62 protein-coding genes (2 of these 62 cut by a window edge) are annotated in these 53,636 nt (G+C 64.2%); 39 read left to right on the plus strand and 23 right to left on the minus strand.

Annotation, left to right across the window (positions count from 1 at the left end):
• The 4 genes in view from rsxC to ABDB87_RS11690 are tightly spaced (at most 19 nt apart) and all read right to left on the minus strand, a layout consistent with a single transcriptional unit that may run on beyond the window.
• A protein-coding gene (rsxC, locus tag ABDB87_RS11675) for an electron transport complex subunit RsxC (protein WP_345927149.1) crosses the window boundary here: on the minus strand, positions 1-1,358 show its 5' portion. The gene continues 163 nt to the left of window position 1, outside the view; only the first 1,358 of its 1,521 coding nucleotides appear in the window; its start codon is at positions 1,356-1,358; its stop codon lies beyond the left edge, outside the window.
• A gap of 10 nt (positions 1,359-1,368) precedes the next feature.
• The gene (locus ABDB87_RS11680; protein WP_345927150.1) at positions 1,369-1,893 is read right to left on the minus strand and encodes an RnfABCDGE type electron transport complex subunit B; all 525 of its coding nucleotides are present in this window, start codon (positions 1,891-1,893) and stop codon (positions 1,369-1,371) included.
• Positions 1,894-1,903: 10 nt separating this feature from the next.
• On the minus strand, positions 1,904-2,491 hold the full coding sequence (rsxA, locus tag ABDB87_RS11685; RefSeq protein ID WP_345927152.1) for an electron transport complex subunit RsxA: 588 nt from the start codon (positions 2,489-2,491) through the stop codon (positions 1,904-1,906).
• A 19-nt stretch (positions 2,492-2,510) separates the two neighbouring features.
• Positions 2,511-2,642 carry a hypothetical protein gene (locus ABDB87_RS11690; RefSeq protein ID WP_345927154.1) on the minus strand — a complete coding sequence of 44 codons (132 nt, stop codon included), beginning with the start codon at positions 2,640-2,642 and terminating at the stop codon, positions 2,511-2,513.
• Between the two features lie 241 nt (positions 2,643-2,883).
• Between ABDB87_RS11690 and ABDB87_RS11695 the strand changes: the two genes are divergently transcribed.
• From ABDB87_RS11695 to fdx, 6 genes are all read left to right on the plus strand, one after another.
• Complete coding sequence (locus tag ABDB87_RS11695; protein WP_428715122.1) at positions 2,884-4,095, plus strand: IscS subfamily cysteine desulfurase; 1,212 nt, start codon at positions 2,884-2,886, stop codon at positions 4,093-4,095.
• A 77-nt stretch (positions 4,096-4,172) separates the two neighbouring features.
• A complete protein-coding gene (gene iscU, locus ABDB87_RS11700) occupies positions 4,173-4,613 on the plus strand; it encodes a Fe-S cluster assembly scaffold IscU (protein ID WP_345927156.1) in 441 nt (146 codons plus the stop codon).
• An 11-nt stretch (positions 4,614-4,624) separates the two neighbouring features.
• Positions 4,625-4,975, plus strand: coding sequence for an iron-sulfur cluster insertion protein ErpA (gene erpA / locus ABDB87_RS11705; protein ID WP_345927158.1), 351 nt, complete (start codon positions 4,625-4,627; stop codon positions 4,973-4,975).
• A 52-nt stretch (positions 4,976-5,027) separates the two neighbouring features.
• Entirely contained in the window at positions 5,028-5,348 is a 321-nt protein-coding gene (gene iscA / locus ABDB87_RS11710) for an iron-sulfur cluster assembly protein IscA (protein ID WP_345927160.1), read from the plus strand.
• 89 nt (positions 5,349-5,437) lie between these two features.
• Positions 5,438-7,321: a Fe-S protein assembly chaperone HscA gene (gene hscA, locus ABDB87_RS11715; RefSeq protein WP_345927162.1), complete on the plus strand. Its 1,884-nt coding sequence runs from the start codon at positions 5,438-5,440 to the stop codon at positions 7,319-7,321.
• Complete coding sequence (fdx, locus tag ABDB87_RS11720) at positions 7,318-7,650, plus strand: ISC system 2Fe-2S type ferredoxin (protein ID WP_345927164.1); 333 nt, start codon at positions 7,318-7,320, stop codon at positions 7,648-7,650. The genes hscA and fdx overlap by 4 nt, the downstream gene beginning before the upstream one ends.
• Positions 7,651-7,783: 133 nt before the next feature.
• On the opposite strand, the gene ABDB87_RS11725 is transcribed toward fdx, so the two are convergent.
• Positions 7,784-8,236 (minus strand): SoxR reducing system RseC family protein, encoded by a 453-nt coding sequence (locus tag ABDB87_RS11725; RefSeq protein WP_345927166.1) that lies wholly within the window; start codon positions 8,234-8,236, stop codon positions 7,784-7,786.
• A 403-nt stretch (positions 8,237-8,639) separates the two neighbouring features.
• Between ABDB87_RS11725 and nifA the strand changes: the two genes are divergently transcribed.
• Genes nifA through ABDB87_RS11740 form a run of 3 tightly spaced genes read left to right on the plus strand, consistent with a single transcriptional unit; the run spans position 8,640 to position 11,509 of the window.
• Entirely contained in the window at positions 8,640-10,319 is a 1,680-nt protein-coding gene (gene nifA / locus ABDB87_RS11730; RefSeq protein ID WP_345927168.1) for a nif-specific transcriptional activator NifA, read from the plus strand.
• A 19-nt stretch (positions 10,320-10,338) separates the two neighbouring features.
• The gene (locus ABDB87_RS11735) at positions 10,339-10,935 is read left to right on the plus strand and encodes a GNAT family N-acetyltransferase (RefSeq protein ID WP_345927170.1); all 597 of its coding nucleotides are present in this window, start codon (positions 10,339-10,341) and stop codon (positions 10,933-10,935) included.
• Entirely contained in the window at positions 10,916-11,509 is a 594-nt protein-coding gene (locus ABDB87_RS11740) for a DUF938 domain-containing protein (RefSeq protein WP_345927172.1), read from the plus strand. The genes ABDB87_RS11735 and ABDB87_RS11740 overlap by 20 nt, the downstream gene beginning before the upstream one ends.
• Positions 11,510-11,543: 34 nt before the next feature.
• Here ABDB87_RS11740 and ABDB87_RS11745 read toward each other — a convergent pair whose 3' ends face one another.
• The 3 genes from ABDB87_RS11745 to ABDB87_RS11755 form a co-directional block, all read right to left on the minus strand.
• The gene (locus ABDB87_RS11745; RefSeq protein ID WP_345927174.1) at positions 11,544-12,101 is read right to left on the minus strand and encodes a DUF8082 domain-containing protein; all 558 of its coding nucleotides are present in this window, start codon (positions 12,099-12,101) and stop codon (positions 11,544-11,546) included.
• Between the two features lie 32 nt (positions 12,102-12,133).
• Positions 12,134-13,267, minus strand: a complete 1,134-nt coding sequence (locus tag ABDB87_RS11750) for a Cache 3/Cache 2 fusion domain-containing protein (protein ID WP_345927176.1) — start codon at positions 13,265-13,267, stop codon at positions 12,134-12,136.
• A 144-nt stretch (positions 13,268-13,411) separates the two neighbouring features.
• Complete coding sequence (locus tag ABDB87_RS11755; protein ID WP_345927178.1) at positions 13,412-13,555, minus strand: hypothetical protein; 144 nt, start codon at positions 13,553-13,555, stop codon at positions 13,412-13,414.
• Positions 13,556-13,759: 204 nt separating this feature from the next.
• Here ABDB87_RS11755 and ABDB87_RS11760 point away from each other — a divergent pair, with 204 nt between their 5' ends.
• The 3 genes from ABDB87_RS11760 to ABDB87_RS11770 all read left to right on the plus strand — a co-directional run bounded on the left by ABDB87_RS11760 (position 13,760) and on the right by ABDB87_RS11770 (position 15,499).
• The gene (locus tag ABDB87_RS11760; protein WP_345927180.1) at positions 13,760-14,392 is read left to right on the plus strand and encodes an outer membrane beta-barrel protein; all 633 of its coding nucleotides are present in this window, start codon (positions 13,760-13,762) and stop codon (positions 14,390-14,392) included.
• Between the two features lie 119 nt (positions 14,393-14,511).
• Complete coding sequence (locus ABDB87_RS11765; RefSeq protein WP_345927182.1) at positions 14,512-15,021, plus strand: hypothetical protein; 510 nt, start codon at positions 14,512-14,514, stop codon at positions 15,019-15,021.
• Between the two features lie 193 nt (positions 15,022-15,214).
• Complete coding sequence (locus tag ABDB87_RS11770; RefSeq protein ID WP_345927183.1) at positions 15,215-15,499, plus strand: hypothetical protein; 285 nt, start codon at positions 15,215-15,217, stop codon at positions 15,497-15,499.
• A 13-nt stretch (positions 15,500-15,512) separates the two neighbouring features.
• Here the strand turns inward: ABDB87_RS11770 and ABDB87_RS11775 are convergent, their stop codons facing one another.
• The 5 genes from ABDB87_RS11775 to ABDB87_RS11795 all read right to left on the minus strand — a co-directional run bounded on the left by ABDB87_RS11775 (position 15,513) and on the right by ABDB87_RS11795 (position 19,758).
• Positions 15,513-16,073, minus strand: a complete 561-nt coding sequence (locus ABDB87_RS11775; RefSeq protein ID WP_345927185.1) for a flavodoxin — start codon at positions 16,071-16,073, stop codon at positions 15,513-15,515.
• Between the two features lie 33 nt (positions 16,074-16,106).
• The gene (locus tag ABDB87_RS11780; protein WP_345927187.1) at positions 16,107-16,559 is read right to left on the minus strand and encodes a hypothetical protein; all 453 of its coding nucleotides are present in this window, start codon (positions 16,557-16,559) and stop codon (positions 16,107-16,109) included.
• Positions 16,560-16,596: 37 nt separating this feature from the next.
• On the minus strand, positions 16,597-17,415 hold the full coding sequence (locus ABDB87_RS11785; protein WP_345927189.1) for an ankyrin repeat domain-containing protein: 819 nt from the start codon (positions 17,413-17,415) through the stop codon (positions 16,597-16,599).
• Positions 17,412-19,181 (minus strand): SagB family peptide dehydrogenase, encoded by a 1,770-nt coding sequence (locus ABDB87_RS11790; protein ID WP_345927191.1) that lies wholly within the window; start codon positions 19,179-19,181, stop codon positions 17,412-17,414. The genes ABDB87_RS11785 and ABDB87_RS11790 overlap by 4 nt, the downstream gene beginning before the upstream one ends.
• A gap of 142 nt (positions 19,182-19,323) precedes the next feature.
• Entirely contained in the window at positions 19,324-19,758 is a 435-nt protein-coding gene (locus ABDB87_RS11795; RefSeq protein ID WP_345927193.1) for an Ohr family peroxiredoxin, read from the minus strand.
• 306 nt (positions 19,759-20,064) lie between these two features.
• On the opposite strand from ABDB87_RS11795, the gene ABDB87_RS11800 reads away from it, so the two are divergent.
• The 19 genes from ABDB87_RS11800 (at position 20,065) to ABDB87_RS11890 (ending at position 32,043) form a co-directional block, all read left to right on the plus strand.
• On the plus strand, positions 20,065-21,651 hold the full coding sequence (locus tag ABDB87_RS11800; protein WP_345927195.1) for a flavin monoamine oxidase family protein: 1,587 nt from the start codon (positions 20,065-20,067) through the stop codon (positions 21,649-21,651).
• 369 nt (positions 21,652-22,020) lie between these two features.
• Entirely contained in the window at positions 22,021-23,601 is a 1,581-nt protein-coding gene (gene nifB, locus ABDB87_RS11805) for a nitrogenase cofactor biosynthesis protein NifB (RefSeq protein WP_345927197.1), read from the plus strand.
• A gap of 82 nt (positions 23,602-23,683) precedes the next feature.
• Complete coding sequence (locus ABDB87_RS11810) at positions 23,684-23,887, plus strand: YfhL family 4Fe-4S dicluster ferredoxin (RefSeq protein WP_345927199.1); 204 nt, start codon at positions 23,684-23,686, stop codon at positions 23,885-23,887.
• A gap of 7 nt (positions 23,888-23,894) precedes the next feature.
• Positions 23,895-24,299: a HesB/IscA family protein gene (locus tag ABDB87_RS11815; RefSeq protein WP_345927201.1), complete on the plus strand. Its 405-nt coding sequence runs from the start codon at positions 23,895-23,897 to the stop codon at positions 24,297-24,299.
• Between the two features lie 27 nt (positions 24,300-24,326).
• Positions 24,327-24,911, plus strand: coding sequence for a tetratricopeptide repeat protein (locus ABDB87_RS11820; RefSeq protein ID WP_345927203.1), 585 nt, complete (start codon positions 24,327-24,329; stop codon positions 24,909-24,911).
• A complete protein-coding gene (locus tag ABDB87_RS11825; protein ID WP_345927205.1) occupies positions 24,908-25,711 on the plus strand; it encodes a 4Fe4S-binding leucine-rich repeat protein in 804 nt (267 codons plus the stop codon). Before ABDB87_RS11820 ends, ABDB87_RS11825 begins: the two co-directional genes overlap by 4 nt.
• A complete protein-coding gene (locus ABDB87_RS11830; RefSeq protein ID WP_345927207.1) occupies positions 25,704-26,120 on the plus strand; it encodes a nitrogen fixation protein NifZ in 417 nt (138 codons plus the stop codon). The genes ABDB87_RS11825 and ABDB87_RS11830 overlap by 8 nt, the downstream gene beginning before the upstream one ends.
• On the plus strand, positions 26,104-26,361 hold the full coding sequence (locus ABDB87_RS11835) for a nitrogen fixation protein NifZ (protein ID WP_345927209.1): 258 nt from the start codon (positions 26,104-26,106) through the stop codon (positions 26,359-26,361). Before ABDB87_RS11830 ends, ABDB87_RS11835 begins: the two co-directional genes overlap by 17 nt.
• A 14-nt stretch (positions 26,362-26,375) precedes the next feature.
• On the plus strand, positions 26,376-26,735 hold the full coding sequence (locus ABDB87_RS11840) for a DUF3024 domain-containing protein (protein ID WP_345927211.1): 360 nt from the start codon (positions 26,376-26,378) through the stop codon (positions 26,733-26,735).
• On the plus strand, positions 26,732-27,871 hold the full coding sequence (locus tag ABDB87_RS11845) for a cysteine desulfurase family protein (protein WP_345927213.1): 1,140 nt from the start codon (positions 26,732-26,734) through the stop codon (positions 27,869-27,871). The genes ABDB87_RS11840 and ABDB87_RS11845 overlap by 4 nt, the downstream gene beginning before the upstream one ends.
• A gap of 20 nt (positions 27,872-27,891) precedes the next feature.
• Positions 27,892-28,107, plus strand: a complete 216-nt coding sequence (nifT, locus tag ABDB87_RS11850) for a putative nitrogen fixation protein NifT (protein WP_345927215.1) — start codon at positions 27,892-27,894, stop codon at positions 28,105-28,107.
• The gene (locus ABDB87_RS11855; protein ID WP_345927216.1) at positions 28,104-28,367 is read left to right on the plus strand and encodes a hypothetical protein; all 264 of its coding nucleotides are present in this window, start codon (positions 28,104-28,106) and stop codon (positions 28,365-28,367) included. Before nifT ends, ABDB87_RS11855 begins: the two co-directional genes overlap by 4 nt.
• Positions 28,368-28,394: 27 nt before the next feature.
• Entirely contained in the window at positions 28,395-29,543 is a 1,149-nt protein-coding gene (locus tag ABDB87_RS11860; RefSeq protein ID WP_345927218.1) for a DegT/DnrJ/EryC1/StrS family aminotransferase, read from the plus strand.
• A gap of 25 nt (positions 29,544-29,568) precedes the next feature.
• Positions 29,569-30,405 carry an SIR2 family NAD-dependent protein deacylase gene (locus ABDB87_RS11865; RefSeq protein WP_345927220.1) on the plus strand — a complete coding sequence of 279 codons (837 nt, stop codon included), beginning with the start codon at positions 29,569-29,571 and terminating at the stop codon, positions 30,403-30,405.
• 21 nt (positions 30,406-30,426) lie between these two features.
• Complete coding sequence (locus ABDB87_RS11870) at positions 30,427-30,723, plus strand: 2Fe-2S iron-sulfur cluster-binding protein (RefSeq protein ID WP_345927222.1); 297 nt, start codon at positions 30,427-30,429, stop codon at positions 30,721-30,723.
• Between the two features lie 74 nt (positions 30,724-30,797).
• The gene (locus ABDB87_RS11875) at positions 30,798-31,040 is read left to right on the plus strand and encodes a hypothetical protein (protein ID WP_345927224.1); all 243 of its coding nucleotides are present in this window, start codon (positions 30,798-30,800) and stop codon (positions 31,038-31,040) included.
• A 52-nt stretch (positions 31,041-31,092) separates the two neighbouring features.
• The gene (locus ABDB87_RS11880; protein WP_345927226.1) at positions 31,093-31,473 is read left to right on the plus strand and encodes a ubiquitin family protein; all 381 of its coding nucleotides are present in this window, start codon (positions 31,093-31,095) and stop codon (positions 31,471-31,473) included.
• 36 nt (positions 31,474-31,509) lie between these two features.
• Positions 31,510-31,866 carry a hypothetical protein gene (locus tag ABDB87_RS11885; RefSeq protein ID WP_345927228.1) on the plus strand — a complete coding sequence of 119 codons (357 nt, stop codon included), beginning with the start codon at positions 31,510-31,512 and terminating at the stop codon, positions 31,864-31,866.
• Between the two features lie 9 nt (positions 31,867-31,875).
• Complete coding sequence (locus tag ABDB87_RS11890; RefSeq protein WP_345927230.1) at positions 31,876-32,043, plus strand: hypothetical protein; 168 nt, start codon at positions 31,876-31,878, stop codon at positions 32,041-32,043.
• Positions 32,044-32,065: 22 nt separating this feature from the next.
• Here ABDB87_RS11890 and ABDB87_RS11895 read toward each other — a convergent pair whose 3' ends face one another.
• A complete protein-coding gene (locus ABDB87_RS11895) occupies positions 32,066-35,722 on the minus strand; it encodes a bifunctional diguanylate cyclase/phosphodiesterase (RefSeq protein WP_345927232.1) in 3,657 nt (1,218 codons plus the stop codon).
• A 365-nt stretch (positions 35,723-36,087) separates the two neighbouring features.
• Entirely contained in the window at positions 36,088-36,975 is an 888-nt protein-coding gene (locus ABDB87_RS11900; RefSeq protein ID WP_345927234.1) for a helix-turn-helix domain-containing protein, read from the minus strand.
• A 276-nt stretch (positions 36,976-37,251) separates the two neighbouring features.
• Between ABDB87_RS11900 and ABDB87_RS11905 the strand changes: the two genes are divergently transcribed.
• The 3 genes from ABDB87_RS11905 (at position 37,252) to ABDB87_RS11915 (ending at position 39,175) form a co-directional block, all read left to right on the plus strand.
• Positions 37,252-37,674, plus strand: a complete 423-nt coding sequence (locus ABDB87_RS11905) for a GFA family protein (protein WP_345927236.1) — start codon at positions 37,252-37,254, stop codon at positions 37,672-37,674.
• A 113-nt stretch (positions 37,675-37,787) separates the two neighbouring features.
• Complete coding sequence (locus ABDB87_RS11910) at positions 37,788-38,669, plus strand: alpha/beta hydrolase (RefSeq protein ID WP_345927238.1); 882 nt, start codon at positions 37,788-37,790, stop codon at positions 38,667-38,669.
• On the plus strand, positions 38,669-39,175 hold the full coding sequence (locus ABDB87_RS11915) for a nuclear transport factor 2 family protein (protein ID WP_345927240.1): 507 nt from the start codon (positions 38,669-38,671) through the stop codon (positions 39,173-39,175). Before ABDB87_RS11910 ends, ABDB87_RS11915 begins: the two co-directional genes overlap by 1 nt.
• Before the next feature lie 32 nt (positions 39,176-39,207).
• On the opposite strand, the gene ABDB87_RS11920 is transcribed toward ABDB87_RS11915, so the two are convergent.
• From ABDB87_RS11920 to ABDB87_RS11950, 7 genes are all read right to left on the minus strand, one after another.
• The gene (locus tag ABDB87_RS11920; protein ID WP_345927242.1) at positions 39,208-39,606 is read right to left on the minus strand and encodes a hypothetical protein; all 399 of its coding nucleotides are present in this window, start codon (positions 39,604-39,606) and stop codon (positions 39,208-39,210) included.
• A 13-nt stretch (positions 39,607-39,619) separates the two neighbouring features.
• Positions 39,620-40,231, minus strand: a complete 612-nt coding sequence (locus ABDB87_RS11925; RefSeq protein WP_345927244.1) for a glutathione S-transferase family protein — start codon at positions 40,229-40,231, stop codon at positions 39,620-39,622.
• Positions 40,232-40,261: 30 nt separating this feature from the next.
• Positions 40,262-40,537: a DUF6156 family protein gene (locus ABDB87_RS11930; RefSeq protein ID WP_345927246.1), complete on the minus strand. Its 276-nt coding sequence runs from the start codon at positions 40,535-40,537 to the stop codon at positions 40,262-40,264.
• The gene (locus ABDB87_RS11935) at positions 40,534-40,950 is read right to left on the minus strand and encodes an ArsC/Spx/MgsR family protein (RefSeq protein WP_345927247.1); all 417 of its coding nucleotides are present in this window, start codon (positions 40,948-40,950) and stop codon (positions 40,534-40,536) included. Before ABDB87_RS11935 ends, ABDB87_RS11930 begins: the two co-directional genes overlap by 4 nt.
• Before the next feature lie 32 nt (positions 40,951-40,982).
• Positions 40,983-41,951 (minus strand): ADP-ribosyl-[dinitrogen reductase] hydrolase, encoded by a 969-nt coding sequence (gene draG / locus ABDB87_RS11940; RefSeq protein WP_345927249.1) that lies wholly within the window; start codon positions 41,949-41,951, stop codon positions 40,983-40,985.
• A 147-nt stretch (positions 41,952-42,098) separates the two neighbouring features.
• A complete protein-coding gene (locus tag ABDB87_RS11945; protein ID WP_345927251.1) occupies positions 42,099-42,695 on the minus strand; it encodes a hypothetical protein in 597 nt (198 codons plus the stop codon).
• A complete protein-coding gene (locus tag ABDB87_RS11950; protein ID WP_345927253.1) occupies positions 42,679-43,131 on the minus strand; it encodes a group II truncated hemoglobin in 453 nt (150 codons plus the stop codon). Before ABDB87_RS11950 ends, ABDB87_RS11945 begins: the two co-directional genes overlap by 17 nt.
• Before the next feature lie 11 nt (positions 43,132-43,142).
• Between ABDB87_RS11950 and ABDB87_RS11955 the strand changes: the two genes are divergently transcribed.
• The 5 genes from ABDB87_RS11955 to ABDB87_RS11975 all read left to right on the plus strand — a co-directional run bounded on the left by ABDB87_RS11955 (position 43,143) and on the right by ABDB87_RS11975 (position 52,922).
• A complete protein-coding gene (locus ABDB87_RS11955; protein ID WP_345927255.1) occupies positions 43,143-43,652 on the plus strand; it encodes a hypothetical protein in 510 nt (169 codons plus the stop codon).
• Between the two features lie 15 nt (positions 43,653-43,667).
• A complete protein-coding gene (gene nifH, locus ABDB87_RS11960) occupies positions 43,668-44,549 on the plus strand; it encodes a nitrogenase iron protein (RefSeq protein ID WP_345927256.1) in 882 nt (293 codons plus the stop codon).
• 102 nt (positions 44,550-44,651) lie between these two features.
• Positions 44,652-46,109, plus strand: a complete 1,458-nt coding sequence (nifD, locus tag ABDB87_RS11965) for a nitrogenase molybdenum-iron protein alpha chain (RefSeq protein WP_345927257.1) — start codon at positions 44,652-44,654, stop codon at positions 46,107-46,109.
• A gap of 103 nt (positions 46,110-46,212) precedes the next feature.
• Positions 46,213-47,769, plus strand: a complete 1,557-nt coding sequence (gene nifK / locus ABDB87_RS11970) for a nitrogenase molybdenum-iron protein subunit beta (RefSeq protein WP_345927258.1) — start codon at positions 46,213-46,215, stop codon at positions 47,767-47,769.
• A gap of 449 nt (positions 47,770-48,218) precedes the next feature.
• Positions 48,219-52,922: a glycoside hydrolase family 6 protein gene (locus ABDB87_RS11975; RefSeq protein ID WP_345927259.1), complete on the plus strand. Its 4,704-nt coding sequence runs from the start codon at positions 48,219-48,221 to the stop codon at positions 52,920-52,922.
• Between the two features lie 121 nt (positions 52,923-53,043).
• Here ABDB87_RS11975 and kduI read toward each other — a convergent pair whose 3' ends face one another.
• Positions 53,044-53,636, minus strand: the 3' portion of a protein-coding gene (gene kduI, locus ABDB87_RS11980; RefSeq protein ID WP_345927261.1) for a 5-dehydro-4-deoxy-D-glucuronate isomerase. The gene runs 247 nt beyond the window's last position; 593 of the gene's 840 nt are visible here — the last part of the coding sequence; its start codon lies beyond the right edge, outside the window; the stop codon is at positions 53,044-53,046.

Raw genomic sequence — 53,636 nt, forward strand, 5'->3', positions numbered from 1 at the left:
TCCATGCGCTTGCTCTCGCGCGCCCGCGCGGCCAGCTCGCCCTTGGCATGCTGGAAGTACTGCACCAGCGGAATCCGCGAGGGGCAGATGAAGCCGCAGGCGCCGCAGGTGAGGCAGTCGTCCAGGCCGATATCCGCCGCTTCGTTCAGCGCATTGGCATGAATGCGGGCCGCCATCTCGAGCGGCAACAGCCCCACCGGGCAGGCTGATACGCAGCTGCCGCAGCGGATGCAGGCACTCGCCTCGCGCTCCCCCACTTCCGCGGCAGACAGGGCGAGCGAGCCGCTCGTGCCCTTCACGATCGGCATGTCGAGGTTCTGCACGCCGATGCCCATCATCGGCCCGCCACTGACCACGCGCGCTGGCGGCACGCGGAAGCCGCCGCAGCGCTCGAACAGCCAGCCCATCGGCGTCCCGAGCCGCACGCGCAGATTGCGCGGTGCTTTCACCGAGCCGCCCGCCACCGTCACGACGCGTTCGGTCAGCGGCTCGCCATAACGCACCGCGCGATAGACCGCATTCGCGGTGCCGACGTTATGCACCAGCACGCCGACATCTGCCGCGCGGCCATCTGCGGGGGCTTCGATCCCGGTCAGCATCTTGATCAGCTGACGGTCCGCGCCCATCGGGTAGCGGCTCGGAATCTTCACGATGTGCACTTCCGGATAGGGCTTGGCCGCGAGCTTCATCGCGAGAATGGCTTCGGGCTTGTTGTCCTCGATGCCGGCCAGCACGCGACTGGCGCCCGTAGCCTTGAGCATCAGGCGCGCGCCCTCGACGATGTCATGCGCATTTTCCTGCATCAGGCGGTCGTCGCAGGAGAGATAGGGTTCGCACTCGCTGCCGTTGAGGATCAGCGTCGTGATCTTGCTGCGCTCACCCAGCGAGAGCTTCACCGCCGATGGGAAGCTCGCCCCCCCCATGCCGACGATGCCGGCGTCTTCCACCCGCTCGGCAATTTCGCGCGCCGACAGGTTGATCGGGTAGAGCTCGGGCTTCAGTTCACACCATTCATCCAGACCATCAGGCTGAAGGTGGATGGCCATGTCGGTGAGTCCGGAAGCATGCGGCACCACGGTTTCGGCTATCGCCATCACCGTGCCGGAGGTCGGGGCATGCAGGGGCGCTGAAATCTTGCCGCCGGTGGAGGCGATCAGCTGCCCGCGCAGCACCCGTTCGCCCACCTCCACGATGACGCGTGCGGGGGCGCCCACATGCTGAGAGAGCGGCAGATAGAGGATGGGCGGCAGACCGGCCTCTTCGATGTCCAGCGCAGCGGCCGGGTACTTGTGACTGTCCGGATGCACGCCCCAGCGCTGCAGCAGGCGGCGGATCGGCGGGATGACGATGCTGGGCATGATGAGGTCCTCAGGAATACTGCGTCGGTTGCGGCATGACCCAGTTCTGGATGCTCTGCGGCAACTCCATCATCTCGATCGCGCCGGTCGGGCATTTCTCGCTGCACTGGCGGCAGCCGGTGCAGGCTTCCTCCATCACCGCATGAAGCTGTTTCGTCGCGCCGATGATCGCGTCTGAGGGGCAGAATTTGATGCACTTGGTGCAGCCGATGCACAGATGATTGTGGACACAGGCGATCACCGGGCGCATGTCGTCTCCGGCTGCCAGCGTGATGCCGAGATGGTCTGCAATGTTCTGGGCCACGAGCTTGCCACCGGGCGGACAGCAGGTCGGCGCGGCCGTACCGGCGACGATGGCTTCGGCCGCACCGGCGCAGCCGGGGAAGCCGCACTGGCCGCAATTGGCGGCAGGCAGCATCGCCTGGATCTCGGCCACGATGCTGTTGCCTTCGACATGGAATTTTCGGGACGCGAAACCCAGCGCCAGACCGAGTCCCGATCCGATGGCGGCAAGGCTGATGACGGCGGTCAGCATCGTGTTCTCCTTAGTGGCCTGCTGGGACCAGGCCGGTGAAACCCATGAAGGCAAGCGCCAGCATGCTGGCAGTGATATAGGCGATCGGAGCGCCGGCGAAGGTGGCCGGCACGCGCACCAGGGCCAGCCGTTCGCGCAGGCCGGCGAAGATCACCATCACCATGATGAAACCGAGACCGGACCCGAAGCCGGTGACCACGCTGGAGACCAGGCCGGCTTCTCCTTGCGCGTTGAGCAGCGGAATGCCCAGCACTGCGCAGTTGGTCGTGATCAGCGGCAGGTAGATGCCCAGCATGCGATGCAGATCGGGCGTCGTCTTCTTGATGACCATCTCGACAAACTGGACCACCGCGGCGATGACGACGATGTAGGTCAGGATGCGCAGATAGCTCAGATCGAAGACCCGCAGCAGCCAGTGCTCGATCACCCATGCGGCAGCACATGACAGGGTCATGACGAAGGTGGTTGCCAGCCCCATGCCCACCGCGCTGTCGACCTTGGTCGACACGCCCATGAAGGGACACAGCCCGAGGAACTTCACCAGCACCACGTTATTGACGAGTACGACGGCAATGATCGTTAGCAGCATTTCACGCATGGCAACCTCCTGTTCGGGCTCACCATTGCATGCTTCGTGCCAGTACCTGAAAGCCTTGGCGGGCAAGGATTTCTGGGGAAATGCGCGTTTCCGGACCGAGGTCCGCTTTGTCATTCTTGTCAGGGATGTCGGCCGGAAAACGCATCGACATGCCGCTCAATCCGCTTCACGTGTACACAGGGTCATCCGGTCTGCCGAGGGGCGCCGCCGCGAGCCGCCGGAAGACTGACAGACGCTACACGCGCACCGGACAATCCTGACAGAAGGCGTGTCATGTTCGGCGCATCGTTTCCGGAAAATCGCCGGAAAGCCTTGCGGGAAGGGCATTCTGAAAACTGGTTCGATACTTGCTGTGAAGGTGTTACGCCCCCGTCACATGCAGGAGAAACAGCATGATGCCCCGCCCCATATACCTGGATTACTCCGCCACCACGCCGGTTGACCCGCGGGTCGTGGCGCGAATGATGCCCTGGCTCTTCGACAACTTCGGCAACCCGGCCAGCCGCTCGCACGCCTACGGCTGGGCAGCAGAAGAGGCTGTCGAGATCGCACGCGAACAGGTGGCCACGCTGATCGGCGCCGACCCGCGCGAGATCGTGTGGACCTCGGGCGCGACCGAGTCGAACAATCTCGCCATCAAGGGCGCGGCACGCTTTCATGCCGCCCGGGGCAAGCACATCATCACCGTGAAGACCGAGCACAAATCGGTCCTGGATACCTGTCGCGAACTCGAACGCGACGGCTTCGAAATCACCTGGCTGGACGTCATGGAAAACGGCCTGATCGATTTCGAGGCCTTCGCCGCCGCCCTGCGCCCGGACACCATCCTGGCTTCGGTGATGCTGGTCAATAACGAGATCGGCGTGGTGCAGGACATCGCCCGGCTCGGCAGCCTCTGCCGCGAGAAGAAGGTGCTGTTCCATGTCGATGCGGCCCAGGCCACCGGAAAGGTCGCCATCGACCTCTCGAACCTGCCGGTCGACATGATGTCGCTCTCGGCCCACAAGACCTACGGCCCCAAGGGGATCGGCGCGCTCTATGTGTCACGCAAGCCGCGGGTGCGGATCGACGCGCTGATCCACGGGGGCGGCCATGAACGCGGCATGCGCTCGGGCACCTTGCCCACCCACCAGATCGTCGGCATGGGTGAGGCCTACTGGATCGCGCATCAGAACATGGCGGCCGAAAACGAACGCATCCGCGGCCTGCGTGATCGCCTGATGCACGGCCTGATGAAGCTCGATCAGGTCTTCGTCAATGGCGACATGACCCAGCGCGTGCCGCACAACCTGAACCTTTCCTTCAACTTCGTCGAAGGCGAATCCCTGCTGATGGGCATCAAGGATGTGGCGGTGTCTTCCGGCTCGGCCTGCACCTCGGCAAGCCTGGAACCTTCCTACGTGCTGCGGGCGCTGGGGCGCAGCGATGAGCTTGCCCACAGCTCGATCCGCTTCTCGATCGGCCGATTCACCACGCGGGAAGAAGTGGATCGCGTGATCGAGCTCATCAGCAGCGCCGTCGGCAAGCTGCGCGATCTCTCTCCCTTGTGGGACATGCATCGCGACGGCATCGATCTCGCAAGCGTGCAGTGGGCTACCCACTGACACCATAACAAGACCCTCCAACCCGGGCTGATCGCCACCCACGACAGCCTTCCAAACCAGGACAACGGAGAATCACCATGGCATACAGCGACAAGGTTCTTGATCACTACGACAACCCCCGCAACGTCGGCTCGATGTCTTCGGCGGATGAAGACGTCGGCACCGGCATGGTCGGTGCACCGGCCTGCGGCGACGTGATGAAGCTGCAGATCAAGGTCAATGCCGAAGGCATCATCGAGGACGCGAAGTTCAAGACCTATGGCTGCGGTTCGGCCATCGCCTCGAGCTCGCTCGTGACCGAATGGGTCAAGGGCAAGAGTCTCGATGAGGCACTGGCCATCAAGAACACCGACATCGCCGAAGAGCTCGCGCTGCCGCCGGTCAAGATCCACTGCTCCATCCTCGCCGAAGACGCCATCAAGGCCGCCGTCGCCGATTACCGCACCAAGCAGGGCATCCCCAGCGCCAGCGAAACCGAGGCCTGCCCCGCCGTCGTCGTTGAAAAAGCCGCCGCCTGAAAGGACACATCATGAACGCTCCCGCAGATATCCCCTCCCCCATCATTTTCTCGGATGCCGCGGCCTCCAAGGTCGCCGAGCTGATCGAGGATGAAGGCAATCCGGCCCTCAAGCTGCGCGTGTATGTGAATGGCGGCGGCTGCTCCGGCTTCCAGTACGGCTTCGCCTTCGAGGAAGAAGACAAGGAAGACGACCTGCTGGTCGAAAAATCCGGCGTACGTCTGGTGATCGACAGCGTCAGCATGCAGTACCTGATGGGCGCCGAGATCGATTACGAAGACAGCCTGGAAGGCTCGCGCTTCGTGATCCGCAATCCGAACGCCACCTCGACCTGCGGCTGCGGCAGTTCCTTCTCGGTCTGACTCCGCAGCGTCATCCGCCGCTACCGCATTCAAACCACAGGAGGATCACAGCATGATCACCGTCAGCGACAAAGCCGCCCGTCACGTCCAGAGAAGCCTCGCCAAGCGCGGCGGCGGCATGGGCCTGCGTCTCGCCGTGAAGACCAGCGGCTGCTCGGGCCTGGCCTACGCGCTCGAGTTCGTCGACAAGCCCGAATCCGAAGACCAGATCTACGAGAGCAATGGCGTCACCATCGTCATCGATCCGAAGAGCCATGTCTTCCTGGACGGCACCGAGCTCGACTTCGTTCGGGAAGGCCTCAACGAAGGCTTCAAGTTCAACAATCCGAACGCGAAAGCAGCCTGCGGCTGCGGCGAAAGCTTCGCGGTCTGATCACAAGCTTGTTCCGGTACGGGCATGAGCCGGTGCCGCCCCCGGAGCCCTCCCCCTGACGGGCCCGCAAAACGATACGGAGCATCACCATGGCCCTGCTGCAGATCGCCGAACCCGGCTTGAGCGCTGCGCCGCACCAGCACCGGCTGGCCGTCGGCATCGACCTCGGGACCACCAACTCGCTGGTCGCCACGGTGGCCAGCGGCGTCACCCGCGTGATGCCCGACGAGGCCGGCAAGATGCTGCTGCCATCGGTGGTCCGCTACACCGGAGACGACGCCGGCATCACCGTGGGCCACGCGGCGCAGGCCGAACAGATCAGTGACCCGCGCAACACCATCGTGTCGGTCAAGCGCTTCATGGGCCGCAGCCTCGCGGATCTGCCGGATCCGGCCGGCACGCCCTACGAGCTGCTCGACACGCCCGGCATGCTCAGCATCAACACCCGCGCCGGCGTGAAGTCGCCGGTGGAAGTCTCTGCCGAGATCCTGCGTGCCTTGCGCGAGCGCGCCGAAGCCTCACTCGGTGGCGACCTGGTGGGCGCGGTGATTACCGTGCCGGCCTACTTCGACGATGCGCAACGTCAGGCCACCAAGGATGCCGCGCGTCTGGCCGGCCTCAATGTGCTGCGCCTGCTCAACGAGCCGACCGCCGCAGCGATTGCCTACGGACTGGACAACGGGGCGGAAGGCACCTTCGCGATCTACGATCTGGGCGGCGGTACCTTCGATATCTCGGTGCTGAAACTCACCCGCGGAGTCTTCGAAGTGCTCTCCACCGCGGGCGACGCAGCCCTGGGCGGGGACGATTTCGATCACTGCATTGCGGACTGGCTCTCTGCCACGATCAGGCTCGAAGCCCCCACACCGAATGATCTGCGCCTGCTGGCCTCGCTGTCGCGCCGCGCCAAGGAGCAGCTCTCTGCCAGCGACACCGCCATGCTGGCCGGCCAGCTCTCCAGCGGCCGCATGTTTTCTGCCGAACTGAGCCGCACGGCTTTCGAAGAGATGAGCCGGCCACTCGTCGCGCGCACGATGGCGCCGGTGCGCAAGGCGCTGCGTGATGCCAAGGTCATGCCGGAGGAAATCGATGGCGTGGTGATGGTCGGCGGCTCCACCCGCATGCCGCAGATCCAGGCCGAGGTTGCCGCATATTTCGGCCGTGAGCCGCTCAACAATCTGAATCCGGACGAAGTCGTGGCGCTGGGCGCAGCGATCCAGGCCAATATCCTGGCCGGTAACCGCGGCACCGGGGACGGCGACGACTGGCTGCTGCTGGACGTTTGCCCGCTCTCGCTGGGGCTGGAAACCATGGGTGGCCTGGTCGAGAAGATCATCCCGCGCAACTCGACGATTCCCACCGCCCGGGCGCAGGAATTCACGACCTTCAAGGACGGCCAGACCGCGATGGCCATCCATGTGCTGCAGGGCGAGCGCGAACTGGTGAGCGACTGCCGCTCGCTTGCCCGCTTTGATCTGCGCGGTATTCCGCCGATGGTGGCCGGCGCCGCACGCATCCGCGTGACCTTCCAGATCGATGCCGACGGCCTGCTCTCGGTCGCCGCGCGTGAAATGATTTCCGGCGTCGAAGCCCAGATCCAGGTGAAGCCTTCCTACGGCCTCTCCGACGATCAGGTCACCGACATGCTGATGGATGCCTACGGCAAGGCCGATACCGACATGGCCATGCGCATGCTGCGCGAAGCCCAGGTGGACGCCCGCCGACTGATGGACGCTACGCAGACCGCGCTGGAAGAGAATGGCCACGAGTTGCTGAGCCATGACGAATACATGGCGGTTCAGCAGGCGGTGTATGGCCTCGCCGACGTGCTGGAGCAGGAGGGAGACACTGCTGCGATCAAGCGCGCCACCGATGCGCTCAATACCGCATCCACCGCCTTTGCCGAGCGTCGCATGGATGCCAGCATTCGCGCAGCGCTCTCGGGAACCAGGCTTGAGGAGCTTTCGGCATGAGCACCATCACCGTCATTCCGCATCCCGAACTCTGCCCCACCGGCGCCCGCATCCAGGCCAGCAAGGGCGTCAGCCTGTGCGACGCACTGCTGGCAGCCGGCATCGAGATCGAACACGCCTGCGAAAAGGTGACCGCCTGCGCCACCTGCCATGTTTATCTGCGCTCGGGGGCGGCGAGCGTGAAGCCGCCCAGCGATGAAGAGGAAGACCAGCTCGACGACGCATGGGGGCTTGAAGCCGATTCGCGTCTGGCCTGCTGCGTGAAAATCGCCGAGGGGGATCTCACCGTCGAACTGCCGGTGCATACCCGCAATCACGCGCGGGAGTAAGCAGAACGTCTTGCGGCAGGCTCTGCCCTGCACGCCGGACACACCGCGGAAGGACACGGCGTGAGGCTTTTCTCCCGCTCCAGGCGTCTGCTTCAGGCTGAAGTCCTGCCGGCCGCCATGCTGTCGCGCGGCTTCAGCCCCTGCCGGAGCAGCTGCTGCCGGTGGCGGATCCCGACACGGCGTGCCCCGGCACGCGCTGCGCCCGATGCACGACCGGCCCTGCCCTGCGTCCCAGCCAGCGGCTTGCAAGCAGCCCGGCCATGAGCCCCAGCGCGCCGCCGGCGAGGCTGGCGGCATCCCCGCCTGCGGCCCCCGCAACCATGCCCAGCACCAGACCGAGTGCCGGTGGCAGGTAGAGGCTGGCCGCCATGCGCAGCAGTTCGCCGGACGGCAGCGAGAGGCTCACCGTATCCGCCACCTGCAACTGCCCGGCGTCTGCCAGGGGCACTTCGACCTGGCGCAGCGTGCCGGCGTCGGTGCCGCACTGGCGTTTGCTGCGGCAACTGCCGCATGCCGCGGCGGCATGACTTTCGACGACCAGGGTGGTGCCCCGAATGGCGAGGATGCGGACTTCGCTGGATGCCATGCTGCGCTCCCGATGAGGTTCGCCAGAGCCTCCGCAAGGGACGTGCCAGCGCTGTCATGCCTTGTATGAAGGCCGCTGGCACGGGAGCCATCCGCTTTGCCGGCCGGGGAGCGTCCTTTTGTCTGTACGGTCTGTCACTTTTGGCACCTGTTGTCAGGAATTGCCCCGTTCTGATGCATGTGATCCGACCATCCCGTCGGCCCCGCAGGGCGCCTCCCGCGGGCAAAGCCTCATCGCACAAGGGCTCCGCGTCAACCCGCTGGCCCGCATTCTTTCGGCATGCCGATTGCTAACGGTATGTTTGCTACAGATCAATTGTCTGAGCAGGGTTTACGGTTCCAGGCGCATTCCGTATCCGGGCGTTCCGGCCCCCCGGGCCGCCCAGTTTGCAAAGGCACGCATCATGATCGCGACCGCAGGAAACAGGGCTTCCGAATCGCGGGCTTCACTCGAGCTCGTCACCGTTTATGAAATCAGCAAGATCCTGACATCCTCTCTGGATGTATCGCGTACCTTGCGCGAATCCCTCAACGTGCTGCAAAGCCTGCTGGGCTTCCGCCGCAGCATGGTCCTCCTCAAGGAAGAAGACGAAGACGAGCTCGAGCTCTTCGTATCGGTGGGCCTCAACGCGGCCGAGGCGCAGCTTGCGCGATACCAGCCGGGCGAAGGTGTCATCGGGCGCGTCTTCTCGCTGGGCACACCGAATGTGATTCCCGACATCGCGAGCGAGCCGCTGTTTCTCAACCGGACGGGGTCGCTGGACGAGAATGCAGGAGGTCCGCCGACGGCATTCGTGGCAGTGCCGATCCGTACTGCGACCCATGTGATCGGTGTGCTGACCATCGACCGCAAGGGGGAAGACTCCGGCGGCTATGCGCGCGACCTGCGACTGCTCTCGATGGTGGCCAACCTGATCGGCCAGGCGGTCACCCTGAGACGCATCGTGACCGAAGATCGCGAGCGGCTGATCCTGCAGACCGAACACGAACGCGATGCCCGCAACAAGACCGTGTTCACGCTCGACAACGTGGTGGGCGCTTCCGAGCGCATGCAGCAGGTGTTCGCCGAAGCGCACATGGTGGCGCCTTCACGCTCGACCGTACTGCTGCGCGGCGAAAGCGGCACCGGCAAGGAAGTGATTGCCCGCGCGGTGCATGAGCTTTCACCGCGGGCGAACAAGCCCTTCGTCAAGGTCAATTGCGCCGCACTCTCCGAAACCCTGCTCGAGTCGGAACTCTTCGGGCATGAGAAAGGGGCCTTCACCGGCGCAGCCGGCGTACGCAAGGGGCGCTTCGAGATGGCCGACGGCGGTACGCTCTTCATGGATGAGATCGGCGACATTTCGCCGGCTTTCCAGACCAAGCTGCTGCGCGTGCTGCAGGAACGGGAGTTCGAGCGCGTCGGCGGCAACAAGCCGATCAAGGTCGATGTGCGGCTGATCTGCGCCACCAACCGCAATCTGGAGAAGATGGTCAGTGCCGGCACCTTCCGCTCCGATCTCTACTTCCGGATCAATGTCATCAGCATTTTCCTGCCGCCGCTGCGCGAAAGGCCGAACGACATTCCTGCCCTGGCGAGCCATTTCCTGCAGCGTTTCAATGAAGAGAACGATCGCCATATCGCGCTGACTGATGCGGCCCAGGGCGTGCTTCAGCATTGCTACTGGCCGGGCAATGTGCGCGAACTGGAGAACTGCATCGAGCGTGTCGCCACCATGACCCGCACTGATCGGGTCGATATGCACGACTTCCCCTGCACCCACAACCGCTGCCTCACGCAGGTGCTCCACTTCGTGAAGAAGGACGATGCGGTCGCGCCCGCGGAAGCAGGCGCCGTTGGTCTCGAGGCGCCTCAGGCGCCTGCCGGTTTCACGCCCGGCGCCAGCCCTGCCACGCCCGCCTCATCTGCTCCGGCGGGCAGCGCTGCTGCGGATGGCAAACCCGAAGGCGAACGCGAGCGCCTGATCTGGGCCATGGAGCAGGCGCGCGGGGTGCGTGCCAAGGCGGCCCGCCTGCTCAACATCACCGGGCGCCAGATGGGTTACGCGCTGAAGAAGTACGACATCCAGGTCAGGCGCTTCTGAGCCTGAGGCGGCCCGGGGCATGAGCTGGCCGCCCGAGACGCTGCAGACGGCCCGGCTGCGTTTGCGCAAGCCCCTCGCGTCCGATGCGGAGGCGGTCTTCGGGCAGCTCTCGGGTGACGCCGAGGTCACCCGCCATCTTGGCTGGCTGACCCATCATGAGCTCGCGCAGAGCCGCCAGCAGATCAGTCTGGATCTGTTGCGCTGGAGCCGGGGCTCCGCATGGACCTGGATCGTGGAGCTCGATGCGCATCCCGTTGGCATGTTCCGGTATTCGCTGGTGGAACCCCACATGTTGCGCATCGGCGTGATGCTGGCGCGCCGGCATCACGGTCAGGGTCTCATGAGCGAAGTGACTCGCAGGATGATCGACGAGGCCTTTCGCGTGTCGGCCTTCCACCGCATCGAGGCGCTGTGCGACGCAGACAATCTGCCCTCGCGACGCATGCTCGAACGCGCGGGGCTGCGTTGCGAAGGCCGTCTGGCCAGCTGCATCATCCACCCGAACCTCTCGAGCCTGCCGCGTGACGCGTGGCTGTATGCAATCAGCCGCCAACAGGCGCAAGATGCCGCCTTGATTCATCCGCACCGGATTCCTCTTGAACCTTCCGCTCCCTGATTCGCCATCGGTTGCGCGCAATCGCGATGTCATACTCGACGTGCTGCGCGAACATCTCGCAGCCGCCCGCAGCGTGCTGGAGATCGGCAGCGGTACGGGGCAGCATGCCATTCATTTTGCGGCGGCCATGCCGCACTTGCGCTGGCAATGCAGCGACCGCGCCGAGGCCCTGGCCGGCATTGCCGGCTGGCTTGCGCAAGCCGGCCTGCCGAATACCCCCGCCCCGCTCGAACTCGACGTTTCAGGCCCATGGCCCGAAGGCTGTCATGACGCCGTTTTCAGCGCCAATACGCTGCACATCATGGCCTGGGCTCAGGTGGAGGCGTTCTTCCGGCAGATCCCGGCCGTGCTGAACCCCGACGGCAGGCTCGTCATCTACGGCCCCTTCAACTATCAGGGGCGCTACACGAGCAGCAGCAATGCCGAGTTCGACGGCTGGCTCAAGGCGCGCGCCACGCATCAGGGCATCCGTGACTTCGAGGCGGTGCAGCAGCTGGGCCAGCAGGCAGGCCTCACGCTCGTGGAGGACCGCGCCATGCCGGCCAACAACCGCTGTCTGGTCTGGGTGCGCTGAGCCCGGGCTTGCTGCGCTTGCGCTGCCTCGTGCCTCAGCCGAGCGCCTTGCGGATGTCCGCCATGAAACGCTGACTTTCTTCCTTCGTGGCCAGATTCGAGGCGAGTTGCACCAGCCCCTGCTGCAGGCTGTTGCCATTCTCGAAGGCCTCATCACACAGGATGCCGGCAATCGGCCCCAGATACAGCAGGGCGATGTCCTGGATGCTCTGGCGCTGGCGCTCGCTCGGCCCGCTGCCCTGAGTGGTCGCCGCAGCAGCTGCAGTCCTGGCTGGCGGCGTGTATTTCACGCTGTGTTCGAAACCGCCCTGCAACCATTGCAGGGAACTCTCGCTCAGGGCGGTCCGGCCTGCAGGGCCGGCCACGCCGGCCTGGAATCTGGAGCGCGCCGCATTCACGTTGCCCAGACGCTGCACGGCCTCGTCATTGCGCAGCATCCTGAACTGCACATCCTCCACCACCCCGCCCTGCACGCGGATCGTGCAGGAATGGTTTTCCTCGGTCACCACGAACAGGAAGCCGCTGGCTTTCTGACTGATGAGTGTCTTGAGCTCGCGCAGGATCTCAATCAGCGGCCTGAATTCATTTGACATGGCAGGTCCCTTTCCGGAATGGGCGATGGTGCTCATGAACGCTTCGCGAGGCGTTCCATGGCCAGGCGCACACTGTTGGAGAGTCGTGCGATGGCACGCGCCAGCGTGCCGATCTCGTCCTTCAGATCCACTTCGGCGATCGAGTGCTCCCAGCGGCCGAGACTCAGCTCCTCGGCCACCTTGGTCAGACGCTGCACCGGGCTCAGCACGCGCTTCCAGATGAGCATCGACTGCAGGCTCAGCAACACCACGCAGACGATCAGCCCGAGGCCGGCAATCCAGAGGGATTGACGGACGATGACGGCATTCACATCCCGCTTCGGGTAGGCCGACACCAGCGTGAAGCCCCAGCCTGGCACCTCTTCGCTGCTCACCACCCAGTCGTCCGGATGCAGCTTCACGATCTGGGCCATGTCTTCAGCCGACACAATGCCCTCGCCCTTCGAGCTGAAGCGCAGCGTGCCCTTGCTGTCGAACAGGGCGATGAAGCCGGAATCGAGCACGCGGCTGCTGCTCACCACCGCATCGAGTTCGGCCATGTCTGTCTTGTAGCCGACGTAGAAAATCCCGATCGGCGGGCGAGCATTGCCGGCCAGAATCGGTTCATAGCCGGTCACATAAGGCGTGCCCAGGATATCGACCACTCCATAGAAGCTCTCGCCCTGCTGGATCCGGCCGATGACCTTGCCTTTCGGATCGAGCACCGTACCGACTGCGCGCGAACCGTCATCCTTCTTCACATTGGTCGAGATGCGCACATAGTCGTCGCCGGTGCGCGAGAAGATGGTGGCGGTCCCTTGCATCGTATCGGTGACGTTGTCGACCAGTGTGTTGTTGCCCCCGACTTCCCGGGCGCCGAACAGCAGGTTGGTCGCCGTGCGGCCACCCAGCTCCACCGGGCCGCCGCTGCCGGCAGGCCCCATGGCTGCAGCCTGCTGGCGCAGCAGACGCATCGAGCTCTGCACGCGTTCGATCATGATCGAGCGGGTCACCGCGAATAGGCTCTGCAGCGCCGAGGTCTGCTGCTTGATCGAATGCTCGGCCTCATCGTGGGCGTTGTTGGCGGCGATGCTGGCCAGCACCGCGGTCAGCGCCACGACCACCACAATGACAAGCGCGAGAACGGGCAACAACAGCCTGACTCGCAGGGATTCCTGAAGCTTCATCGAATGACTCCGTTGGGGATATTTCATCGTTTCCGGCAGGCCGGCTTATGCCCTGATGTTAACAGCCGCCCCTTCGGGCAATCGTCGTTGTTTGATTAGGATCAATATATCGATTCCGCGAATTCCGTCGGCTTTTCCTTGTTTTCAAACGTTTTTCATGATTGAGCCGACCCTCTTCGGCTCGACACCCGGCAGGTGGGTCTGGATGGACGGTACGCATGGCGCGGGCAGTGGCGGAATCGGCAGGATCAGCGCGAATGAGCCCTCCCCTTGCAGGCTGTCGTGCATCGCGACACATCCTGGCGGCATGCAAGCCTGCTGTCAGGAAAGGCCGCAGCCCTTGCGCTGCAAGCCTTTCGGGGGAACGCGCCGCCCGCGCCCGAAACATCCGCTTACATCCGCTTGCAGGCCTGTTGCATGCGGAAGCGGACGGCTTACATCTCTGGCTTTGAATACGCCCACCGGATGTCCGGTGCTTCAAGGAGTCAGAACATGAAAACCATCTCCCCGCGAATCCTCTTTGCCACGCTTGCCACCGGCAGCGTCCTGCTTGCCGCCCAGGCGCAGGCTGCCACTACGCCCGGCCTCTACGTCGGCGCCAATACCGGGATCAGCCTCGCGAATCACCGCACCGCCGGCCTTGACGGCGCCGTGGCCAACCAGGGCGTCAATGTCACCTCGGGTAACTCGGACAAGCAGGACACGGCCTGGGGCCTGACGCTCGGTTATGACATCAACCCGAACCTTGCCGTGGAAGCAGGCTATGTGAATCTCGGCAGCATGGGCTATCAGTCGAACGCCGCAGCCGGCGCCGTCGTCGGCTCGCTCAAGTCGCAGGGGCTGACACTGGCGGCCAAGGGCACGCTGCCGCTCGCGAACGGGTTTGCGGCCTACGGCAAGGTGGGCCTGATCGACGCGCGGACCGACCTGCGTACCAGCGGGCTGGCAACCCGCAATACCCGCGAGTATTCGGTGAGCCCGCTGGTCGGGCTGGGCGTGAGCTATGACCTCACGCCTCAGGTGGCGACCCAGCTGGAATGGAACCACTACAGCGATCTCGGCGGCGCCTCCACCAGCGAAGCTTCCTACAACACCGTGTCGGTGGGTCTGCGCTATCGCTTCTGAGCCACTCCACGCACGGCAGGGCTCGGGCACACCGCCAGGCGGTGTGCCTTTTCCTGTGCCGCCGCCGGAGGAGCAGAACTTGCTAGGTCTCTCCGGTACCGTGCAGAAGGAGTTCCGTCATGTCAGGCATCGCCAGTGTTCAGGCCATTGAAGACGCCGAAGGTGTCCATCTCTACATTTTCGACACCGACGATCACTGCGTGGCCGCGCTGAGCGAACTCGCCCGGCATGCGCCGGCGAGCCTGGCGGATCTGATGCAGGCCTGCCACCACAACAGGCTTGAAGGTCTCGGTGCGCGGGCCAGCGATCCGGGTGCCGACTATCTGCGCGTCACCGATCCGGCGCGACACTGGGAAATCATCGCCGACTACGACGGCGAGCACTACACGCCCTATGAAACCGACATGGGCCGGGCCGGTCTGCGCCTCGCAGGCGCGGGCTATGTGCTGGGCCTTTTCCATCGCCAGGCAGAGGGCAACAGGTTCGAGCACGCCGGCGAAGGCAGCATCTGGCAATACGTCTTTGCCAGCCCGGTCGCGGCCGAGCAGGTCCTCGACGAGATCGGGCTCGACTGCGAAATCCACGCCATTCGCGCCCTGCTCGACCAGGGATGCCGCCTCGGCAGCTGAGCCGGCGCTGCCCTCCATCGCGCAGACCCCGCCACAAGGCGGCCGCAGGGCTCACGCAGGCGCCGCTCTTCTGCACAGTGCACGCTTCAACAAGGAAAGGTCGTGCGCCTGACGGCCCGGGCTGATCAGCCGGGGCATCCCCTCGTCTCACGCATGGCATGAAGCTGAAGTCTCTGCAGGAACTGGAACACGCATGAAAATGGAATCCCTCCCGGTCGCCGAACTGCCGCTTGAAGCCGTCGCAGCCCTCAGACAAGGTCACCGGATCGCCGCGATCCGCGTCGTACGCAGCACCCAGAACACCGAAACCGATGGTCTCGACGAGGCCAGGAACAAGGTCGAGGCCTATCTGGCGCAAAACCCCGAACTGCACCGCTTCGTGCGCGAACGCGAGGCGCATGCCCGTGCAGGGCTGGTGCGCATCATCGTCATTGCGGCGATTACCGCGAGTCTCGTCGCGATCTTCCTGAACCAGTAAGCCGGAGCGCCGGTCAGGCCAGGGCCTGGCCGGCGAGCTTCGCCAGCATCTGCGGTCTCACGACTTCCAGCCATTCCTCCAGGCGCAGGTCGGTGAGCTGGCTCTGTGTGCGCTGATCAATGATCAGACCGAGAAAGCGCCCCTCCAGCACCGAAGCGGAGTGCTCGAACACATAGCCTTCGGTGCTCCACTGGCCAACGATTTCAGCACCGCGCGCCAGCACGATGTCATGCAGCACGCGCAGCGAGCTGGCAAAGCGTTCGGCATAACGTTCCTGCGCGCCCAGCGCAAAGAACGCCACGCGCTTGCCATCAAACACGGCACCGGCCGGAAGGCGGGCGAGAAACTCCTCCCAGTTCGATTCGAGGCAACCGGCCGTCCGCCCCGGGATCTGACCGACGCCATAGCTGGGCGTGCCCAGCAGCAAGGCGTCGTACTGCAACATGTCGGCCGGCGTGATCCGGTTGACGTTGAGCGGTTTGTCGGCAACGTCGTCACCCAGCAGCTTGTGAAGCTTCTTGGCGATCAGGCGTGTCGTGCCGGTTTCGGTGCCGAAGAAAATCCCGATCTTCATGACGTGAATCTCCCTTGCTGGTGATGATGAGGCTCAGGTGCCCGCACGTTGCGCGCCGCCGACCAGGATGTTGAACACTTCGCGCAGGAGCATCAGCTCGCTCATCGCGCTGCCACGCAGCTCGCTGATCGGCTTGAACACGGCCCCCTGTGCTTCGATCAGCGCGGCGGGCGCTTCGAAGCAGGTAAAGCGCAGCACGTGCACACGGATTGGCTGGCCATCGGCCATGAACCAGGCATCGAACTCCGGCATCCGGACGATCTCGTCCGGCTTGAGCTGCCAGGCCGCAACGGCGGCCTGAAGCACGGCCTCGCCATCGTGCCCGGGGTCGATCCGCTCCGGCATCGGCATGGCCACGGCCCCCTCCGGGAGCGGCCCGGGCGCCAGCAGACACTTGTCCCAGCGCGCAAAGAGCAGTGCTGCGCTGTAGGAATCGAAATGCGCCAGGATCACGCGGTTGGCTTGCAGAATCTGCGAACTGCTCATGACGGGCCTTTCTGTGAGTGAAAACCGGATGCGGGCTTCAGCCGGCTGCGAGCGGCAGATCCGCCGTGTGCCGGAGCAGTTTCAGGCAGTCAAGCGTCGAGCAGAGGTCCACTGCGCGCGCGTCATCGAAGTTCCTTACCAGCGGATCCGCGCCGAGCGAGAGCAGCAGCGCGAGCATGTCGGCCTTGCCGCTGGAAGCGCAATACATCAGCGCGGTGGCCCCGGTGTCGTTACGACTGTCGAGCAGCACGCCGGCCTCTGCCAGCGCCCGCACACAGGCGCCGTTTGCCCCCACGCAGGCAAGCCACAGCGCGGTATTGCCATCGGCATTCCGTGACAGCGGACTCGCTCCCAGCGAGAGCAGTTCGCGCAGCAGCGCCTCTTCGCCGCGCCATGCCGCATGCATGAGCGGCGTCAGGCCGTGTTCGCCGGCCGCATCGATGTCGGAGCCGGAAAAACCGCGGGCGGCAAGGAAGCTGCCCAAGGCCTGGCTCGTCGATTTGGTGCTCGGAAACGGGGCCGTTTCCGGCAGGGTGAGCGCAGCAGCCAGCGCATCGTATCCACCGTCGACGCTGTAGACCTCGCCGAAACGGAAGTCGGCAAACATGCCGGCCCAGGTCTGGCTCGCATTGCCCCGGAAGCAATAGATCAGCACCGGCGTGCTGCGCGGCAGGGTCGAGATGATCTCGCCGAAGTTCGCGTCACTCAGGAATCGGGCGCCTTCGATGTGGCCGCGATCGAAACTCGTGCGGTCGCGGCTGTCGAAGAGCGCGAGCTCGGCGGACTCGCCCCGGCGGTGCTCGCGGAGCATCGCTGCGGCGCGAGGCGCCGGAATACGGATGAAGGATGGGCTCATGATGGATCGCCTTGTGCGGAAAGCGTGGCCATGCCGGCAAGATTGTCCGCTTCGCCCGCGGGCAGCGGTGCGGTGGCGTACTCCGCACGCTCGGCATAGGCGGCAAGGGTTTCGATCCGCGCATCGACGCGCGGCTTGCCGACGGTGAAGTGATACATCGACTGCCAGGCACTGTCCTCCAGCCCAAGCAGTTCATGCACGGCGTCGTCGAAGTAGCAGCCGATGCCGGTGCCGCGCAGCCCGAGTGCTTCGGCCTCCAGATACAGCACCTGCCCCAGCAGGCCGGCCTGCCGGTGCAGTTCCCGGTACGCCGCAGGGCTGGCGCCGAGCGCATCCTCGAAGGGGCACAGCATGCCCAGCGCGAAATGCGCATGCGCGGCGATGTCCTGATGACAATGCAGGCTGCGCGCGAGACGCTGCAGCGCGGGCGCTTCGAGTGCCTCGATACGCGCCAGATGCAGACCGGGCGGAAGTCCTGGCACCGGCGAGAGCACATGATGTGTTTCGATCCGGCGGCGCAATCCGTTTGCCGGTTCGCCGCGCGAGAGCAGATAGACACCGCTTCCGAGGGTCTCGACACGATGGACGAAGACGACGAGATCCATGTCCCAGATGGCCGGCAGCACATCCCAGGGCGCAAAATCGGTGGGCATCAGCCGCCCCATGATGTGCAGGAAATCCTGTCGTGACATCTGCGAAGCCGGATCGAAATGCTGCGCGCTGCGGCGCGTGAGGGCGAGACTCGCGAACGTTGCACCCTCGCCGGAACAGGCGCCCGGATGCGGCAGGGGCAGACCGATCTGGCGGCGGGCCTGCGGCATGGCGTCGCGTGTGAGGCGGGCTATTTCACCGATCACCGGCCAGCGATACATTGGATGCAGATCGATCGCACTCGCCTGCCCCATCCACAGCGCGCCGGAGCTGGCCGCAAGCAGCGCACGCGCCTCCGGGGGCTGGGCCGGAAAGTCAGCGCTGCCCAGGCACATCAGGATTTCCGTTTCTTCCAGCTCGGTTTCCTGGATGCGACGGGCCGGAAAATCCTGCAGGCGGTCCAGCCCGAGCGCGGTGCCGAGCACGTCCTGATCGATTTCCGGATGCGCCACCAGTTGCCAGCCCAGTGCCGCGGCGGCGTAGCGCAAGGCGCCCATCGCATGGCCGGTATCGAGCTGACAGTAGCGGAAAGCGCGCTCGCCGTACTTCCATGCTTCGCGCCACATCACCGAGGCGAGCGCGATATGCAATCCGGGTGCGAGCCCGCTCTGCCCGATGTAGCGGGCGCGGCACTCGAGCATGTGATGCTCGGGGTCGTAGTGATAGACGCCATCGGCGAGCCCCGCCACGCCTGCCGAGATCAGATAGGCCTCGGCAGGATGCAGGTTGCCGCTGGAAGGATTGGCCCGTACCGCCCAGCGATCGGGCCCGAAACGCTTCCAGGCCGTGATGCCCAGCGTCAGATGCAGGAAGGCTCCGATGCTCGCCAGATCGACCTTGACCGGCGGATGCGGCAGGGCCACGCTGCCGAAGGGCCGGCTCAGTGCCGCGCCGAGCGCGCCGGGCAGCGAAGCATCCGCCAGCGGCAGCAGGATGCGCTGCGCACCTTCGAAGTGCCGGAATGCCGCCGGCTGTTCGTCCCAGTCCAGCGTTTCAGGGCCAGCCGCATAGCGTTCGAAGCGATGCTTGGTGCGATGGTGATAGGCCTTGACCAGATCACGGGCATCGGCGGCGGCTTGCCCGCCCTCCTGCATGTCGGACGACTCAGGAAGCATGGTGTTCTTTCTCCTGGATGCATGGCGCGGAAATGCCGCAGGCATTCACTTCGCTCCCATGAATCAGGAAGAAAGCTTCTCCCGGCCCGGCAGGGTCATAGCATGCCGCATGTGGCCTCCTTTGCGCAGCGATCGTCATCACTCAGGCTTCGGCAGGCGCTTCGAGGATGGCAACGGCCTTGACACTCACATTGTTCTTCGTCGCATCGGTATAGGGGCAGACCTTCAACGCGCGCTCGACCAGCGAGTCCGCCGTGACCTGGTCGATGCCGTGCAGGATGGTCGCGAAGGACAGGGAGAGGCGGTAGGCATCCTCGAAATTCTTGTAGAGCGAGACCTCGGCCTCCACCATGCAGCCTTTTACCGGCAGGCGGTCCGCGCGGATGATGTGGCGCACCGAGTTCTCGAAGCAGGCCGCGTAGGCCGCAGCGAAGAGCTGCTCGGGATTCGCCCCGGGCTTCGTGCCGCCCAGCTCCGCAGGCTGGGCGAGATCGACCTTCAAACGGCCGTCTTCGCTCTGCACGCGGCCATTGCGGCCACCCTGGCTGAATACGCGGGTCTTGTAGATGAGATCCATGACGGCTCCTGTGATCGGGTCGGGGGGCGGACAGCGCGCCCTGCGCGACCTGCCCTGCGGGCTTACTAGCAAGAGCCGTACGCAAGCACGCAGGATCCGCCCGGCATGCAGCGTGCAGGCCCGCTGGCCTCATTCCGGCGCCTGCCATGGCAGGCATGGCGGCGCGAAAGTGACAGCCGAAAGTGACAAAAGTGACGCAGCGCACGCGACCTCGCTGCGGCAAAGGCCGCCTGCTGCGGCCCCTCGCCGGGCTGGCACCAAGCTTGCGTGAGAGCGACGATACCTTCTCATTGCGGGGAGTCGAACATGCTCGATACGATCATCGTCGGTGGTGGCGTCTGCGGTCTTCATCTCGCGGGCAAGCTCCAGTCCACCGGTCAGGACTATCTGCTGATCGAGGCCCGTGACCGCCTCGGCGGACGTGTCGAGACCGTCCCCGGCAGCGAGCGCGAGGTGGCAGCCGACCTCGGGCCGAGCTGGTTCTGGCCCGGCACGCAGCCGCGCATGGCCCGTCTGGTTGAAGAGCTCGGGCTCAGGAGCTTTCCGCAGCATGACACCGGCACCATCCTCCATCTGCCTAAAGGTGACGGCAGCCCCGAGCCGCTGCCGCAAAGCAGCGTGCATATCGAGGCGCGCCGCCTCCACGGCGGCATGGGCATGCTGATCGACGCACTCGCCGGGCGTTTGCCGGCAGGGCGCATCCGGCTCCGGGTCGAGCTCACCCGGCTCATCGACCGTGGAGATCATGTCCAGCTTGAATGCCTGCAGGATGGCGTGCCGCTCACACTCGACGCACGTCATGTCGTGCTTGCTCTTCCGCCGCGTCTCGTCGCCAGCAGGATCGTCTTCGAGCCTGCGCTATCCGATCCGCTGCTGGAAATCCTGCGTGCCACGCCGACCTGGATGGCTGCGCAGTGCAAATCGATCAGCCGTTTTCCGGTCGCGTTCTGGCGGGCCTCCGGGCTCTCGGGCAATGCCTTCGTGACGCATGCCCAGGCGGTGCTGGGCGAGATCTTCGATGCCAGCGGCGAGCACGGAACGCCTGCGGCACTGGGTGGCCTCTCCGCGCTGCCGGCCACCGTGCGCACCGCTTTCTGCAAGGTGCATGATCTGATGATCCACAGCCAGTATGCCCAGCTCTTCGGCCCTGCCGCAGCGCAGGGCGAACTCTTCGTCCGTGACTGGGCCGCAGAGCCCTTCACCTGCACCGAGCTCGATCTCGTGGTCGCCAGCGCCCATCCGCAGGATGGCATCCCGGAACTGGCGAGTGCGCACTGGAGCGGCCGGCTCTTTCTCGGTGGCAGTGAAACCGCCGCGCAGTCGGCCGGTTACCTCGAGGGCGCGCTGGATGCCGCTGAGCGCATTGCGCGTGAGCTCTCTGCCCGCGCGACGGATCCCCTGCGTTCCGAGCGGGCTGACCTGCGCGAGAACCGCGCCTGCCTCGAGCGCTTTCATCGCAGCGTGTCGCTGCTGCGCACCAACGCGATCGAAAGATATGTCACGGGCATCAAGCGTGCGCTCAGCTCGCAGCAGAGCGAGGATATGACGCAGATCGTGCTGATCGAGGTGGCGGCACACGCCTATGCCGCTGCGCTCGAATGCCTGCAGGGCCTGCCGCTGCAGCTCGGCGAAGCGCGCGTCGAGCATGGCCGGGTCAGTCTCACCCCGGCACTGCTCGCGGCCTTCAGCGGCTTCACGAACGACCTGTTGCGCGACGTGCAGCAGCACAACGCGAGCTCCTGCGCGATTTCGAATTTCCCGGCCGAACAGAAACTCAATCAGGCCTATCTGCAGGCGATCCGGCGTGACCTCGCGGCGCAGTGGCGCGAGTTCGCCCTGGCGCTCAACGAGCAGTTGCTCGAACGCATGGAACAGGTCGCGATTCCGGACTGAGACCGTTTTCTTCCGCCTTTGGTGGATTCGGGCGCGTCTGAGGGGGCGCGCCCTTTTTTTTCCCCAGGCCAGGCGAGCGCATCAGACCGAAGTTGCCAAAACGGACGCATGCACGCAAAGGCATGTTCCCTTTGTCGCAATGCCGGAAGCTTTGTCTGCTGGCACGACGCCGGACAAAACGTACAAAGCCTTGCGCAGCAAGGAAAACAGGCCGTGGCACGGATCTGGCTATCTAGCCTGTACCCACCCCGACACAGCAGCCGGGAGGCTCTGACAAAGGTGTGGCGCAGCCGAGGCCGGACAGGCTCTCGCGCAGCAGGACGAAGCAGCCAGCAGATCAGGGTCTCCCGGGTTTTCAAGGAGTACGTCATGCAGAGCACAGCGAGCTACATCAATATCGCAGACCTGAAAGCCAGCGGCAAAGCCCTGGCCGATGCACACGACCTGCCGGCCACCGGCGGAGGGTGTGGCACGCATGGTGGCGAAGGCAAGGCAAGCTGCGGCTCCTCCGGCGGCCCGGACGACATGCCGCAGGAAATCTGGGACAAGGTGAAGAACCACCCCTGTTACTCCGAAGAAGCCCATCATCATTACGCCCGCATGCATGTGGCCGTGGCACCGGCCTGCAACATCCAGTGCAACTACTGCAATCGCAAGTACGACTGCTCGAATGAATCGCGCCCCGGTGTCGTCAGCCAGAAGCTCACGCCCGAGCAGGCGGTGAAGAAAGTGCTGGCCGTGGCCAGCGAGATTCCGCAGATGACGGTGCTGGGCATCGCCGGCCCCGGCGACTCGCTCGCCAGCCCGAAGAAAACCTTCGAGACCTTCCGCATGCTCCAGGAGCAGGCGCCGGACATCAAGCTCTGCCTCTCCACCAACGGTCTGGCCCTGCCCGACATGGTCGACGAGATCTGCAAGTACAACATCGACCATGTGACGATCACCATCAACATGGTCGACCCGGAAATCGGCGCCAAGATCTACCCGTGGATCTTCTGGGATCACAAGCGGGTGACCGGCGTGGAAGCCGCGCGCATCCTGCATGAGCGCCAGATGCTGGGTCTTGAGATGCTGACCGCCCGCGGCGTGCTCACCAAGATCAACTCGGTGCTGATTCCCGGCGTCAATGACGAACACATGATCGAGGTGAACAAGGCTGTCAAGGCACGCGGCGCCTTCCTGCACAACATCATGCCGCTGATCTCGGAGCCGGAACACGGCACATACTTTGGCCTTAACGGCCAGCGTGGCCCCACCGCGCAGGAGCTCAAGGCCGTTCAGGACGCCTGCATGGGCGGCGCCAATCTGATGCGCCACTGCCGCCAGTGCCGGGCGGACGCCGTCGGCCTGCTCGGCGAGGACCGCAGCTCCGAATTCACCCTCGACAAGATCGAGGAAATGGAAGTCGTCTATGACTTCGACCGTCGCCGCAGCTATCAGGACAAGGTCGAGACCGAGCGCCAGGCTCAGCACGCAGCCAAGCTCGAAGCCCTGGCCGCCACCACCGGCAGCAGCGCCGATATTGACGATGGCATGAAGGTGCTGGTCGCGGTCGCCACCAAGGGCGGCGGCCGGGTCAATGAGCACTTCGGCCATGTCACCGAATTCCAGGTCTTCGAGGTGTCGGCGAAGGAAGCGCTTTTCGTCGGTCACCGCCGGGTCGACCAGTATTGCCAGGGCGGGTTCGGTGACGATGAGCAACTGCCTTCGGTGGTGCGCGCCATCAACGATTGCCATGCCGTGCTGGTGGCCAAGATCGGCGCCTGTCCGCGTGACGAACTCAAGGGTGCGGGCATCGAACCGGTCGATGGCTATGTCGATGAGTTCATCGAAAAGGCGGCGCTGTCGTGGTTCGCCGATTACCGCGCGCGCATCGCGGCCGGCGAGACGGTGCACATCGAGCGCGGCGATGCCTCGATCCGCCAGGGCGCCTATACCGCGGCCGCCTGAAGACTCACCTGCCCTCCTGCCGCGTGACAGCGCGGCAGGAGGGCGGACCTACCGGATACAGACGAGAGAAGGAGCGCCCCCAATGTCCTTGAAAATCGTTGCCAACCAATGCACCGGCTGTTCCGCCTGCGAACCCGAGTGTCCCAATGACGCGATCAGCGAAGTGAAGAACCTCTTCGTGATCGATCCCGATCTCTGCACCGAATGCGAAGGGCATTTCGACACGCCGCAATGCGTGGCCGTCTGCCCGATCGACGAGTGCATCGTTCCACTGGTAACCGCCTGAGGCCATCATGACCAACGTCACGCTCACACCCGCTGCAAACAAGTTCATCTCCCGCATGGTCCGCTTCTCCGGCCAGCCTGCGGGTGCCGGCTTTCGCCTGCATGTCACCGAAGGTGGCTGCTCCGGGCTGAATGCCGAATTCACGGTTGAAGCGGCGCCGCTTGCCGGGGATTCCATCGTCGAGGTGGGTGGCCTGAAGATGTTCTTCACTTCAGCCTCGCGCCTGCTGCTCGAAGGCGTGACGATTGATTTCACCGACACGCCTACCAAGAGCGGCCTGACCTTCATCAACCCGAACCAGGCACCGTGCGCCTGCAGCAGCAGTGGCCCGGGCGATCACGCCCACGGCCACGCACATGGCAACGCGCCGGCCTACGCCACGGTGTCGATCGATTCGATCCGCCGCAGCTGAGCCCACTCAAGGAACGGAGCCACGGCCATGAACCCAGGCATCGGCAGCACAGAACAGGACGCCCCGGACCTGGACGGCATGGATGCCGCCGTGCTCGGGCATGGCCTGCCTGTCGAAGCCGAGCGGCTGATCGCCCGCGCCGGCCTGATCCGCAATCAGGTGCGCGAAGCGCAGACCCTGCTCGAAGCCGCCTGGCAGCTGGCGCCGAAGCACCCGGCCACGCTGATCGCGCTCTATCGTTTCCACTTCTATGGCAACCGCCTGGCCGAGGCCCGCGAGATCGCGATGCTGGCGCTCGCGATGGCGAGCAGCGCGCTGGGCATTCCGCAGGACTGGAGCGATGTTCGCCCGGGCCCGCGCTTTACTGCGCTCGAAGCCCTGCCCCGCTTCTACCTTTTCAGCCTCAAGGGCTTCGCCTATCTGTCGCTGCGGCTGGGCGAGATCGACCTGGGCCGCGCAGTGGTGCAGAAACTTGCCGAGCTGGATCCGCAGAACCGTGTCGGTCATGCGGTGCTCGCGGAGGTGATTGCCCGCATCGGCCGGGAAGACGCCGACTACGAGGACTGTGGCGACGAGCCGGCGGCCAGCCTGCCGCGTGGAGCCAAGCCATGATCGAGCGCGACTGGCCCGCCGATGAACCCGACATCCCGATCGTCGACTGGGAAGGCCGGGCTATCGATTGCTCGGACTGCGAGGTACGCCGCACCGATGCGCGCTGCGAGCGCGGCCACGCCTGCGTGCATGACCGCTATGCCAGGCGCATCGACCGCTTCTTCCGCTGGAACCCGGACCAGAGCAACGACTATCTCGATCATCCGTATTTCGAGGTGCGTGCGATTGCCTGCCGCCGTGCGGATGTATTCCGTCTGCCGCCGCTCATCCGCGATGAGGACGAGACCGTGCGCCTGTCGGTGGCCGTTCGCCTGCCGCTGGCCCAGGTCGTTCGTCTGCGCCGCGACCCGCATCGCGAAGTGCGCATCCGCGTCGCGATGCGGCTCGAAGGCAGCGATCTGCTCGCGATGGCAGACGACGAGGACTACTACGTGCGCAAGCTCGTCGCCCGCCGCCTGCCGCTGGCCTTGCTGCCGCGAATGATCGGTGACAGCGAATGGGAAGTGCGCATGGAAGCGGCAAAACGGCTGGAGATGCCGGAGCTGCTGCGCATGTGCGACGACCGCGAAACCGCGGTGCGGCGCGAAGTGGCCCGCCGTCTGCCCGAAGCCATGCTCGAGCGCATGGCACATGACCCGGATTGGGCGATCCGCTGGGAGACTGCCCAGCGCGCCAGCGCCGCGCTGGCCGGGCGCATGGCCAGCCAGGACGACGAGGAAGAGGTGCGCTTGGCCGCATGCGAACGGCTGGCGTCTCTCCGTCATGACGAAGGCATCAGCGAAGGAGTCTGCCATGGGTGACATCAGCCGCGACAGCGACACCGTAGAACTCACTGCACCGCCGGAGTTCAGTTACGGCGAGCGTGTCGTGACTCGCTACACGATCCGCAATGACGGCACCTACTGCGGCAAGGACATCGGCGAAGTGCTCGCGCACAAGGGCGACATCGGCTTCGTCACGAGTATCGGCAACTTCCTGCAGCAGTACTACATCTACGCAGTCGAGTTTCTCGACACCGGCAATCGCGTCGGCATGCGCGGGCGTGAGCTGGTCTCGCTCGACAAGCTGCCGCCGCATGTCATCGAAGCGCTCGGGCCGGAAAAGCTCGAACGCCTGCGCGAAATCCGCCCGGGAGACCAGAGCGATGCCGTCGCGCAGCCCCTCTCAGTCCAGTCCGAAAAGGAGCCTGATCATGTTCGAGTTGCGTGAGCCGAAATTCCAGTGGGGCCAGCGTGTGGCCTCACAGGTCGAGATCTTCAATGACGGCAGCTATCCGGAAGTGGAAGACGACGCGCTGCTGGTCCCCCCCGGCACGCCCGGCGAGATCGTGCAGGTAGGTCATCATGAAGAGGCCAACCTGCCGATCTACATGGTCGAGTTCGGCGGTCTCTCGCTGGGCAGCGGCCCCTGTGTGGTCGGTGTTTTCGAAGAGGAAATCGCGCCCGTCTGAGCGCGAGACGCATCATGGCCGTCCGGGTCCGAAGCGATTCTCCCCTGCGTGTCAGCGCCGTCGTCAGTGAGCGGGAGCTCACGCGCCGGCGGATCGAACGCGCCCTTCACGATCGCAAGCGCTATCGCTATGTGAAGCCCGCCGTCACGACAACCGAAGAAGGCTGGCTGATCACCAGCCCCTGCTGCTCGCGCAACGTGGATCCGGATGGCGGCGTCATCGACATCGCCTGGCTGACCTGCCGTCACGAGATCTGGCATCTCCACGCCCGCAATGCCGGGCGCAGCGAGTGGGAGCTCCGGGCGAGTGACCCGCGCCTGGCCACGCTGCTCGAACTGCTTTGCGCCGATGAGGAAAGGGTGTTCTGGCCATGATCTATCTCGACAACAACGCCACCACCCGTCCGCTGCCGGAAGTAATCGCGGCGATGCAGCATGCGCTCGAATGCGGCTGGGGCAATCCTTCGTCGAAACATCCGAAGGGTCAGGACGCGAAAACCCTGCTCGCTGCCGCGCGCGCCGAAATCTCGGCCTTCATCGGTGCGCAGCCGGTCGAAGTGGTCTTCACCAGTGGCGCCACCGAATCCAATCATCATGTCCTGCACGGCGCCCTGATGCGGCCGGACATGCCGCGCCGGATCATTCTCTCGGCGGTGGAGCACGCGGGCTTTCTGAAGTCTGCCCTGCGCCTGCGTCAGGACGGCGTCGAGGTCGTGCTGCTCGATGTGGATACCGAAGGACGGGTGAAGATCGAAAGCCTGCGCGCCGCCCTGGAGCACGACGCCGCGCTCGTCTCGGTGATGGCCGCCAACAACGAGACGGGTGTGCTGCAACCGGTCGCCGAGATCTGCGCGCTGGTGCACAGCCGTGGCATTCCGATGCATGTGGATGCGACACAGATCGCAGGCAAGCTGCCTTTCAGCTTCGCCGGCTGCGGGGCCGATCTGCTCTCGCTCTCGGCCCACAAGCTGCACGGGCCGAAAGGCATTGGCGCACTGCTGATCCGCAAGGGGCTCACCTGGCCGGTGATGTTCTCCGGGCAGCAGGAGCGCGGCCGGCGCGGCGGCACCGAGAACCTGCCCGGCATCGCCGGCTTCGCGGCAGCCGCACGCCATGCCATGGCCACGCTGCATGACGAAGCCGAACGCCAGACCCGGCTGCGTGAAGCCTTCGAAGCCCGCCTGCGTGCGATCCCTGCTTGCGTGATCCACGGCGCCGGCGCCGCCCGACTGCCCAACACCATCAGCCTGCGCATCGACGGGCTCTCGGCAGACCGGCTCCTGGGCACGCTCGAGCGCGAAGGCATCTGCGCCTCCTCGGGTGCGGCCTGCTCGTCCGGCGGTTCGAACCCTTCCCATGTGCTGCTTGCGATGGGCATCGAAGCCTCGCAGGCCCTGGGCGCCATCCGGATCTCGCTGGGCAGCGATACGGACGCGGAACAGCTTTCCCGACTTGCCGACCTCCTGCAGACGATGAGCGAATCGCTCCGCTCGGCTGCATCGGTCGGATGACACCTCAAGGAGCCGCAGCGATGAAAGTCATGATCCGCAGGAATGGCAAAGGCGAACTCTCGCTCTATGTGCCGAAGAAAGACCTGGAGGAGCCCATCGTGTCGATGGAGCGCCCGGAGATGTGGGGCGGCATGGTCACGCTCGGCAATGGCTGGGAAATGGCCCTGCCCGAAATGGCTGCCGACACCCGTCTGCCGATCACCGTCGAAGCCCGGCGCATGTCGGGAGACGAATGATGGCCATCACCGCCGAGCAACTGACCCATGTGGCCCGCCTCACGCTCTCGGCCGGCAGCGTGCGCGAGGCGGTCAGCGCCGTGCGTGACACCCTGCCCGGCCTGCGCGTGTCCGCCATCGATGCGTTTGACATGCGCGGTGAAGAGCCCGCGCTGCGCATCGGCGAACGCAACCTCTACCTGATGGAAAGCGATGGTCACTGCTGGTCGGTAACCCGTGATCCGGCCCAGGCCGCAGGCATCGTGCTGACCCAGAACTGAAGCGGATTGCCGACACAGGAGACGATCATGGAAAGCGACTGGATCCCGATATCGATAGCGGATGTGGCCGGGCGCGAAGAGCAGCTCGTGCAGCATGCGCTGCAGTCAGGCCGGCTCTCGAACGGCTTGATGGTCGAGGCCTTCGAAGCGGTCTTCGCGGACTTTCACGAACGCAAGTATGCGGTGGCGGTGTCCAGCGGCATGGCAGGCGCCTGGCTCTCGCTGCGCGCACTGGGCATCGGCCCGGGCGACGAAGTGATCGCCAGTGCCTACAGCTGGCACCACCTGGCGCACGCGATTGCCCATGTGGGGGCCACACCGGTCCTGGCCGATATCGATTACTGGTCGGGCTGCCTCTCGCCTACCAAGGCCGCAGAGAAGATCACGGCCAGAACGCGCGCCATCCTGGTCGGCAACTGCAACGGGCATCCGGCCGCCTGGCGCGAATTCCGCGAGCTTGCCAATGCCCATGGCATTGCGCTCATCGAGGACTCCTCCGAAGCAATCGGCTCGCGTTACTACGACGACCTCGTCGGCAGCTTCGGTGACCTGTCGATCTTCGACCTCTCTCAGCCGCTCGCGGTCTCCTGTGGCGAAGGCGGCATGGTGCTGACCGACGACGCCAGTCTCGCCTCAGAGCTCCGCTATCTGCGCGCACATTCACTCTCCGACCGCATGTCGGTCTCGGTGGGCAGCCGCGTGCCGCTGCAAAGCTGCATGAGCGATGTGTCTGCGGCCATCGGCATCGCGCAGATGGAACGCATCTACGAGATCCTGGCCCGGCGCAAGGTGGTCGAGACCTTCTATCACGCCGTCATGCAGACCTTCGAAGGCATCAAGCCGCCCTACATCGCGGAGGGCGTTACCGAAGTGCACTGGATGCTCTACATCGTGCATCTGGGCAAGCGCTTCACTGCCAGCGCGCGCGCCCAGCTGATCGAGGATCTCGATGACGAGGCGATCGAGGTGGCGGCCTACAGCCGGCCGCTCTACCAGCACTTCCATTACGCCAGCTATGGCTACGGCAAGGGGCAACTGCCCAATTGCGAACGCATCGCGGACCGCTCGCTGGCCCTGCCCTTCCACGGCTTCATCAGCGAAGACGAAGTGCGCTTCATCGTCGGCACGCTCAAGGATGCAGCCACCAACGTCGGCGCAGGCGTGCCGATCTACTGAAGACACCGATCCAGAGGATACGATCATGACCCTCCCGCCCGACCTCCTTGCCAGCCTGCGCGCAGGCAGTCTCGTTCCCTACCTCGGCCCGGACGTGCTGTCGCTGGTGCCGGAGTACCAGGTGCCGGCCTCTCCTGAAGCGCTGGTGGCCCTGCTCACCGCCAAGGTGACTGTGCCGCACAAGATCAGGAACCGGCTCACGCAGGCCGCGCAGTTCATCGAGAACTTCAAGCACCGCAAGACGCTGGTCGATCAGATGAACGCGGCCTTCCTGCCTGCACCGGTCCCCTCCGGTCTGCATCTGTGGCTGGCAAGCCAGAAGCTGCCGCTGATCGTGGATACCTGGTATGACGAAGCCATGTCGGCCGCCCTGCATGAGACAGGCGCGAAGTGGGGCGAGGTGCAGGGCCTGTCGCAGTCCGAGCACTTCGGTACCTGGACCGGCTGGTACGACGGCAACGGCAATGCCGTGCCCGAGCGCGCGCCGGAGTGGGACACCCTGCTCTACAAGCCGATCGGCAGCGCTTCGCCAGCGGCCAACTACCTCGTGTCGGACTCCGACTATGTTGAGGTGCTCACCGAGATCGACATCCAGACGCCGATCCCCGCCGAAGTCCAGGCGCTGCGCGCCGGCAAGAATTTCCTCTTCCTCGGCTGCCGTTTCAACGACCAGCTTTCGCGCAGTTTCGCGCGCCAGATCATGAAGCGCTCCTCTGGTCAGCACTGGGCCGTCATGCCGGAAGAACTCACGCGCATGGAAAAGCTCTTCATCGCAGAGCAGCACATCACCCGCATTCCCGTTTCACTGGCCGAATTCGTTGAGCAGCTGACAACGCGCCCGGCCGAACTTCAGCCCGCTTGAACCAGACAGGAGTCCAAAGCAATGTCCGTACTGACCATCATGCCCTCCGGAAAGACGACCGAAGTCAGCCCGGGAACCTCGCTGATCTCCGCCATCACCGCCTCCGGCGAGACGCTCGCCTGCACCTGTGGCGGCCAGGGTGGTTGCGAGTCCAGCCATGTCTTCATCCTCGAAGGCCGCAAGACCTTGTCCAAGGCCGAGCGCACCGAACACGCGATGCTCGACGGCATCGTCGGCGTGAGCTCCAAGTCTCGTCTGGCCTGCCAGGCCAGGATGGGCGAAGAGGCCGTCACGGTCGAGATCCTGTCCTTCGTCTGAGCCGCAGCGCCGGGGCGGCAACGCCTCCGGCCCGCGTACTGAAAACAAAAGATCCCCAACAGAGAGCACCCATCATGAGTTACGACGCAATCAAGGCCGATCGCCAGTTGTGCACCGGCTATCGCAAGGGCGGCCAGGCCGCCAAATGCAACGGACAGCTGTACCGCTGCACGGCCTGTGCCACCACCGGTTGCCGCCAGACCTATGTCGACAACTGTTCGGAACAGGCTTTCGATGTGAACTGGAAGTGCGTCAAGTGCGGCGCCATCAACCAGAAGGAAGGCCCGCTCAACTTCGTCAACCGCATCGGTGCCTGAGCCCGCGGCGATGGTCAGCAGACCATCGCCCGAACACACCGGAGAAGCCTGCATGGCGAACATCCGAACGAACGCCCTCTTCAATGCCGCCACCCTGGCCAACATCGAGGAGGCCGGCAGCTCCATCCTGATCCTGACCGAGGGGCTGGAGCGCGAGGAATTCCTGCGCTCGCGCCTCACCCGCGGCGAGGCCGTGCGCCTGCTTCAGCTGATGGCAGACAGCATCGGCCAGCTGCCGGCCAGCCTGCATGAGGCCATGCCGGAGCTCGGTTTCGATGGCTGGCGCAGCACTGCGAAACAGCTTGCCGGCGCTCGCGAGGCGGCCGACGAAGCACTCTGGTTTGCGGTGCTTTCGCTGGTGCCGGCCACCCTGATGTGGTTGCGGACCTACCGCCACAACCAGCCCGAGCTGTTCGTTTTCGCCACGCCCTGAGCCTCGCGCAAGCGCCTGAAGAAAGGAAATTGCCCGATGTCCCGCTCCTGCCGAATCCTGCTGCCTGCCGGGCAGCTTCCTGCATCGGGCGCGGTGCAGGCGGGTCTCAAGTCATTGGGCTACCAGCTCGATCTCGAGGGCCTCGATCTGGCGGACGCGAGCGGTTTTCAGGGCTGCGTGCTCGATGGCGAGGATGCCGGCTTTTCGGTCGCACGGGACGATGAAGGCCTGACCCTGCGCTGGTCGGGCGACCCGCGCGAGCAGTGTGCCGCGCTGATGCTCGCCCGCGCGCTGCAGACGCTCACGGATGCCACCGTCAGCATCGGTGGCGGCGCGCCGGTTCAGGCCGCAGCACTCGGGCAGCGTGTGAGCGAGCTGCTGGAAGAAATGTAGGCACCTGCGATGAAGCTTGGCCAGCTGATCGCCCTGCTCAAGGAGTATCCGGCCGAGGCCAGCGTGCTGCTCGAGGGCGACGCCGGCTATTCACCCCTCGGCGGGCTCAGCCTGATCCGGAATGAAGGGGGACTGCCGGACGAGCTGATCTTTCATCCGGATATGACGCCCGACTGAATGGCACACGCGCCCGGCGCCTTCAGTCCAGCAGCCTGCGCACGCTTTCGGCGTCGACCGGTCTGGAGTACAGATAGCCCTGACTGAAGCGGCAGCCTTCATCGAGCAGGAAACGGTGCTGGGCCTCGGTCTCGACGCCCTCGGCCACCACATCCAGCCCCACGGACTCACCGAGCTTGAGCACCGCCCGCGCGATGGCCGCATCGTTGTTGTCGCCCGGAATGTCACACACGAAGGAGCGGTCGAGCTTGAGCTTGCTGACCGGCAGACGCTTGAGATAGGCCAGCGACGAATAGCCGGTGCCGAAGTCGTCGATCGCGATGCCGAAGCCGAGCGTGCGCAGCCGCTCGAGCCGCTGGATGGCTTCACGGCTTTCATGCATCACGAAGCTCTCGGTGAGCTCGAGCGTGATGAGCGCGGGATCACAGCCGGTCTCGAACAGGATCTGCTGCGCCAGCGCCACGAAATCGGCCTGCATGATCTGTTTGCCGGAAACATTCACCGCCATGAAGGACAGCGCGATGCCGGCATCCTGCCAGCGCTTCATCTGCAGGCAGGCCGTGCGCAGCACCCAGGCCCCCAGCGGGTGGATGAGGGCGCTCTCTTCAGCAGCGGGGATGAACTTGGCCGGCGGCACCCAGCCGCGGATTTCATGATGCCAGCGCACCAGCGCCTCGACACCGGCACAGCGGCGCGTCTTCACATCCACCACCGGCTGGTAGTGAAGCTGCAACGCCCCCGCATCGAGCGCCTGATGCAGCTCGGTCTGCAGGGCCATGCGCTCGACCAGCGAGGCCGACATTTCGGCGTCATAGAAATGAATCTGGTTCTTGCCCGAAGCCTTGGCGCGGTACATCGCCAGATCGGCATTCTTGAGCAGGCTGCCGGCGTCCTGCCCGTCCTCGGGATAGCAGGCAATCCCCATGCTGGCCGAGATGCAGAAATCACCGAAGCCCACGTTCATTGGCGTGGAAAGAGCTTCGAGGATTTTCTGTGCGACCTGCATGAACCCCAGCTGCTGCTCGACGTTTTCGATCAGCACGAGGAACTCGTCGCCGCCCAGGCGGCCCACGGTATCGCTCTGACGCGTGGAGGCCTTGATCCGCTCGGCCACGATGCACAGCAGCGCATCCCCAGCGGTATGGCCCAGGGTGTCATTGACCTGCTTGAAGTTGTCGATGTCGATGAAAATCAGCGCCAGGCGATGCGGACCCCGTGCAGCGTTCTGAACGGCATGCCGGAGGCGGTCGGCAAACAGGGTGCGGTTCGGAATGTCGGTCAGCACGTCATAGTGCGCCAGATAGTTGATCCGCTCCTGCGAGACTTTCTGCTCGGTGATGTCGTAGAGCGTGGCGATGTAGCGGTCCAGTCGGCCCGCATCGTCGCGCATCGAGGAAATGTTGATCCACAGCGGCACGACGCGTCCGTCCTTGCGACGCTGCCAGATTTCGCCCTGCCAGCTGCCGGTCTGGCGCAGGGTGTCGCGCATCTCGTCGAAGAAGGCCGCATCATGCCGGTCCGACTGCAGGTCCTTCAGTGCCCGGCCGCGGATCTCCTCGCGGCTGTAGCCAAGGATCTGCTCGAAGGCCGGATTGACCTTGGTGATGGTCAGGTCCGGCAGTGCAATCAGGATGCCGTCGAGGGTGTTGTCGAACACATTGGCGGCCAGGCGGAGTTCCTCCTCGGCCTGGATGCGCACGGTGCAGTCCGCGACCGATACGATCACATAGCGGCGGTCTCCCTCCTGGAAGGGCGCAAGCCCGGCTTCGACCGGAAACTCGCTGCCATCGCGACGCCGTGCATGCAGCTCACGACCCACGCCCATCTGGCGCGGCGTGGTCGTGCGGATGAACTGCGCCCGCATCTCGCGATGCGCTTCCCGCCGGCCGAGCGGAACCAGTACTTCGATGGATTGCCCCAGGAGCTCGCTGCGCGCATAGCGGAAAATCTCCTCGGCGCGCTGATTCACCTTCTCGATCCGGCCCGACTCGTCGACCAGCAGCACGGCTTCCGGCATCAGATCGATCATGCGATCCAGCCGGGCCTCGACCTCCTGCTGCATTGCCTGCGCGAGCTTGATGTCTTCGATGTCGGTGTTGCTGCCGAACCATTTCACGATCCGGTCACGCACGTCCCGCATGGGCAGCGCCAGGGTACGGAACCAGCGATAGACACCATCGTGACGCCGGATGCGGAACTCGATCATGAAGTCGGCGCCCCGGGCTGCCGTCGCGTTCCAGTGATCGATGGTGCGCTGCCGGTCTTCCGGATGAATCTGTTCGAGCCAGCCAAAGCCCAGCTGCAGGCTTTCGGCGACACCGGTGTAGCGCACCCATTGCGGGCTCAGATAGTCGCAGGGGCCATCCGGCGCGCAGGTCCACACCAGCTGTGGCAGTGATTCAGCGACCTGGCGGAAACGCCGCTCGTTCTCGCGCAGCGCCTCGGCGGCTTCGACCTGTTCGGTCAAATCCCGGTTCACCCCGACCAGGCGGACGGGCAGGCCATTGTCGTCACGTACCACGATAGCGGCCGACTGGATATGCCGCACGCTGCCGTCCGGCCAGAGGATGCGGAATTGCGTCGAGACGTTGTGGGCCGTCAGGACTGCATTGCGAAGCGTCGCCTCGACCGCTTCGATGTCGTCGGGATGCACGCGGCTGCGCCAGAAGTCGTAATCGGCTCCGCTGCGCCGGACGGCCTCCGGAGACTGGTAGATCTCGTGCTGGCGCTCGTCGAACTGCAGGCGGTTCGTTGCGAGGTCGCGCACCCAGACGCCGAGCTCGGCCGCCTGCGTGGCGAGCATGAGATGTTTGCGGTTCTCGAGCAGTTGCGCTTCCATCTGCTTGCGCTCGCAGATATCCCGCCAGGTTGCCAGCAGCAAGCGGCGACCGCCGCGATGGACGACGGAAGCCATGACATCCGTCCAGAGGTCCGTACCGTCCGGGCGCCGCCGCACCCATTCGAAGTGATGCGAGCCTTTCTCCAGCGCCTCCCGCATGTGCTGCCGTGCGACGGCCCGGGTGTTGCGACCCTCGGCCTGTTCTGGCGGCAGCAGGTCGAACAGCGAACGGCCGACGACCTGCTCGCCCGCCACGCCCAGCATCCGCTCGGCTGCGCCATTGCACTCCAGCACGAGACCCGCTTCCGGATCGAGCACCACGAAGCCATCGGGCGAGAACTCGAACAGGGACGCGTAGCGCGTCTGGTAGTCCTGCAGTTCGCGCTCGATGCGTCGCATGGCAGTAAGGTCTTCAAACACCATCAGGGCGCTGGAGCGCTCGGCGTCTGGCATGCGACGCGGCGTCACCACCAGTCGCAGCCAGCGTCCATCCTCGCCCGCAAGTTCCTGGCTGAAGCCCTTGCCGAGGTGAATGGCGGTCTGCACGCGAGGCGCAAGCTCCGTCGCATCGAAGCGCCAGGGCAGATCATCGAAGGCCCAGCCTTCGGCGAGCAAGGCGCCCTTCAGGATCTGTTCGCAGGCGGCATTGAGCGGTGTGACATGCATCGATGCGCTGACCCGCAGCATCGGCTGGGGCAGCCCCTGAAGGAGCTCGGCCAGATCGTCGGACGATGGAACGCGGGGCTTGCGCTCACCACCGCGCCGAAGCGCACGCGTGGCAGGAAGCGCTGTGCAGCCCTGCGCGCCAGCCGGCGAAGAAGGGCTGGCAGCGTCGGTCAAATGCTTTTTCGTGCGTGCTGCGTTTCTCACGACCCGGTCCCTTGCGACGAGTGTTCTCGAGATGGCGAGCCACGCCCCGGGCAACCGGATGCCCCGGGGCGTGATCCGGATCTAGCACGACACGGCCTGGCGGCATCAGGCGACAATCGAGCTCGATCACCCGGGCAGGAACCTGACGCTGCCAGGCCGGGCTGCACGGAGACGGAAAGGCATGCCCGACCCGCACAGCGGACTCGCGAAGTCGACAGGCATCCTCAGGGCACGCCCGTCTACGACGGCTTTCCGGCATTCATCGGTGGCGCGCGAATACGGAGAATCCCCTAAGTGCGCTTGCGGGCAGCTTCCGGCCAGTCGTTCCGGTGAGCTCAGGGACGCTCAGCGCCGCGCCGCCACTCGCCCGGACTGAAACCGGTCATGCGCCGGAAGACGCCCGAGAAATGGGCGTGAGAGGCGAAGCCGAGGCTGCCTGCAATCTCGGTCACGCTCTCACGGTCCATCCGCAGGCGGCGCTTGGCATGCTCGATGCGCCGGACCATCACGAACTGATGCGGCGCCATGCCGAAGGCGTCACGAAAGGCCTGGCTGAAATGGGAGCGCGACAGACCGGCCAGCGCCGCCATCTCTGCAATGCTGAGCGCTGCGCCTAGGTTCTCTTCGATGTAATCGGCCACACGACGCAGGCGCCAGTCGGCCAGTACCTCGCGCCGACCCGTGCCCTGCCCGGCCAGGCGCTCGGCAAGCTTGGCAAAAGCTGCCAGGGCCAGGGACTCGCAGAACATTACATTGCGGAAGGGACGCTCGAGCTCTTCGGCCAGCATGAGCGAGATCCGGCTGATGGCGGCATCCGTGCCGGGCATGCCGGGCCTGAGCAGTTCAGGCCGCAGCCCGTGCCGGTCCGCGATCTCCTCCCAAAGCGAAACCGGCAGGTGCAGCGACAGGGTATTGCTGGGCCCCGTCCACCGGTTCCGACTCGGTACCTGAGCGGGCAGCAGGCTCAGGTCGCCAAAGCGCATCTGGCCGATGTAGCGGCGATCGGTTTCGAGTTCGAACACCGCGCCCCGCTCGGCAAGGCAGACGGCAATCAGGTGATGGTTGAGGCCGGGATTGGAGTGCCCTTCAGGATTGCTGCCCATGCGCCAGCGGCCAACCATGAAGTTGTCGGTCCCCAGAACCTGCGTGCGTCCATGCGGCACGACGAAGTCCGGCAGCGGGCCGATATCGAACTGGAAGCCTTTCCCCGGGTTGAACTTCATCGCAAGACCTCCGGCAGACCGCAGCAAACAGCCGGACGATTATGTACATCGCCGGCTGATTGTGGAAGCGCCCCTTCCGGCCCGTTTGGCATAGTCCGGGTGCGAGGAGGCCTGCTGCTCGAAGCGGTCCGGAATCGCAGCCGGAAATGCCCGGCGAACGCGGCCGCCGGACAGCAAGGGCGATGCCTCGCGGCCGGCAGCGGCCGATGCCCGGCACCTGTCGGGGCACACCGATGCCCGGATCCTTTCGCCACACTTGAAGAAACGGAGAACGTCATGCCCATGCTGACAGGAGCCTGCCTCTGCGGCGCAGTGAAATACAGCACCAGCGCGGCGCCGGTGATAAGCGGAAACTGCCATTGTCGCGATTGCCAGCGCAGCTCCGGCAGCGCCTATGCGCCGGTGTTCTTCGTGCCGCAAGGGGCGCTGAGCATCCGCGGAGAGGTTCGTTACTACCAGAGCACCGGCGGCAGCGGCCTGCCGGTCAGGCGAGGCTTCTGTCCGGTCTGCGGTTCGCAGCTCTTCGCCCTGGCAGAGCTCATGCCCGGCCTGATTTCGGTGCGGGCCGGCACTCTGGATGACACGCGTCAGTATCAGTCCGGCGTGGAGATCTTCGTCAGCCAGGCGGCCGTGTGGGATCACATTCCGGACGAGGCCCTGAAGTTCGACACCCTGCCGCCACGAACGCCCGGCGCCTGACCCTGAGCAATCAGGCCTGGCATCTGTCGCAGCGCTACAAGCACTCGCACTGCACGCCAGCCCCTCCCCGCAAGACCGCCTCAGCCTGAAGTCGCTACATCCGGGAGACCCTCATGCAGATCCTCAGTGTTTCACTGCCCGCACCGGGCGCTTTGCTCGCCGGCCGCCTGCTGCATCCCGAAGGCCCCGGCCCCTGGCCTGCCATTGTGGTGACAGGTTCCTGGACCAGCGTGAAGGAGCAGATGCCGATGACATGGGCTCGCGCGCTGGTGTCGAGCGGCCTGGCGGCTCTGGTTTTCGACTTTCGCGGCTGGGGTGAAACCGGTGGAGCGCCGCGTTACACCGAAGCGCCGGAAAGCAAGATCGAAGATCTCATGGCTGCATTCGACTGGCTCGCGCAGCAGCCCGGCATCGACCGCGATCGAATCGGCGGACTGGCACTCTGCGCTTCCGCGGGCTACATGGCTCACGCTGCTGCGCGCAGCGATGTGCCGCGGGCCATCGCACTGGTCGCGCCGTGGCTGCATGACCACGACATCCTGCTGGAGGTTTATGGCGGCGCAGAAGGCGTGAAGCAGCTCGAGGTGCTCGGCTGTGACAAGGCTGACGTGGTGATCGAGGCAGCCAGCGCCAGCAATGCCGAGGCCCTGATGTATCAGGTGCCCTACTACACCGAACCCTCACGGGGCCTGATCGCGGCCTGGGACAATCGCTTTGCGCTGCGCTCCTGGCCGCTCTGGCTGGGCTTCGACGGCATCGCCGCGGCGGGGGCTCTGAAGACGCCTGTCTGCCTCATCCATTCGGACGCCGCCGCCATCCCGAAGGGGGCGCGGCGCTTTGCCGAACGACTCGGAAAACGGGTCACCCAGCACTGGCTGGAGGGCATCAGCCAGTTCGATTTCTACGACCGGCCGGATGTGGTCGCCCAGGGCTGCCAGCTTGTGCGGGCGCACTTCATCCGCCATGGCCTGCTCCGTGGAAAGGAGGCGATGTAATGGCTCACCAACAAGGCTCCAAAGCGAATGCTGATGAAATCAGCCTGCGCAAACTCGTCCGGGATTTCGGCGCCTTTGCCGACAACGGACTGTTCGATCAGCTGGGCACACTGTTCGCGCCGGAAGTCCGGCTCGACTACAGCGCGCTCGGCGCCCCCGCAGTACAGCTCTCTCGTGAAGCACTGATCGGAAACTGGGCAAGCCTGCTGCCCGGCTTCGATCTCACTCTCCATGACATCGACATTTCAGATCTGACACTCACTGCCGATACTGCCCGTTGCGAAGCCGCCCTGCAGGCCGATCACTTCGTGGGCGCGCACTACTGGCAGCTTACCGGCCGCTACAGCTTCGAACTGCGCCGGACCAGCGTTCGCTGGAACATTGCATGCTGGGAGATCACCGCCCTGACCCTGTCGCTGGACGGAGAACTGGGCAGCCGCGAGGTTTTGGCTGCCGCGACGGCAAACGTGAGCAGGCGACGATCTGCTGAATCAGCCGCACGCTGAATCCGCACCGGATCAGTACGCGGGGCGCCCGATCAGCCCTGGCCCAGCTCACGCATGAAGGCTTCCGTCCAGCGCATCACGCGAGGCATGCAGGCCTGCAGCCGGGCCTGCTGTTCCGGAATGTCGAAGTAGGTCGCCTCATGCTGGTAGGGCTGACGCATCCGGCCCACGTCCCGTGCGTCATGACCCAGGTCGATCAGGCGCCCGTCTATGCGGTTGTACTGATGCTCGAAGTGTCCCTCGATGACACCGCCAAAGACCTGCCGCACGAACTGGGAGCCGTACTTGCAGGCACCGGAAAGATCTTCCGGCGGCAGCAGGCTGCGCTCTTTCGCCAGCTCACACCACATCCTGAAGGCGAAGTCCTTGGCCCGTGCAAAGCGCGCGTAGTCATAGACCAGGAGACCGTCCTGATGATCGATCAGACTCATTTTCCCTCCCCTGTCAGCGATAACCCTCTTCGCGCAGCACGCGCTGCACGACCGGGCGCTCGCGCATCCGCGCGTAATGGGTGGCGAGCTTTGGCGGAAGTGGTATGCCGAGCTTGTCAGCCCAGAATTCCACATAGAAAAGCGCCGGATCGGCGATCGAGAAACTGCCCGCCGCATAGCCCTCGGCGAGCTGAGTGTCGAGAATGGCGAAAGCCTTGCCGACGATCTCGCGTCCCTGGTCACGAAGCGCCTCGCCCGCTTCACCCTGGACCTGAAAGCCTTCCGCATTGAAGAGACGCGCGAAACCCTGGCCGTGCACCGTCGCCACCACATAGACGAGAAGCTCCATTACCCGCGCTGCCGCAAGCGGATCTGCCGGCAGGAGCCGGGCACGCGGATGCCTGCAGGCCAGCCAGTACGAGATCGCGACATAGTCGGTCAGCGTCTGGCCATCATCGAGCACCAGGGTCGGAATGCTGCCCTTCGGGTTGAGCGCGAGGTATTCCGGCTTGCGGTTTTCGCCGGCAGGGATGCTGATGATCCAGGCCTCGAAAGGCAGCTCCAGCTCCTCGAGCAGGATGTGCAGGCCGGTCGTGCAGGAGCCAGGTGCCATGTAGAGTTTCACGGATTCATTTCCCGGATTGCGGACAGCATCTTACGCAGGAAGGTCCAGACGGAGGATCTGCGTTTCATCCTCGTCACCGGTCATGACGCGGGCCTCGACCATGCGCCCCGCCGTATCGTAAAGATATTCATGCGTCATCTCCGTTTCGCCGTACACGCATTTTTCGATGCGACACAGCCGCCCGGCTTCATCGTAGTCCGCACGGAACCAGGTGTTCCGGTTGCGCAGCGCCGCTTCCGGAATCTCCTCCACCAGCCGGAGCGGCAGACTCACTCCCGAGTAACTCAGAAAGTAGCGCGTACTCATGCCGGCTCGCAGGGCGTCATGCCGCGGGCACAGCCTTCGCGGGGCGCCTGTGCGGCCGCGGCCGCGTCCAGATGCGCACGCAGCTGCGATTCGTTGAAGCCGACCAGCCGTGTGCCATCCGGCAACTCGATCAGCGGACGCCGGATCAAGAGGGGCGTGGCCAGCATGAGCGCGATGGCCTCGTCCCCGGAGAGCGACTCGGGCCGGATCTCGCCATCCCGCACGGCAGGGGCCGCACGATTGAACCAGTCGGCCACCGGCAGTGCACCCAGCCAGCCAAGCAGGCTCTCGCGCGTCCAGGGCCAGGCGAGGAGGCTGCGCACATCCAGCGTGTGACCGGCGGCCACCAGCCAGGCTTTCTGTTTCGCGTTGCCGCCGCAACCGGGTTTTTCGAAAAAGATGATGTGGGCCATGACTGCCTTTCAGGTTCGGTGAGCGAAGGTCCTCAGGGCGCTGCGGCGCCGGCCAGCGGATCGCCGGAACGGCCGCCAATGCCGGTGTGCAGTGAGAGGAGCTGTCGCGTCTGAACCTCGATGCGATGCCGCATGTCCGGGTCCAGGGCGCGCAGCCAGCGGCGCGGCAAGGCACGCAGACCGAAACGCGCTCCGGCAAGCATGCCGGCCAGGGCCCCGGTGGTATCGGCATCGTCGCCGCGATTGACCACCGCGAGCAGGTAGCTCTCGAAGTCGTCATGCGTGAAGAAGTGGTAGAGCACGGTCTGCAGGGTGTCGACAATGTAGCCGGTGGCAGCACCACGATAGCGCTCGGTCGAGAACCGTGGCTCGGTTGCCGCCAGTTCGTCCGCGATCGCGCGCGCGGCCTCCATGCCCTGCCCCCGCAGCAGCGCTGCCGTCATGCGGGCAAGCGCCACATTGGCAAGGTCAGAGAGCCGGTGGCCGTGGGTCACCCTGCCCTGGGCGAGCGTGTGGGCAAGCATCGTGGCCTCGTCGTTCAGGAAGCCCAGCACGGCCGGCAGGTTTCGCATGACAGCGCCATTTCCGGCGTCGCCTTCGTTCTGCGGGGCTTCGAGCGAACCCTCCAGCATGTAGCGCCGGATGCCCCGTCGGCAGGTTGCGCCGCAATCCACCGGCTTGGCGCGCATCCAGGCCACATAGTGTTCGGCCACTTCGCGCAAGTCCCAGCCACGCGCCTTCACGATGGCATCCCCCAGCGCCAGCGCCATCGTGGTGTCGTCCGTGACCTGCCCCGGTTTCAGATGCAGCCAGCCGCCACCGATGATCTCGCGGTGGGTGCCGTACTTCGCCATGATCTCGCGCGGCGTCATGAATTCCACCGTCGCACCGAGCGCATCGCCGATCGCCAGGCCCAGATAGGCACCCAGCGCACGGTCGAGCAGCGTGAGCGGCGGCAGGCCGTCGTCGCTCAGCGTCTTGTCGATCAGGGCTTCAAGCATGGCTTTCACCGATCCTCGCGTCAGCGCGAAGTCTGCGTGCAGGAAGCGTAGCGAGCGGCCCGAGGTCGATGCGAGGCGCGCAAACGTACATTCGGTACGTTGAGCACCGGAGCGTCGAGATCGGGCCGCGCAGTAGCTTCATGCCGATCAGACCGGGCGGTTTTCGTAGGGATTGCGTACGGGCCCCATGGTGGCGACAAGTTCTTCATAGGTGCTCTTGATGAACTTCTTGTCACCGGCAAACTTGACGCCCGCGTTCGCGATCGCGTCGACCTTGCCTGCACCGTCTAGCCGCTTGAGCTCGGTCTTTTCAAGGTAGAGCAGCTCGAGCGTCTCGTTGTACACCGTGGCCTCGTCGATCGGCAGGATGTAGAAGGTGGCGCCGGCATAGTCGATCACGAACTTCTTCGACAGGTCGATGTTGTCGCAGTAGAGGATGTACTTGCCGGTCGGCGACAGCGCTTCGCCCAGCACTTCTGCCAGCAGCTTGAGATAGCCGAAGGAGAGCAGGAAACCCGACAGGAAGCTGATGTGCGGCTCGCCCTCGTTGGCCACCGCGATGACCTGCTCGCAGCACTTCTCGGGCGGACGCTTTTCGTCAGCCAGCTTGGGCTGGAACTCGATGGCGATGTCGCCCCGGAAACCGAAGCGCCCCTTGACGCCCGTCGGCCCCTTGAAGACACCGTTGAGCAGGCGCTCCTCGGCTTCGAGTGGCCCGAAGGCGGTGTTATCGATGGTGGTCATGGTGACTCTCCTGTTGATTGCGGATGAAGTCCGCGGTTTTGAAAAAAGCCTGTTCGAGCTGCTGACGAAGACCGGAGTCTTCGATCGTCTCTTCCATCGCGAGCCTCATGCACTGCATCCACGCGTCTCGTGCGGCCGCGTCGACCGGAAAACCCATGTGGCGCATGCGCAGGCGCGGGTGCCCCCGCTGCGCGGAATAGTCTTTGGGGCCGCCCATCCACTCGATGAGAAAAGCAACCAGCACGAGCTTCACATGGGTGAGGTCAGCCGGATGCAGTGAGCGGATCACCTGTGCCTCCGGCAAGCTATCCATCCGGTCATAGAAACGCTCCACCAGGCGGGTAATGGGCTCGACGCCACCGATGCGCTCGAAGTGCGTCTGTCGCGAGGCGCTGCCGATGCTGACCAGCGCGGGCGCAGTGCGGGCTGCTTCCATGATTCCTCCCGATGACCGACATCCACTTCATGCTGAAGGCATATACAGGGCGTTCCGGATGCCGCATCCGCAGCGCCCCCGCTTCACGGATCCAGCCGATGGCCGTCTCCGTTCCGCTGCAGATAACGCAAGTGTCGTACCTGCGCTCCGAATCTCAGGCCACAGCGGAGATCCAGCCAATCCGGACACGGCAGCGAGCCTTCCGGACGGAAATGACACTCCATTCATTCGGGCGTCCGGCAGACGTGATTGTCAGCTTTGTCGATCCGCAGAAAGATGCGCCATCAAGCTCGGCAGATGCTCTGAAACGTCCTTGCTGCAAGGAATTCTGGCTTTTTCAGAAAAGTGGCACGCCAGTTGCTGAAAGGGACTCGCACCGACCATGTCTCGCCGACGAGTCGCTTACTTTGAAGAGCAACAAAGGCACGAGGGGCTGCATCCGGGGCACGGTAGATCGAGGGCATGTCCGACGTACCCGACAGAGGACATTTTTCGATAGCAGCAATTTCAATGCTCAATGATTCAGGAGAGTAAACATGTCAGACCTTCGTCAGATCGCCTTCTACGGCAAGGGTGGTATCGGCAAGTCCACCACCTCCCAGAACACCCTGGCTGCCCTCGCGCAGATGGGTCAGAAAATCCTCATCGTCGGTTGCGACCCCAAAGCCGACTCCACCCGTCTGATCCTTCACGCCAAGGCACAGGACACCATCCTGTCGCTGGCCGCTGAAGCCGGCTCGGTGGAAGACCTGGAACTCGAAGACGTGATGAAAGTGGGTTACCGCGACATCCGCTGCGTCGAATCCGGTGGCCCGGAACCCGGCGTGGGCTGCGCTGGCCGTGGCGTGATCACCTCGATCAACTTCCTGGAAGAAAACGGTGCCTACGACGGCGTTGATTACGTCTCCTACGACGTGCTCGGCGACGTGGTCTGCGGCGGTTTCGCCATGCCGATCCGTGAAAACAAGGCACAGGAAATCTACATCGTCATGTCCGGCGAAATGATGGCCATGTACGCCGCCAACAACATCTCGAAGGGCATCCTGAAGTACGCCAACTCCGGTGGCGTGCGTCTGGGTGGCCTGATCTGCAACGAGCGCAAGACCGACAAGGAATACGAACTGGCCGAAGCGCTCGCCGGCAAGCTGGGCACCCAGCTGATCCACTTCGTGCCGCGCGACAACATCGTGCAGCACGCCGAACTGCGTCGCATGACGGTGATGGAGTTCGCACCCGACTCCAAGCAGGCTGGCGAGTATCGCAACCTCGCCGAGAAGGTTCACGCCAACAAGGGCAACGGCATCATCCCGACGCCGATCACGATGGACGAGCTTGAAGACCTGCTGATGGCCCACGGCATCATGCAGCAGATCGACGAGTCTCAAGTGGGCAAGACCGCAGCAGATCTGGCTGCCTGAGGACCGGGAGTCGAGGGTCGGGAGTCTTGCGACTCCCGGCTTTCGCCGGCGTAACAAGGTTCTCTTCCCTCTACTCTCGCATTGCGCACAGGAGATGATGAAATGAGCATGACAATCGACGAAAAGAAGGCCCAGAACGCAGCACTCATCGACGAGGTGCTGAAGGCCTATCCGGAAAAGACCGCCAAGAAGCGCGCCAAGCACCTTAACGTGCACGAGGAAGGCAAGCCCGACTGCGGTGTGAAGTCCAACATCAAGTCGCTGCCCGGCGTGATGACCATCCGCGGCTGCGCCTACGCCGGTTCCAAGGGCGTGGTGTGGGGTCCGATCAAGGACATGATCCACATCTCGCACGGTCCCGTCGGTTGCGGCCAGTACTCCTGGGCCGCGCGCCGCAACTATTACATCGGCGTGACCGGTGTGGACACCTTCGTGACCATGCAATTCACGTCTGACTTCCAGGAAAAGGACATCGTCTTCGGCGGTGACAAGAAGCTGGAAGTGATCATGGACGAGATCCAGCAGCTCTTCCCGCTCAACAAGGGCATCTCGGTGCAATCCGAATGCCCGATCGGCCTGATCGGCGACGATATCGAAGCGGTGTCGAAGAAGAAGAGCAAGGAATACGGCGGTCATACGATCGTTCCGGTGCGCTGCGAAGGTTTCCGCGGCGTGTCGCAATCGCTGGGTCACCACATCGCCAACGACGCGATCCGAGACTGGGTGTTCGACAAGGCCGACCCCGACAAGCGCCCGGATTTCGTCTCCACGCCGTATGACGTCGCCATCATCGGTGACTACAACATCGGCGGCGATGCGTGGTCCAGTCGCATCCTGCTCGAGGAAATGGGTCTGCGCGTGATCGCCCAGTGGTCGGGCGACGGCACCATCGCCGAGCTGGAAAACACGCCCAAGGCCAAGCTCAACGTGCTGCACTGCTACCGTTCGATGAACTACATCAGCCGGCACATGGAAGAGAAGTACGGCATTCCCTGGGTGGAATACAACTTCTTCGGCCCGACCAAGATCAAGGAATCGCTGCGCGAAATCGCCTCGCACTTCGACGACACAATCAAGGCCAATGCCGAGAAGGTGATCGCCAAGTACGAGCCGCTGATGCAGGCCGTGATCGACAAGTACCGTCCGCGTCTGGAAGGCAAGAAGGTCATGCTCTTCGTCGGTGGTCTGCGTCCGCGTCACGTGATCGGGGCCTATGAGGATCTGGGCATGGAAGTAGTCGGCACCGGCTACGAATTCGGCCACAACGACGACTATCAGCGCACCACGCACTATGTGAAGGACGGCACGCTGATCTATGACGATGTCACCGGCTATGAATTCGAGAAGTTCGTCGAGAAGGTCAAGCCGGACCTGGTCGGCTCGGGCATCAAGGAGAAGTACGTGTTCCAGAAGATGGGCGTGCCTTTCCGCCAGATGCACAGCTGGGACTACTCCGGTCCGTATCACGGCTATGACGGCTTTGCCATCTTTGCCCGTGACATGGACATGGCCATCAGCTCGCCGATCTGGGGTCTGTCGAAGGCTCCCTGGAAGAAATAAGCACTCTGTGAGGAGTGAGGGGTGAGGAGTGCGGATGCCTCCGCACAAGGCCCCTCCTCACTCCCGCCCCCGAACTCCTCACTACATTTTCAGGAGAACTACCATGCCGCAATCCGCCGACAAGGTCATTGACCACGAGAACCTCTTCCGCGAGCCGGAATACCAGAAGATGCTCGCCGACAAGAAGGCCTTCGAATTCAACCACTCCGACGCGAAGATCCAGGAAATCGTCCAATGGACGAAAACCGAGGACTACAAGGAAAAGAACTTTGCCCGCGAAGGCCTCACGGTCAATCCGGCCAAGGCCTGCCAGCCGCTGGGTGCGGTGTATGTCGCCAACGGGTTTCACAAGACGCTGTCATTCGTGCATGGCTCGCAAGGCTGCGTGGCTTACTACCGCTCTCACTTCTCGCGCCACTTCAAGGAGCCGACGAGCTGTGTTTCCTCCTCGATGACGGAAGATGCGGCGGTGTTTGGCGGGCTCAACAACATGATTGACGGCCTGGCCAACACCTACAACCTCTACAAGCCCGAGATGATTGCCGTCAGCACCACCTGCATGGCAGAAGTGATCGGTGATGACCTGAACGCCTTCATCAAGACCGCGAAGGAAAAGGGCAGCGTTCCCGCGGAGTACGACGTGCCGTTCGCACACACGCCGGCCTTCGTTGGCAGTCACATCACGGGTTATGACAATGCACTGCTCGGCGTGCTCAAGCACTTCTGGGACGGCAAGGCCGACACCACTGCCAAGCTCGAACGCGTGCCGGGCGAAGCGATCAACTTCATCGGTGGCTTCGACGGTTTCGTCGTCGGCAACATGAAAGAGATCAAGCGGATCATGAATCTCTTCGGTGTCGAGTACAACATCATCTGCGACCCGTCGGAGACCTGGAACACGCCGACCGATGGCGAGTTCCGCATGTATGAAGGCGGCACTACCAAGGAGACCGTGGAAAAGGCACTCAACGCCAAAGCCACGATCATCTTCCAGGAATACTGCTGCGAGAAGACCGCCAAGTTCATCGCCGAGCACGGTCAGGAAGTCGTCGTGCTCAACAGCCCGATCGGCGTGGCCGGCACCGACCGCTTCCTGATGGAGATCTCGCGCCTGACCGGCAAGCCGATTCCGGAAGAGCTGGAAAAGGAACGCGGTCGCCTGGTCGACGCGATGGCCGACTCGCAGGCTCACCTGCACGGCAAGCGCTACGCCCTCTACGGCGACCCGGACTTCCTGCTGGGTCTCTCCGAATTCCTGCTTGAACTCGGTGCCGAGCCGGCACACGTGCTCTCGACCAACGGCGAGAAGGACTGGGCCGCCAGGATGGAGAAACTCTTCGCCAGCTCGCAGTACGGCTCGGCCTGCAAGGCCTACCCGAAGCGCGACCTCTGGCACCTGCGCTCGCTCCTCTTTACCGAGCCGGTGGACTTCCTGATCGGCAATACCTACGGCAAGTATCTCGAACGCGATACCGGCACGCCGCTGATCCGGATGGTTTTCCCGATCTTCGACCGTCATCACTATCACGTCCGGCCGATCTGGGGTTATGAAGGTGGCATGCGCGTGCTGGTCGACCTGCTCGACGAGTATTTCGAGACGCTCGACGCCAACACCATCGTCGCAGGCAAGACCGACTACTCCTACGACATCATCCGCTGAAGTCACTGGAGCAGGTCAGCAGGGGCCGCCTTCGGGCGGCCCTTTTCATTTCACGAAGCCTCCCTAGCCAGGGAGGCCCCGCCCGTATCCGGTCCTGACCGACGAGCTCGCCAAACAGACTTCAGCCGCCCCGTGAAAAGCCGGATCAGACAGGCGGCGGGATTCCAGCGCTGAAAGACAATGGAATATCCGCGCAACCCTGCCACGCATGTCAAGGCATGTAAAAAAGCGCAAAAACGCCATATTTTCAGGAATCTGGCATCAAGCATGACGGTGCCCTCCGCCTGTCCGCATTGCGGCGGAACTTGTCGGCGCCGGCTTATTAAATCCATCGTCATAGCTCACATTGTGCGCGTCGGCGCATCAGGTGCCGACACAGGCCACGGCATGCGTCCCCGAACGTGCGCGTCCTGGCAGGTCACTCACATGAGTATTTTGGAGAGCAGACGATGAGACTCAGATCCGCCGTCAGTACTGTACTAGGAGCAATGGTGCTGACCGCCATGGCGCCAGGTGCCCACGCGTTCAGCGTCGACACCGGCACCGGGCGCATCCTCGATCCGCAGAACAAGGAGGTACGCCTGTCCGGCGTGAACTGGTTCGGGTTCGAAACCCCCAACTATGTGCTGCACGGCCTCTGGTCGGTCGGCTACAAGGATTCGATCGCCAAGATGAAGACCGCCGGCTTCAATGCCGTGCGTCTGCCGTTCTGCCCCGCCACCCTGCAAGGGGTGACGCCGAACAGCATCAACTACAACGTGAACCCGGATCTGCAGGGGCTCAACTCGTTGCAGATCCTGGACAAGATCGTCAACTACCTCTCGGATCAGGGCTTCTACGTTCTGCTTGATCACCATCGTCCGGACTGCAATGCCATCTCCGAACTCTGGTACACCAGCAGCTACACCGAAGCGCAATGGCTCGCCGACCTGAAGTTCGTGGCCAACCGCTACAAGAACGTCAAGGGCGTGATCGGTATCGATCTGAAGAACGAACCGCACGGTGCCGCCACCTGGGGCACGGGTGACACCAAGACCGACTGGAACCTCGCAGCAGAGCGTGGGGCCAGCACCGTGCTGGCCGCCGCGCCGGACATGCTGGTCTTCGTGGAAGGCATCGCAGCCCAGACCGCCTGCTCGGATTCGCGCGCCTATTTCTGGGGCGAGAACATCAGCCCGCTCAAGTGCACCACGCTGAACATTCCGCGTGACCGCCTGGTGCTTGCACCGCACGTGTATGGGCCGGATGTCTATAACCAGCCCTATTTCACCGCGTCCAACTTCCCGAGCAACATGCCGGACATCTGGGACACCCACTTCGGTTTTGCCCGCGGTCTGAACTATGCGATGGCACTGGGCGAGTTCGGTGGCAAGTACGGCAAGGGTGACGCGAAGGATGTGACCTGGCAGAACAAGCTTGTCGATTACATGATCGAGAAGCGTCTGACCAACTTCTTCTACTGGTCCTGGAACCCGAACAGCGGCGACACCAATGGCCTGCTGCTCGATGACTGGACCACGCTCGACCAGAACAAGCTGACGCTCCTCAAGCGCCTGATCACGGTCAATGGCAGCACCAGCAGCAGCTCCAGCAGTGCAGCCAGCAGCTCCAGCGCCGCGAGCTCGAGCACCAGCAGCGCGTCAAGCAGCCGCTCGTCCTCTTCCTCTTCGTCGAGTTCCAGCAGCACCGCATCCAGCGCAAGCTCCAGCAAGTCGTCTTCCAGCGCCTCATCGGTCTCTTCTTCGAGCGCCTCGTCGGCAACCGGCCAGATCCAGGTCTCCTACACGGTCAACAGCGACTGGGGTACGGGCTTCTGCGGCCAGGTCACGGTCACCAACACCGGTACGACGGCGGTCAATGACTGGAGCGGCAGCTTCAATCTGCCCAATGGCAAGGTGAACCAGCTCTGGAACGCCACCTGGGCCCAGAGCGGCACCACCGTTTCGGTTACGCCGATGTCATGGAACAAGGCGATCGCGGCGAAGAGCAGCAATACCTCGGTCGGCTTCTGTGCGGATCGCAGCGCGTCGAGCTCATCGAGCTCGTCGGCGGCTTCGTCCAGCGTACCGAGCAGTTCATCATCGTCGAGCAAGTCTTCCTCGTCGGCTTCCAGCGTCTCGTCCTCAGCCGCCTCCAGCGTGTCTTCGTCGGCGGCATCTTCGAGTGTGCCCGGCAGCTCCTCCTCGTCGAGCAAGGCGTCCTCGTCTTCCTCGGCTTCGAGCGTGTCTTCCTCGAGCGCTTCGAGCACTCCGACCAGCTCGTCCTCTTCGAGCAAGTCCTCGTCCAGCAGCGCCGCTTCGTCCAGCTCGAGCACCGGGCCGGTCGTGGTTCCGCCCGGCTCCTCAAGCAGCTCTTCGGTTTCGTCGTCGAGCTCCAGCACCGGAACGGGCACGGGCGGCGGTACCTCCAGCTCGTCCAGCAGCGTTTCTTCCTCTTCCAGCAGCACCAACAGCAGCCTGGGCACAACCTCCGGCAACCCCTTCACCGGTGCCGGCATGTATGTGAACCCGGACTACGCTGCACAGGTTGATGCTTCGCTGGCGAAGCTGACCTCAGGCTCCGCCGATGCAGTGGCTGCAGCCAAGATGAAGGGCATGCCGACCGGGGTGTGGATCGACCGTATCGCGGCCATCGACGGCGGCTCGGCCAATGGCGGCCGTCTGGGCGTGGAAGGTCACCTGAAGGCCGCTCTGGCCCAGCAGGCAGCCAGCGGTGGCAAGGCGATGACCGTGACCTTCGTGGTCTACGATCTGCCCGATCGCGACTGCGCAGCGTCCGCTTCCAACGGCGAACTCAAGGCAGCGAGCGGTGGCATGGCGACCTACAAGTCGCAATACATCGACCGCCTGCATTCGATCTTTGCCAAGGATGCCTACAAGAGCCTGCGCATCGTGCTGGTCATCGAGCCCGACTCGCTGCCCAACATGATCACCAACGCCGGCCAGACCGCCTACAAGCCCGTCTGCGTGGCAGCCTCCCAGGCCAACACCTATGTCGAAGGCGTGCAGTACGCTCTGCGCAAGTTCTCCTCCCTGCCCAATGTCTATCAGTATCTGGACATCGCCCACTCGGGCTGGCTGGGTTGGGACAACAACCGCGCAGCCGCGGTGTCGAAGTTCCGCGAATGGGTGCTCGGCGTGAATGGCAATCTGTCGGTGATCCGTGGTTTCGTGACCAACGTCGCGAACTACACCCCGCTGGATGAGCCCTACTTCAACGGCACCGACAACATCGCCCAGCATGCGTTCTACGAATGGAACCGTGCGGTCGACGAGCTCACCTACATCGACAAGCTGCGTGCCGAAATGGTCGCCAACGGCTTCCCCTCGACCATGGGCTTCATCGTTGATACAGGCCGCAACGGCTGGGGTGGCACGACCCGTCCGCTGGGCTGGAACGGCGATGTATGGACCAGCAAGATCGATCTGCGCGCTCACCGCGGCAACTGGTGTAACGTGAAGAACGCGGGTGTCGGTGCACGTCCGGCCGCCAATCCGGATGCTTCGCGCAGCTACCTGGACGCCTATTTCTGGGTCAAGGGTCCGGGTGAGTCCGACGGTACCAGCGACAGCAGCGCCACCTCGCCGAACGCGGAAGGCAAGCAGTTCGACGTGATGTGCGGCACGAGCAACGTCGACGCCCTGCAAGGTGCACCGCACGCCGGCAACTGGTTCCATGACCAGTTCATGATGCTGGTGCGCAACAGCTACCCGACGCTCTACACGGGTGGCAGCAGCTCCTCGTCCTCGTCGTCCAGCGCCGCTTCGAGCTCCAGCAGCAGCGCCGCCTCGAGCAGCAGCTCGTCGGCAGCCTCTTCGAGCTCAAGCAGCGCATCGAGCACCAGCAGCTCCTCATCGTCCTCAAGCAGCAGTGCCAACAGCAGCGCCGGCATCACCTCGGGCAACCCGTTCTCGGGCGCCTCGATGTATGTGAATCCGGACTACACGGCACAAGTGGATACCTCCATCGCGAAGCTGTCTTCCGGCTCGAGCGAGGCGCTGGCTGCCACGAAGATGCGCGGCATGCCGACCGGGGTGTGGATCGACCGCATCGCGGCTATTGACGGTGGTTCGTCCAACGGCGGCCGTCTGGGCGTCGAAGGTCACCTGAAGGCCGCTCTGGCCCAGCAGGCAGCCAACGGCGGCAAGCCGCTGAGCATCACCTTCGTGGTCTACGATCTGCCCGATCGCGACTGCGCAGCGTCTGCTTCCAACGGCGAACTGAAGGCAGCCAACGGCGGCATGGATACCTACAAGACTCAGTACATCGATCGTCTTCAGGCCATCTTTGCCAAGGATGCCTACAAGAGCCTGCGCATCGTGCTGGTCATCGAGCCCGACTCGCTGCCCAACATGATCACCAACGCCGGCCAGACCGCCTACAAGCCCGTCTGCGTGGCAGCCTCCCAGGCCAACACCTATGTCGAAGGCGTGCAGTACGCTCTGCGCAAGTTCTCCTCCCTGCCCAATGTCTATCAGTATCTGGACATCGCCCACTCGGGCTGGCTGGGTTGGGACAACAACCGCGCAGCCGCGGTGTCGAAGTTCCGCGAATGGGTGCTCGGCGTGAATGGCAATCTGTCGGTGATCCGTGGTTTCGTGACCAACGTCGCGAACTACACCCCGCTGGATGAGCCCTACTTCAACGGCACCGACAACATCGCCCAGCATGCGTTCTACGAATGGAACCGTGCGGTCGACGAGCTCACCTACATCGACAAGCTGCGTGCCGAAATGGTCGCCAACGGCTTCCCCTCGACCATGGGCTTCATCGTTGATACAGGCCGCAACGGCTGGGGTGGCACGACCCGTCCGCTGGGCTGGAACGGCGATGTATGGACCAGCAAGATCGATCTGCGCGCTCACCGCGGCAACTGGTGTAACGTGAAGAACGCGGGTGTCGGTGCACGTCCGGCCGCCAATCCGGATGCTTCGCGCAGCTACCTGGACGCCTATTTCTGGGTCAAGGGTCCGGGTGAGTCCGACGGTACCAGCGACAGCAGCGCCACCTCGCCGAACGCGGAAGGCAAGCAGTTCGACGTGATGTGCGGCACGAGCAACGTCGACGCACTGCAAGGTGCGCCGCACGCCGGCAACTGGTTCCATGACCAGTTCATGATGCTGGTGCGCAATGCGTACCCGGCGCTGAACTGATCAGCAGGCCAGGCAACACGAAGGGCGGGTTCCGAAAGGGACCCGCCCTTTTTCGTGCGCATGCTCCGGGCATGAAAAAGCCGGGCAGCGGGCTGCCCGGCTCGCACTGGAAATGGCCGGATTACTTCAGGCTGGTCATCGGCACATGATCCATGTCCGGGAAGGTCTGGTTCTCGCCTGCCATCCCCCAGATGAAGGTATAGGACTGCGTACCGACGCCGGTATGGATGGACCAGCTCGGCGAAATCACGGCCTGCTCGTTGCGCATCACGATGTGGCGCGATTCGGTCGGCTCGCCGCACATGTGGAAGACGACGCCGTCGGGCTGCATGTTGAAGTAGAAATAGACCTCCATGCGGCGCTCGTGCGTGTGGCAGGGCATGGTGTTCCACATGCTGCCTTCCTCGAGCTTCGTGAGCCCCATGATGAGCTGGCAGGAATCGACCACGCCGGGCACGATGTACTTGTTGATCGTGCGGCGATTGCTGGTGCGCGCCTCGCCCATGGTCTGCGGGCTGGCCATGTCACGCGTGACCTTCACGATCGGATAGCTGGCATGCGCCGGCGTGCTGTTGTAGTAGAACTTGGCGGGTGCGTCGGCGCTCACGCTGCGGAAACGCAGATCACGTGCGCCCTTGCCGATGTAGAGCGCTTCTTCGCTGCCGATCGCGTACTCCACGCCATCCACCACGATGACGCCGGCGCCACCGATGT

The sequence above is a fragment of the Uliginosibacterium paludis genome (assembly GCF_039631355.1).
Lineage (GTDB): Bacteria > Pseudomonadota > Gammaproteobacteria > Burkholderiales > Rhodocyclaceae > Uliginosibacterium > Uliginosibacterium paludis.

Excerpts from the sequence above, each read along its gene's own strand:
- ABDB87_RS11865 (WP_345927220.1), top strand. The coding sequence starts at position 29,569 with ATGACCCTCCCGCCCGACCTCCTTGCCAGCCTGCGCGCAGGCAGTCTC.
- ABDB87_RS11845 (WP_345927213.1), top strand. The coding sequence starts at position 26,732 with ATGATCTATCTCGACAACAACGCCACCACCCGTCCGCTGCCGGAAGTA.
- ABDB87_RS11690 (WP_345927154.1), bottom strand. The coding sequence starts at position 2,642 with ATGTCGATGCGTTTTCCGGCCGACATCCCTGACAAGAATGACAAAGCG.
- ABDB87_RS11915 (WP_345927240.1), top strand. The coding sequence starts at position 38,669 with ATGGCTCACCAACAAGGCTCCAAAGCGAATGCTGATGAAATCAGCCTG.
- ABDB87_RS11900 (WP_345927234.1), bottom strand. The coding sequence starts at position 36,975 with ATGAAGTTCAACCCGGGGAAAGGCTTCCAGTTCGATATCGGCCCGCTG.
- nifB (WP_345927197.1), top strand. The coding sequence starts at position 22,021 with ATGCAGAGCACAGCGAGCTACATCAATATCGCAGACCTGAAAGCCAGC.
- ABDB87_RS11760 (WP_345927180.1), top strand. The coding sequence starts at position 13,760 with ATGAAAACCATCTCCCCGCGAATCCTCTTTGCCACGCTTGCCACCGGC.
- iscA (WP_345927160.1), top strand. The coding sequence starts at position 5,028 with ATGATCACCGTCAGCGACAAAGCCGCCCGTCACGTCCAGAGAAGCCTC.
- ABDB87_RS11820 (WP_345927203.1), top strand. The coding sequence starts at position 24,327 with ATGAACCCAGGCATCGGCAGCACAGAACAGGACGCCCCGGACCTGGAC.
- ABDB87_RS11840 (WP_345927211.1), top strand. The coding sequence starts at position 26,376 with ATGGCCGTCCGGGTCCGAAGCGATTCTCCCCTGCGTGTCAGCGCCGTC.
- ABDB87_RS11830 (WP_345927207.1), top strand. The coding sequence starts at position 25,704 with ATGGGTGACATCAGCCGCGACAGCGACACCGTAGAACTCACTGCACCG.
- ABDB87_RS11795 (WP_345927193.1), bottom strand. The coding sequence starts at position 19,758 with ATGGATCTCATCTACAAGACCCGCGTATTCAGCCAGGGTGGCCGCAAT.
- ABDB87_RS11680 (WP_345927150.1), bottom strand. The coding sequence starts at position 1,893 with ATGCTGACCGCCGTCATCAGCCTTGCCGCCATCGGATCGGGACTCGGT.
- ABDB87_RS11860 (WP_345927218.1), top strand. The coding sequence starts at position 28,395 with ATGGAAAGCGACTGGATCCCGATATCGATAGCGGATGTGGCCGGGCGC.
- iscU (WP_345927156.1), top strand. The coding sequence starts at position 4,173 with ATGGCATACAGCGACAAGGTTCTTGATCACTACGACAACCCCCGCAAC.
- ABDB87_RS11775 (WP_345927185.1), bottom strand. The coding sequence starts at position 16,073 with ATGAAGATCGGGATTTTCTTCGGCACCGAAACCGGCACGACACGCCTG.
- nifT (WP_345927215.1), top strand. The coding sequence starts at position 27,892 with ATGAAAGTCATGATCCGCAGGAATGGCAAAGGCGAACTCTCGCTCTAT.
- ABDB87_RS11695 (WP_428715122.1), top strand. The coding sequence starts at position 2,884 with ATGATGCCCCGCCCCATATACCTGGATTACTCCGCCACCACGCCGGTT.
- ABDB87_RS11885 (WP_345927228.1), top strand. The coding sequence starts at position 31,510 with ATGTCCCGCTCCTGCCGAATCCTGCTGCCTGCCGGGCAGCTTCCTGCA.
- ABDB87_RS11920 (WP_345927242.1), bottom strand. The coding sequence starts at position 39,606 with ATGAGTCTGATCGATCATCAGGACGGTCTCCTGGTCTATGACTACGCG.
- ABDB87_RS11975 (WP_345927259.1), top strand. The coding sequence starts at position 48,219 with ATGAGACTCAGATCCGCCGTCAGTACTGTACTAGGAGCAATGGTGCTG.
- ABDB87_RS11735 (WP_345927170.1), top strand. The coding sequence starts at position 10,339 with ATGAGCTGGCCGCCCGAGACGCTGCAGACGGCCCGGCTGCGTTTGCGC.
- nifH (WP_345927256.1), top strand. The coding sequence starts at position 43,668 with ATGTCAGACCTTCGTCAGATCGCCTTCTACGGCAAGGGTGGTATCGGC.
- ABDB87_RS11780 (WP_345927187.1), bottom strand. The coding sequence starts at position 16,559 with ATGAGCAGTTCGCAGATTCTGCAAGCCAACCGCGTGATCCTGGCGCAT.
- ABDB87_RS11910 (WP_345927238.1), top strand. The coding sequence starts at position 37,788 with ATGCAGATCCTCAGTGTTTCACTGCCCGCACCGGGCGCTTTGCTCGCC.
- ABDB87_RS11825 (WP_345927205.1), top strand. The coding sequence starts at position 24,908 with ATGATCGAGCGCGACTGGCCCGCCGATGAACCCGACATCCCGATCGTC.
- ABDB87_RS11745 (WP_345927174.1), bottom strand. The coding sequence starts at position 12,101 with ATGTCAAATGAATTCAGGCCGCTGATTGAGATCCTGCGCGAGCTCAAG.
- ABDB87_RS11935 (WP_345927247.1), bottom strand. The coding sequence starts at position 40,950 with ATGGCCCACATCATCTTTTTCGAAAAACCCGGTTGCGGCGGCAACGCG.
- ABDB87_RS11875 (WP_345927224.1), top strand. The coding sequence starts at position 30,798 with ATGAGTTACGACGCAATCAAGGCCGATCGCCAGTTGTGCACCGGCTAT.
- ABDB87_RS11955 (WP_345927255.1), top strand. The coding sequence starts at position 43,143 with ATGACCGACATCCACTTCATGCTGAAGGCATATACAGGGCGTTCCGGA.
- nifK (WP_345927258.1), top strand. The coding sequence starts at position 46,213 with ATGCCGCAATCCGCCGACAAGGTCATTGACCACGAGAACCTCTTCCGC.
- ABDB87_RS11785 (WP_345927189.1), bottom strand. The coding sequence starts at position 17,415 with ATGAGCCCATCCTTCATCCGTATTCCGGCGCCTCGCGCCGCAGCGATG.
- nifA (WP_345927168.1), top strand. The coding sequence starts at position 8,640 with ATGATCGCGACCGCAGGAAACAGGGCTTCCGAATCGCGGGCTTCACTC.
- ABDB87_RS11880 (WP_345927226.1), top strand. The coding sequence starts at position 31,093 with ATGGCGAACATCCGAACGAACGCCCTCTTCAATGCCGCCACCCTGGCC.
- ABDB87_RS11770 (WP_345927183.1), top strand. The coding sequence starts at position 15,215 with ATGAAAATGGAATCCCTCCCGGTCGCCGAACTGCCGCTTGAAGCCGTC.
- ABDB87_RS11950 (WP_345927253.1), bottom strand. The coding sequence starts at position 43,131 with ATGGAAGCAGCCCGCACTGCGCCCGCGCTGGTCAGCATCGGCAGCGCC.
- ABDB87_RS11790 (WP_345927191.1), bottom strand. The coding sequence starts at position 19,181 with ATGCTTCCTGAGTCGTCCGACATGCAGGAGGGCGGGCAAGCCGCCGCC.
- ABDB87_RS11890 (WP_345927230.1), top strand. The coding sequence starts at position 31,876 with ATGAAGCTTGGCCAGCTGATCGCCCTGCTCAAGGAGTATCCGGCCGAG.
- ABDB87_RS11755 (WP_345927178.1), bottom strand. The coding sequence starts at position 13,555 with ATGCACGACAGCCTGCAAGGGGAGGGCTCATTCGCGCTGATCCTGCCG.
- ABDB87_RS11870 (WP_345927222.1), top strand. The coding sequence starts at position 30,427 with ATGTCCGTACTGACCATCATGCCCTCCGGAAAGACGACCGAAGTCAGC.
- fdx (WP_345927164.1), top strand. The coding sequence starts at position 7,318 with ATGAGCACCATCACCGTCATTCCGCATCCCGAACTCTGCCCCACCGGC.
- erpA (WP_345927158.1), top strand. The coding sequence starts at position 4,625 with ATGAACGCTCCCGCAGATATCCCCTCCCCCATCATTTTCTCGGATGCC.
- ABDB87_RS11750 (WP_345927176.1), bottom strand. The coding sequence starts at position 13,267 with ATGAAGCTTCAGGAATCCCTGCGAGTCAGGCTGTTGTTGCCCGTTCTC.
- hscA (WP_345927162.1), top strand. The coding sequence starts at position 5,438 with ATGGCCCTGCTGCAGATCGCCGAACCCGGCTTGAGCGCTGCGCCGCAC.
- nifD (WP_345927257.1), top strand. The coding sequence starts at position 44,652 with ATGAGCATGACAATCGACGAAAAGAAGGCCCAGAACGCAGCACTCATC.
- ABDB87_RS11800 (WP_345927195.1), top strand. The coding sequence starts at position 20,065 with ATGCTCGATACGATCATCGTCGGTGGTGGCGTCTGCGGTCTTCATCTC.
- ABDB87_RS11815 (WP_345927201.1), top strand. The coding sequence starts at position 23,895 with ATGACCAACGTCACGCTCACACCCGCTGCAAACAAGTTCATCTCCCGC.
- ABDB87_RS11905 (WP_345927236.1), top strand. The coding sequence starts at position 37,252 with ATGCCCATGCTGACAGGAGCCTGCCTCTGCGGCGCAGTGAAATACAGC.
- rsxA (WP_345927152.1), bottom strand. The coding sequence starts at position 2,491 with ATGCGTGAAATGCTGCTAACGATCATTGCCGTCGTACTCGTCAATAAC.
- draG (WP_345927249.1), bottom strand. The coding sequence starts at position 41,951 with ATGCTTGAAGCCCTGATCGACAAGACGCTGAGCGACGACGGCCTGCCG.
- ABDB87_RS11725 (WP_345927166.1), bottom strand. The coding sequence starts at position 8,236 with ATGGCATCCAGCGAAGTCCGCATCCTCGCCATTCGGGGCACCACCCTG.
- ABDB87_RS11765 (WP_345927182.1), top strand. The coding sequence starts at position 14,512 with ATGTCAGGCATCGCCAGTGTTCAGGCCATTGAAGACGCCGAAGGTGTC.
- ABDB87_RS11945 (WP_345927251.1), bottom strand. The coding sequence starts at position 42,695 with ATGACCACCATCGATAACACCGCCTTCGGGCCACTCGAAGCCGAGGAG.
- ABDB87_RS11855 (WP_345927216.1), top strand. The coding sequence starts at position 28,104 with ATGATGGCCATCACCGCCGAGCAACTGACCCATGTGGCCCGCCTCACG.
- ABDB87_RS11810 (WP_345927199.1), top strand. The coding sequence starts at position 23,684 with ATGTCCTTGAAAATCGTTGCCAACCAATGCACCGGCTGTTCCGCCTGC.
- ABDB87_RS11835 (WP_345927209.1), top strand. The coding sequence starts at position 26,104 with ATGTTCGAGTTGCGTGAGCCGAAATTCCAGTGGGGCCAGCGTGTGGCC.
- ABDB87_RS11930 (WP_345927246.1), bottom strand. The coding sequence starts at position 40,537 with ATGAGTACGCGCTACTTTCTGAGTTACTCGGGAGTGAGTCTGCCGCTC.